The following is a 56,304-nucleotide window of genomic DNA, read 5'->3' as shown; positions in this document are numbered from 1 at the left end:
CGGCAGGCGGGCTTCCAGATGATCGCGCGTACGCAACGCGAACCGGAGGAGGGCGAGAACGTGCCGCAGGCCTTCCTCCTGGCCCGCAAGACCAAGGACTAACGGGCGGCGGCCGGGAAACACTCACCACCATGTTCGACGATCTCGATCTTGATGCCCTGCGGAGCCGCCCAGGCGTGAAGTGGGCCAAGGCCCGGCCCGGGGTGCTGCCCGCCTGGATCGCCGACATGGACTTCCCGGCCGCCGCTCCGATCAGGGAGACGCTGGAACGGCAGGCCACCGGCGTGCTCGGCTACCCGACGTGGATCGAGGAGCCCGAGACGCATCCGCTGAGGGCGGCCTTCGCCGAACGGATGCGGAGTCTCTACGGGCTCACGTTCGACCCCGCCCACGTCCGCGTCTACACCGAGCTGATCCAGTCCCTCCAGATCGTGCTCCACGTCGCGACCCGGCCTGGCGACGCGGTGGCGATGCACACGCCCAGCTACCCGCCGTTCCTGCGGACCCTCACCGACATGAAGCGCCGCCTCGTGCCCATCCCCATGGCCGACGACGGCACCGGCTGGACCTTCGACGCCGAACGCCTGGCGGACGACGTCGCCCGCACGGGATGCCGCGCGCTGGTGCTGGTCAACCCGCACAACCCCACCGGCCGGGTGCTGACGCACGAGGAACTGGCCGCGATCGCGGAGATCGCCGAACGCCATGACCTCCTCGTCGTCTCCGACGAGATCCACGCCGAGCTCACCTACGCGCCGCATCGGCACGTCCCGTTCGCCACGCTCAGTCCCGACCGCACGGTGACCCTGTCGTCGGCCAGCAAGAGCTTCAACCTCGCCGGGCTCCGCTGCTCGGTGGCCCATATCGGCGACGCGCGCGTACGCCGGGCACTGGACGCCCAGCCACCCGCGCTCTTCGGGGAGGTGAGCTTCCTCAGCGTGCTGGCCACCCTCGCCGCCTGGGAACGCGGCGACGCGTGGCTGTCAGAGACGCGGCACATCCTGACCCGGAATCGCCGGCTCGTCGCCGACGGCCTGCCGAGCGGAATACGGCATCACGTCCCCGAGGCGACCTATCTGGCCTGGCTTGACTGCCGCAAGCTCGGCCTCGGTCCCGATCCGAGCAGGTTCTTCCTCGACCACGCCGACGTCCTGCTCAGCCAGGGCCCGACCTTCGGCCCGGGCGGCGAAGGATTCACCCGGCTCAACTTCGCCACGTCCGCCCCGGTGCTGGAAGAGATCCTCACCCGCGTCCGCACCGCCGTGGAGCACCGCACCGGTACCTGACTCCCGCGCCGGTACCTGATCCCACCCCTCCGGTGCTGGATCGAGACGGGTGACCCTACGGTGGCCGAACCGCCGAAACGATGGACGGGAAGGCTTTCGTTCCGCTAAGGATGCGGGGTATGACCGCTTTGGTTCTCGGCCCCCTGCTACGTCACGTCGGAGATCGGACGGCGACGGTGTGGGTGGAGGCCGATCGTGCCGGCGAGGTGCGCGTCTTCAATGAGGAACGCGGCCTCGACGCCTCCGCCCGTACGTTCACGGTGCACGGCCATCACTACGCGCTCGTCGAGATCGGCGGGCTCGAACCCGGTTCGGACACCCCGTACTCGGTGGCGATCGACGGAGAGACCGTGTGGCCGGACGAGGTGACGCGGTTCCCGCAGAGCCGGATCCGCACGCTCGACCCCGCCGGGAAACTGCGGATCTCGTTCGGCTCCTGCCGCAGGTCACCGGACAAGGCGAACGAGCACGGCATCGACGCGCTCGCCGCGTACGCGCACCGGCTCGCCGAGGCGGACCCGGCCGAGCACTGGCCGAACGCGCTGCTGATGGTCGGCGACCAGGTGTACGCCGACGAGCTCAGCGACGAGATGCGCGCGTTCATCCGGAGCCGCCGCGACCCGGCCGAGCCGCCGGTCGGGGAGCTCGCCGACTTCGAGGACTACACCTACCTCTACAAGCTGGCCTGGCACGAGGACCCGGCGGTGCGGTGGCTGCTGTCCACGGTGCCGACACTCACGATCTTCGATGACCACGACATCCGCGACGACTGGAACACCTCCTACACCTGGCGGCGGCAGATGTGGGCCCAGCCGTGGTGGCGGGCCCGCATCACCGGCGGCATCGGCTCGTACTGGATCTACCAGCACCTGGGCAACCTGTCGCCGGAGGAACGGGCGAACGACCCGGTCTACGAGGCGGTACGGGCCGCGTCCGCCGACGGCGGCGACGCGGGCAAGATCGTCGACGAGTTCGCGGAACGCGCGGACAAGGACCCCGCGTCCGCCCGCTGGAGCTACGCGCACGACCTCAACGGCACCCGGCTGATCGTCGTGGACAGCCGCTGCTCACGCCTGCTGACCGGGGACCGCCGCGGCATGCTCGACGACGGCGAGTTCCAGTGGCTGGACGAGCAGTGCCAGGGCGGCGTGGACCACCTCCTGATCGCCAGTTCGCTGCCGTACCTGCTGCCGCGCGCGATCCACCACGCCGAGGCGTGGAACGAGGCGATGGCGGAGGGCGCCTGGGGGCCGCGTGCCGCCCGGCTCGGCGAGAAGCTCCGGCAGGGCGCCGACCTGGAGCACTGGGCCGCGTTCGAGAAGTCGTTCCGCGAGGTCGCGCAGGACGTGGTCGCCGTCGGCGACGGCCGCCGCGGCACGGCGCCGGCGACCATCTCGTTCCTGTCCGGCGACATCCACTACTCCTATCGGGCCCAGGTCACCGCCCCGCACACCCAGTCGGTGATCTCCCAGATCGTGTGCTCGCCGCTGCGCAACCCGCTGGTGGGCAAGTTCCGCCTGGCGAACAGGTTCGCTTCCCTGCGGGCCACCGGCGCTCCGTTCCGCCTGCTGGCCAAACTCGCCAAGGTGCCCAGGCCGCCCCTGTCGTGGAAGCGCACCGAAGGCCCCTGGTTCGACAACGCCATCTGCACGGTCGAGCTCAAGGACCGCGACTGCCGCGTTCGCTGGGAGACCCCGGAGTCCGAGACCTCCCTCGCCGAGCTGGGTCGCGTCGACATCCGCTGAGGCCGTCCGGATTCCGGCCGCGTCCCTGTACACCGGCCGGAATCCGGGCGCCGGCCGGCAAGCCAGGACGACGCCGGCCGGCAAGCCAGGACGACGTCAGTCAGCAAGCCAGCACTTCGAGCAGGCACAACGCCTCGGTGAGTGATTCCGGCAGGCGCTCGACCCAGACGAGGACGCCTTGGCCGCCGAGGGGACAGTGGCCCTTGGCGGAGGTCTCGGTGAGCAAGCGGCGGAGCGAGTCGAGGGCCGGCTCCAGCCGCGGGCCGACGGGCACCAGCGCCGCGGCACGGCCGGTACCGACCAGGGTCAGCGTCTCGCCGCCCGCGAAGACCGTACGCAGATCATGCGCCACCACGACCGCGCCCGCCAGCCGCCGCCACGGCTCGGACCCGTCCGGCAGGTCGACCACCACCAGGCAGTGCGTGTCGGGCACCGCCGTCCCGGCCGCGTCGCCGAGAGCGGCCGCCTGCCGGTAGATCTCGCTGACCCTGCCGCGGAGGTACGAGAGCGTCATCAGCCCCGTGAGAGGGTCCTCGCAGGACTCGGCGGCGAGTTCCATCAGCCCGGAGTCCACCCAGCCCTCCGCCGTGCAGCGCACGAGCGACAGGGGAGGGTCGGGCCAGCTGAGGACGGCGAACAACGCCCCCAGATCGTCCAGCGTCTCCCCGATGCCGATTCCGGCCCTCCCGCGTGCCCGGCCGAGCCGCGCGCACGCGACGGCCATGCCAGGGCCCGTACGGGCCGCGGTGACGACGGCCTCGACAGCCGGACTCCACCAGTCGGCGGGCACGGACCAGCCCGCCTCCATGCTGCGGCTACGCCAGCGCTCCCGCAGCTCGTCCGCGCCCAGCACCGCCTTGTCGCTCGGGAGCGGCGCGCTCCAGAGGTACCCCATCCCCGCCTCCGCTCGCCGTATCGATCTTGGAGAACGGCCAGGTCGGCGCGTTCTCCCAGACCTTTGACGGCGAACCGATGTGGTCATGACGCGGTTTGAGGAATCATCTTCCCGCGACGAGCCGTGGTCAATTGATTACAATGAGCTAGCAAAGCAGGAGGAGGGGTCCCGTGGGCGAGGCCGCGTCAGACCTGACTCTGGCCAACTCCAGCGACGCGGTGCTCCTCGCACGCATCCGTGACGGTCACGTCGCGGCCTACGGCACCTTGTACGAACGTCATTTGGGCGCGGCACGCAGGCTGGCCCGCGACCTCATCGACGGTGACCGCGCCGAGGACGCCGTCCAGGACACGTTCGTCAAGATCCTGGACGTGGTGCGCCGCGGCGGCGGTCCCCATTCGGCCTTCCGCCCCTACCTCCTCACCGCCGTCCGCCGCACGGTCTACGACCGGCATCGCAGCGAGAAGCGCCTGCAGCCCACCGACCAGATCGAGTTGTACGACCCGGGCATGCCGTTCACCGATCCCGCCGTGGAGGGCCTCGAACGGTCGATGATCGTCGGCGCGTACCAGTCGCTCCCCGAACGCTGGCAGGCCGTCCTGTGGCACACCGAGATCGAGGGCGCCAAGCCCGCCGACATCGCGCCACTCCTCGGCCTGACGGCGAACGGGGTCGCGGCGCTCGCCTACCGTGCCCGCGAAGGGCTACGCCAGGCCTACCTGCAGATGCACCTGGCAGACCTGACAAGGACCGGCCTCAGCACCGGCCTGGCAGCACTCGATACGGAGGCAAGCACACAAGCCGGCGCGGTAGGCGGCTTGCCGGGCGGTGTGGAGGTCGCGACAGAGCGGTGTAGGCCCGTGCTCGAAAAGCTCGGTTCGTTCGTACGCGGCGGGCTCGCCAGACGTGACGCGCGTACCGTCGAACGGCACCTCGACGAGTGTGACCGCTGCAAGGCCATCTACCTCGAACTCGCCGACGTCAACACAGCCCTGCGCGAGGCTCTCGGGCCGTTCGTCCTGGGCGCCGCGGCCACCGCCTATCTTGCGGCGGCGGCCAAGGGCGGGATCGCGGCCGGTGGCGTCTTCGGCTGGTTCCGCCAGCTTCCCAGAGGGCAGCAGCAGGCGCTGGCAGGCGGTATGGCCACCGTGGTCGTCGCCGTCGCGGCCGGTCTCGTTCTAGCCTCGGACGAGCGACCTGACCGACCGATGCGCACACCGTCACCGGCGGCCCAGCCTCCGGCCGCCGAGCCGCCCAGGCCAAGGGCCTCCGCTCCGGCACCCGAGCGACCTCCACCACCGCTCACCTCACGTTCTCCCACGCTGAGGCCTCCGTCGCCCGCTCCACAGCCGCCGCCTCCGGTCCGGCACGCCGAGCTCACGACCCGTATAGGAACGATCGGCGCGCTCTTGCGCGAGCAGCCCGGCATAGTCGCGATGTCGGTCAGCAACACTGGCGACGCCGCGTCCCGCGACGTCATCGCCGATGTGGACCTGCCTCCCGGCGTGACGTACGCCGGAGGTGCCACCGGCCGCAACTCGGTCGCCTTCAAGCCGCGCCAGGAGCCTGGCGACGGCTGGAGCTGCCGCCCCCTCTCCTCCCCGGTCACCCGTACAAAGGACTCGGCGGCCGGCGCAGGCGTCGAACCCGACACAGGCATGGACGCGAGCACGGGCAACGAACACGACGAAGACACGCTCGTAGCTCCGGCGGACAAGGCGGACAAGGCGGACAAGAGCGTTGAGGTCGCGCCGCAGGATGACGATCGCAGTCGGGTGCGATGCACGCATGCGCCCGTGCCGGCGGGTGCCGCCACATCGGCCTACCTTCATGTCGATGTAGGCGAGAACGCTCCGTTCAACGCACCTCCGCAGGTCACGTTGCGGGCAGGTGACGTGCGCGCCGGAGCACGGGCGGCGGACGGGGTGAGGGTGTCCGGCATGCCCGCGAGGTTCGCGGCAGACGGCAAGCTGCGGATCGTTCAGGCCGGCAACGCCTTGCTCAGCTGCGACGCGAGTGAGGAGCCAGGCTGCGCCAAGGCGCTGCGCAGGCAGGGAGAACGCCGCGACAACGACCTGTGGGACATGGCGCCTCTCGACCTCGACCGCGTAGGTGCCACCGAGTCGTCGAGTGCGGCACAGGTGGAAGTGCCCGGCGGCGCCAGAGTGCTGTGGGCCGGACTGTACTGGTCGGGTGTGGGCGGCGCGGGTCCGGCCAAGCTCCGGCCGCCGGGCGGTACGTACGAGCGCGTACGACCCGCGCAGGTCGACCGTCGACAGATGCCGGACTTCGGCGTCTACCAGGCGTTCGCCGATGTGACCGAGCTCGTGCGGCGGCACGGCGGCGGGCAGTGGTGGGGTGCCGACGTCCCCACCGAGACGGGCACGTCGCACTACGCGGGCTGGGCACTGGTGGTCGTCATGGACGACCCGAAGGCGCCCTACCGGCAGGCGATGGTGCTCGACGGCGCGCGCTCGCTAGGCCCGCATGCCGCGCACCGCGTGAACGTGCCGGTGAACGGGCTGCTCGCCACGGCGGAGCCGGCCCGGATCGGCGTGGTGGCGTGGGAGGGCGACGCCGGGCTCACGGGTGACCGGCTGCTGCTGGGAGGCCGGCCGCTGACTCCGGCGGCGGGAGACCGGTCGGCCGACAACGTGGCCGATGGCTCGGCGAACGGTGCCATCGGCGCGGAGCTCACCTTCGGGATAGATGTCGATTACTTCTCGACGCGGCTCGACGGCCGCGGAACCCTCCGGCTGACCACGCGGCAGGACGCGTATCTGGCGGGTGTCATCACGGTCACCGCCCCCATGCGCAGTTGAAGTGCCGGTCGCGGATGGTTGTGCGGCTCTCCACGACTGAACCGGGTTACCGATTCTTCTCGTAAAGATCATGAGGAAGCATTATGGACAGACCGGAACGGCTGGTAGCGTCCGCGCTGTCGTGTGCCGACCTCCGGTGCGGGCGGGCACCGAACCGAACACGACATCGGAGCGCCGTTCCAAGGGGTTACACGCGGCTTACTCTCGTGAAAGAGTGGCGAATCGCCGTATTGGCCTACGGGACTAACGGGCTTCACTACGCTATGGAGCCCGGGGTCAGTCGCCGGCCCACGTCCCCGAGAGCATGAAGGGCAGGCCACCCAGAAGATGGTCCCCCTCACCACCCTGATCGTGGAGTGGGTACCCGGAGAGGTCCCGTGTTGAGGAAAGGCGGTGTCGCATGGATCGCTGCGCGCTGTTCGTAGACGCCGGCTACCTGCTGGCGGACGGCGCCATGGCGGTGCACGGCACTCGCCATCGAGAGACCGTCTCGTGGGATTTCGGTGGCCTGCTCCAGTTGCTGAGCAACCTCGCGCGCGAGCGCACCGGACTGCCGCTGCTGCGCTGCTACTGGTACGAGGCGACCGTCGAGGGACGCCGGTCTCCCGAGCACGAGGCCCTCGCCGACCTGCCCGGGCTCAAGCTGCGGCTCGGCCGCATCCGGCCCGGCCGCCGCGAGGGCGTCGACACCGAGATCCACCGTGATCTGATGGCGCTGGCCCGCAACGGCGCGCTGGCCGACGCGGTCGTGGTGAGCGGTGACGAAGACCTCGCCCAGGTCGTCGCGGACGCCCAGGACCTCGGAGTACGGGTGACGGTCGTGCACGTCGCCGTCGACGGCAACTGGACGATCTCCCGCGTGCTGCGGCAGGAGTGCGACGACCTGATCGAGATCGGCACCGGCCATCTTCGTCCGTTCGTCAACCTGCTCTCCGGCCTCGACAGCGGCTCGTACTCGACGAGCCCGCTGTCCAACGGGCACGGCACCCACACCGGCGGAACGCTCGGGACCCTGGCGGCCGGCCAGCACAACGGCCCGCCGCCCTCGTCGCCGATCACCGGCCGGCCACAGCTCTCGCCGGGCTCGTCCGCCGGAGGCCAGCCGACCGGCGCGCGTTCGTCCGGCGCGCAGTCGACCGGATCAGCGTCGACGTCCGGTCTCACCGGCGGCAACCTGAGTTCGGGAGGGCTGGGCTCAAGCGGCCTGGGCTCAAGCGGCCTAGGGTCCGGCATGCCGTCCGGCCTAGGCAACAGCACCGGAACGGGCGCGAACGTGCCGTCGCAGTCGCAGTCGCAGTCGCCACCGAGCTCGCTGCACGCCGCGCCGACTCCGGCGCCCACGCAGTCGCCCAACACGGGTCCCATCCCGAGCACGCAGTACGGGTCGCCGTCCTCCACACCGCCCAGCCAGCCGCACGGCCCCTACACCGGGCCCCAGCAGATCGCGCCGCTGCCCGTCCAGCAGCAGGCCGCGCCGTCGCTGTCGGACGCGGTCAAGGCGGCCCACCAGGAGGGGCAGGACTTCGGCGAGTCCGTCGCCCGCGACGCTCCCGCGCTCTGGCTGGAAGCCGTCCTGGCCCGCAAGCCGCGCATGCCCTCCGACCTGGAGGCACGCCTGCTTCAGGGCTCCTCACTGCCGATCGATTTTCTGCTGCACGACGAGGTCCGGCATGCCCTGCGCCGCGGGTTCTGGGACGCCCTCGAACGGTCGCGCCGGTAGCTCGTACGCGTAGGTAATTCACGATCATCCTTGATTCGCCCGCTTCGGCCGCCGGGCGGCGGGTAGCGTTGAAGCGTGACGCATGTGACGGAAGACGATCTCGACGATCTGGAGTTCGACACCCTGCGCACGGGCGATCACATCTCGGCCGCCCGGCGGCTCTCCGAGCTCGCCGAGTCGGTGTCCGGAGGGGTGTCACGTGCCAATGTGCTGCTGCGTGCCGGTGAGCAGTGGCAGCATGCAGGCGATCATGATCGGGCCGCCGCGCTGTACCGCCAGGCCATCGAGGACGGCGGCGAGACCTACGGTGATCCCCGCGCGTACCTCGCCGACGCCCTCTTCGAGCTGGGCAAGGCCGACGAGGCCCGCCGGCTGGTCGAGGAGATCCGCGCCGACGCGCCCCGCGACCCGGAGGTCTACCGGGCCGTGGCGGAGGTGCTCTACGCCCAGGGTGACGCCAGCGGAGCCCACGACTGGGCCACCACGGGCGCCGACGTGGTGCTGGCCCTCCGCGACCGCGCCGTCGGCACCGGCATCGTCGCCGGAGAGGCCCCGGAGGACGCGGGCTCCTTCACCCCCGGCCCCGACGACGTGGCCCTGGCCGAAGACAGCCTGGAGGCCCTCCTGAGACTCCGCTACCGCGCCCGCGTAGACCTGGGCCGCGCGGAGGACGACTACGACGCCCTCCTGGACGACCTTCTCAAGAACGCCTAAAGGGTGGCGATCAGTTCGCTGAGGGACTGGGCCACGGCTGTGGGTGGGCGGTGTTCGACGACGGGCCAGCCTCGCAGCCTCGCCTCGCGCAAGAACTGGTCGCGTTCGTCGGGCTGAGCGATGCTGCCGTCCTGCCTGGTCAGGTGCGTGTGCAGGTAGCCGCACGGTGCGTCGGGCCAGTCTGCAGGGATCGGAGCGGGCGGATCGGCGTCCGTATGGTCGTGCAGGCGTTGCGGCCGTGGCAGCTCGGCGTCGACGAAGACATAGCCGCCGACCTTGCGGTGAGCGGCGCGCTGGGCCAGCGCCAGCGCGGGCAGTAGAGGCCCTGCCGCGCCGTACGCGACGAGCACCAGCGGCGAGGACGGGGCCGTCGCGGCGATGATCAGGGATGCCCGTGCCACGTACCGCGTGCCCCCGTCGGCGACGTCCGGCGTGACCACGTCCAGCCCGTACGAGCGCAGCATCTCCGGGAGGTCGCCCCAGGCCGCCGCCGAGGCATGGGGCTCGTGCAGCAGGACGAGCGTGCCGGGCGTCACGTCAGTGCCTCCTGCTTGTCGGATCCGCCCCGTTACCGTACCCGGGACGGCGAGCGAGGGGATGCCGTACGCGGGGCAGTCATCGCGGATGAATAGGGTTCTCGATGTGAGCGATCGTGATGACCTGCTGAGAGAGATCCAAGAGAAGGCCGTCGTCCACGGCGACTTCGTGCTGTCGTCGGGGAGGCGGGCGTCCTGGTACGTCGACCTGCGCCGGGTGACCCTGGACGGTGCGGTGGCGCCGCTGGTCGGGCGGGTGATGCTGGACGAGACCGCCGACCTGGACTACGACGCCGTCGGCGGGCTCACGCTCGGCGCCGACCCGGTGGCGACCGCGATGCTGCACGCGGCCGCCGTGCGCGGCCGCAAGCTGGACGCGTTCGTGGTCCGCAAGGCCGACAAGCAGCACGGACTGCAACGCCGGATCGAGGGCCCGGATGTGGCGGGGCGCCGCGTTCTCGCCGTCGAGGACACCTCGACCACCGGCGGCTCGGTGCTCACCGCCGTGGAGGCGCTGCGCGCCGCCGGCGCGGAGGTCGTCGCCGTGGCCACCATCCTGGAACGGGGCGCCGCCGAACGCATCGCCGCCGAGGGCCTGGAGTACCGGCACCCGTACAGCGTCCCCGACCTCGGTCTCGACTGAGAAACGTCCGCGTCAGCGATCCGGCACACTCCACTCGCCGCGCTGCCCGACCTTTCCGCGCGGCTGCAACTGGCCGTAGATCGTGACCTCGACCGACCCGGCGTCGGCGGCGACCACGCTCAGCGGCGCCTGCTCGTACTGCCGTGCCTCGCCGGTCTCCAGCCTGCCGTTGTGCAGCACCTCACCCGTCCCGGCGACCGTGACCGTCACGGTCGTCGGTGACCCGACCACGCGGATCACCAGAGGGGTGGACGCGGTCGCGGCCGGAGACTTCGGAGACCGGCTCGGCGGCGCGGCGCCGGACCGGGTGCCGCCGGTGCTCTCGCTGGCGGTCTCGGTCGGGCCCGGCTGCTTGGAGTCGGAAGTCAGCGCGTTGACCAACGCAATGCCGCCCACGATGAGTAGCGCTAAGGCGAGCACCACGGCAATGGCCGCGATCAATATGCGCGCGAGACCCCTAGGGTCCGACCGATGACGTCCCACATGGGGAGGTTAGCGATAACTGTCACCGCTGAGCGACGGTCGTGACTCTTCAGAGTCATTCTTATTCGGACCGTTGCCTTGACCGCTCCTGCTCTTCAGGACCTCCCGGACGATTGGGATGACCGACAGGACGAGGATCACGGCCACCCCGGGGAGGATGTAACGCTCGATGTCGGGGACCTTGGCGCCGAGGAAGTGCCCCAGCAGGAACAGCGAATCGGTCCAGATCACCGCGCCGATGACGTTCCAGACGAAGAACTTGCGGCGGTCCATGCCGAGCATCCCGGCGAGCGGGTTGAGGAACGTCCGCACGATCGGGATGAAGCGGGCCAGGACGACCGCCTTGGCCGGACCGAAGCGGTTGAAGTAGTACTCCGCCTTCTCCACCCACTCCTGGCGGAAAATTCGGGAGTCGGGGCGGTCGAAGAGCTTGCGGCCGTACCGTTCGCCGAGCCAGTGGCCCAGCTGGGCGCCGGCGATCGCGGCGATCGGACCGCCGATCAGCAGCCAGGGCAGCGACAGCGGCTGGAAATGCTGACCGTTGACCGTGCTGACCGCGGTGAGGATCCCCGCCGTGAACAGCAGTGAGTCACCGGGCAGGATGCATCCGAACAGCAGTCCGGTCTCCGCGAAGATGATCGCGATGACGCCGATCGTCGCGAAGGTGCCGAACAACTGCAGCCAAGCGGTCGGGTGCAGCCACTCGGTGACATTGAGAGAAATGAGCGTGAGATCCACACCGTGAGCGTACCTGTCCGGGCGTCTCGTTTCCCTGAGAAGTGACTCCTCGGCCGCTCCTCCCGGCACTTTGGTCACTCTGGGGCGAACCGGCACCAAGCGATCAGCCGCGCCGGACGCGTGGGGGCCCCGGCTGGCCCGCCGGGGAAAATTCGAGATACTGGCCTGGGCGACATCCCATTCCCGGCCCTTGTACTCCTCGGAGTCCTGACCTGGCCCGCGAGCGGCAGGCATCCGGGAGCACACCGCCCGGCCCGGATGCCCGGCGGCACCACGCGTACGAAAGGACGTTGATCAAATGCCCATCGCGACCCCTGAGGTCTACGCGGAGATGCTCGACCGTGCCAAGCAGGACGGTTTCGCCTACCCCGCCATCAACGTGACGTCGAGCCAGACGCTGAACGCGGCGCTGCGCGGCTTCGCCGAGGCGGAGAGCGACGGGATCATCCAGGTGTCCACCGGCGGCGCCGAGTACCTGTCCGGCGCGCCCGTCAAGGACATGGTGGTGGGATCGGTCGCCCTGGCCGAGTTCGCCCACGTCGTGGCCGAGCACTACCCCGTCAACATCGCGCTGCACACCGACCACTGCCCGAAGGACAAGCTGGACGGCTTCATGCGGCCGCTCGTCAAGATCTCGCAGGAGCGCGTCTCCCGCGGCGAGCAGCCGCTGTTCCAGTCGCACATGTGGGACGGCTCGGCCGTCCCGCTGGAGGAGAACCTCCAGATCGCCGCGGAACTGATCGAGGAGTGCGCCAAGGCCCGCGTGATCATGGAGATGGAGATCGGCGTCGTCGGCGGCGAGGAGGACGGCGTCGCCAACGAGATCAACGAGAAGCTCTACACCACCACGGGCGACGCACTGGCCACCGTCGAGGCCGTCGGCCTGGGCGAGAAGGGCCGCTACATCCTGGCGGCGACCTTCGGCAACGTGCACGGCGTCTACAAGCCGGGCGCCGTCAAGCTGCGGCCCGAGGTGCTCAAGGAGCTCCAGGACGCGGTCGGCGCCAAGTACAACAAGTCGAAGCCGTTCGACCTGGTCTTCCACGGCGGCTCCGGCTCCACGCTGGAGGAGATCCGCGAGGCGGTCTCGTACGGCGTCATCAAGATGAACATCGACACCGACACCCAGTACGCCTTCACCCGCCCGATCGCCGCGCACATGTTCACCAACTACGAGGGCGTCCTCAAGGTGGACGGCGAGGTCGGCAACAAGAAGAAGTACGACCCGCGCTCCTACGGCAAGGCCGCCGAGGAGGCCATGGCCGCCCGCATCGTCACCGCCTGCGACAACCTGCTCTCCGCCGGCAAGAAGCTGAAGTAACCCCACCGGAAGCGCACGCGCGGCCGCCACCACCCACGTGGCGGCCGCGCCGCTCCCACCCAACGCGAGGACAAACCCCAGCCCATTTCAAGACAGGCCCGGCAGAGCAGGCCCGGCAGAGCAGGCCCGGCAGGCCAGGCCCGGCAGAGCAGGCCCGGCAGAGCAGGCCCGGCAGAGCAGGCCCGGCAGAGCAGGCCCGGCAGAGCAGGCCCGGCAGAGCAGGCCCGGCAGAGCAGGCCCGGCAGAGCAGGCCCGGCAGAGCAGGCCCCGCCCGCCCCGGGGGCTGACCCTCTTTTATTGTCGAACGCCCTGGTGGCGGGTTTGAAGTGGAATAGCGTTCTGTGGATATCCGGGCCGCTGGGTGTCCCGGTGAGCGCGGCAGTCGCTGGTTAGGCGGAGGCTTGGGTTTGCGCGGCGGCGCCGGGGCCTGGGCGGGGGTCCACGTCCTTGGGGCCGAGTTGGGCGCCGCAGGAGTCGCAGGTGAGATGGTCGGTGAGGGCGCCGTCGCAACCGCGGTGGCCGATCACCAGGGGCGGGCCGTCGGGCGCGTAGTGCCGGTCGCCCCAGAGCATCAGGGTCATCATGGCCGGCCAGAGTTCGACGCCCTTGCGGGTGAGGCGGTATTCGTACCGTTCGGGGCGTTCCTGGTAGCGAACGCGGCGCATCAGGCCCTCTTCGCACAGCCGGGTGAGCCGGTCGGTCAGGACGTTGCGGGCGATGCCCAGGCCGTCCTGGTAGTCGTCGAAGCGGCGGACGCCCTCGAAGGCGCTGCGGATCACCAGCATCGTCCAGCGATCGCCGATCACCTCCAGGGCCCGGGCGATCGAACAGTTCTGGGATTCGTACGTGCGGGGCAACACGCCTCCGACCTTACCTGAGTTGTGTCACACAACGAACCTCCTCCAAGTCACGGCTTGGAGAGCCCCCAGTCCGGCCTAGAGGGTTGCTTCACGCAACGGTCTACGGTCCAATAGTTTCATGAAGCTACTCGATGTGAGCAACGGCGCTTGCGTTGACGCGACGGTTCACGACGTGCGCATCCGCCCGTACGGGATCGGCGACGAGGAAGCCCTGCGCAAGATGTCGGACCGCCTGTCCCGGGAAAGTCTCTACACGCGGTTCTTCACGGGAACGCCCGCGCTCCCCGAGGCGTACGTACGGGCGCTGCACCAGCTCGACCACTGGGACCACGAGGCGATGGTGGCGCTGCTGGACGGCCGGATGCTCGGGATCGCCGAGTACGTACGCGACCGCAAGGAACCCTGGCGAGCCGAGATCGCCGTCCTCATCACCGACCCCTGGCAGCGCCACGGCCTGGCCAGCCGGATGGTCCGCTACCTGTCCCAGCTGGCCGAACGGCGCGGCATCAGCGAGTTCGACGCCGACGTCACGCTGGCGAACCGCACGGCCATGTCCGCCATCCGCACCGGCTGGCCCGCGGTCAGGCCCTCCAGCGACGGCGGATCCGCCCACTACAGGCTTCCGCTCCCGCTGACTTCAGCGAACGGGTTGCGGGTCCCGGGTTGATGAGCACCGGGGCCGGACATTTACGATGACCGGCATGACCCAGAACCTGCTCGGCGGCCCACCTCCGACCGAACTCCCGGACAACCCCGAGGCCCGCGAGGCCTTGGAGAAGGGCGTCGACCCGTTCGAGGTGGCCGCCCGCCATCCGGACTACCCGGGAGTGTGGGCCGAGCTGGCCGACCGCGCGTTCGCCCGGGGCGGCGTCATCGACTCGTACGCCTTCGCGCGCACGGGTTACCACCGCGGGCTCGACATGCTGCGGCGGGCGGGCTGGAAGGGGCAGGGCCCCATCCCCTGGGAGCACGAGGCCAACCGGGGCTTCCTGCGTGCCCTGCACGCCCTGGGACGCGCCGCAGCCGCCATCGGCGAGGACGCTGAGGCCGAACGCTGCAAGACCTTCCTACGCGACAGCAGCCCTACCGCCGCGGAGGCCCTCAGCAACTAACCCGCCACGTTTGAGCGACCAACCGCCACCCCGGCGGCTGGCCCGCCTGGACAACCGCCCGCAGCGCCGAACGGCCGATCCGGCATGGCCGCGACCTGATCTGAGCGGCTGACCGCCAGGGCAGGGCGGCATGACCTGCCTGCGCGGCCGTAAGGAACGAGCGGTGTGGTCTAGCTGGGCGTCGGACCGCCCAGGCGGTTGGTCCGGCATGGCCGCTGGGATGGCGAGGTGCGGTTTCTTCAGTCCCCGGCTGCGGGTACGATTTGATCGCAAGAGGCCCCTTCGCGCTTGCGATCAGGGGCCTTCGTCGTGGGAAGGAAGAGTGGCATGCCGGCCATCGTTCTTGTCGGAGCCCAATGGGGAGATGAAGGCAAGGGCAAGGCGACCGACCTGCTCGGCGGCGATGTCGACTATGTCGTTCGCTATCAGGGGGGCAACAACGCCGGCCACACCGTGGTCATCGGCGACAAGAGCTACGCGCTGCACCTGCTGCCGTCCGGTGTGCTCTCGGCCGACGTCGTCCCGGTGATCGGCAACGGGGTCGTCATCGACCCGGCCGTGCTGCTGCAGGAGATCGACGGGCTCAAGGAGCGCGGCATCTCGTGCGAGCGGCTGCTGATCTCGGCGAACGCGCACCTGATCATGCCCCACCACCGGGCCCTCGACAAGGTCACCGAGCGTTACCTCGGCAAGGCGCGCATCGGCACGACCGGCCGCGGCATCGGCCCGGCGTACGCCGACAAGATCAACCGGATGGGGATCCGGGTCCAGGACCTGTTCGATCCCAACATCCTCACCCAGAAGCTCGACCTATCGCTGCGCGAGAAGAACCAGGTCCTCACCAAGGTCTACAACCGGCGCCGGATCGAGACCGGGCCGATCGTGCAGGAATACCTGGAGTACGGCGAGCGCCTCAAGCCGTACGTGGCCGACACGACGCTCGTGCTCAACGAGGCCCTGGACGACGACAAGGTCGTGCTGCTGGAGGGCGCGCAGGGTACGCTCCTCGACATCGACCACGGCACGTACCCGTTCGTGACGTCGTCGAGCCCGACGGCGGGCGGCGCGTGCGTCGGTTCCGGCGTGGGGCCGACGAAGATCACCCGCGTGATCGGAATCCTCAAGGCCTACACCACCCGGGTCGGCTCTGGGCCGTTCCCCACCGAGCTGCTCGACGAGTGGGGCGAGTTCCTGCGCAAGACCGGCGGCGAGTACGGCGTGACCACCGGCCGTGACCGCCGCTGCGGCTGGTTCGACGCGGTGATCGCCCGCTATGCCACCCGGGTCAACGGGATCACCGACTACTTCCTCACCAAGCTCGACGTTCTGTCCGGGCTGGAGCGGGTACCGGTCTGCGTCGCGTACGAGATCGACGGGGTGCGGCACGACGAGATGCCCGCCTCCCAGACCGAGTTCCACCACGCCAAGCCGATTTTGGAGTACCTGGACGGCTGGCAGGAGGACATCACCGGTGCCAAGACCTTCGACGACCTTCCCAAGAACGCCCAGGCCTACGTCCGCGCCCTGGAGGAGATGTCCGGGTCGCAGATCTCGGCGATCGGCGTCGGGCCGGGCCGCGACCAGACGTTGCAGCTGCGTCCGCTCGTCTGACGCACGCCAATCGTTCAACCGGTTCTCACCGATCGGCCATCGGGCCATTGGTGACTCCCTGTAGCCTCCCAGGCGTGATGACCAACGGGGGGTCCGTCGAGCTGCACGGTCACCGTGGAGCCCGCGGGTTGCGGCCGGAGAACACCCTGCCCGGGTTCCTGCACGCGCTGGAGCTCGGCGTCGACGTGGTCGAACTCGACGTGGGCCTGACGGCGGACGGCGTCGTCGTGCTCAACCACGACCAGGTGCTGTCTCCGATCAATCTCGCCGACACGGGCCCCGCCCGGTCCGGTGACGGCATGTATCCCTACGTGGGCAAGGCGATCCGGGATCTGACCCTGGATCAGGTCAAGACCCTCGACGCCGGCGTGCGGCGGCCCACGACCGACGACGACCCGTTCGTCCTCACCCAGCTTCCGCTGGACCGGACGCCGTTGCCGACGCTGGCCGAGGTGTGCGCGCTGATGTCATGCGCGCCCGGCGTCGGGCTCGCGGTCGAGCTCAAGACCGACCCGGGCTGGCCCGAGCCGGACGTGGCGTTCTTCACCGCGGCGGTGGCGGAGGTGCTCGGCGCGTTCGACCTGATCGGCCGCAGCCGGCTGCTCGCGTTCGACTGGCGGGTGCTCGTCGAGGCGCGGCGGTACGCGCCGGACGCGGCCCGGGTGGCCCTGATCGAGGCCAAGACGCTCGGCCTCGGCACACGCTGGCTCGCGGGACAGCACCCGGACGACCCGGCGCGGGCCGCCCTGGACATCGGCGCGACCGTCCTCTCGCCCGAACACCACCTCACCACGCCCGAACTGGTCATCGCCGCCCACTCGCTGGCCTTGCCGGTCGTGGTGTGGACGGTGAACGAACCCGCCGACATGTCGCGCTTCGTCACCTACGGCGTGGACGCGATCGTGACCGACTATCCCGACCGCCTGCGGGCCGTGCTCCAGGGACACGGGCTCCCGTTGCCGCATCCCCTCACCGCACCCATCCTCCGCTAGGGCGTGTTTCATAAGTCGCGTCCGTAGCGAGCGGCGTCCAGGTGCGTGCATCGCAAGGCGGAGGAGGGAGTCAGCCCGGGTTTGGCTGTCGACCGCTTGTCCGGGGTCCCCGCCGAAACGCGGAGCTCTGCGGAGCGTTTCGGTGGGGTGGGGCGACAACGCGGCGAGGCGCGTGCCTGGGCGTTGCGCAGTAGGACAGGGGCTTATGAAACGCGCGCTAGGCGCGCACCGCCAGGTCTAGAGCCAGCCGTTGCGGCGGAAGCCGCGGTAGAGCGACAGACAGGCGGTCGCGATGACGCCCAGGATCAGCGGGTAGCCGAACCTCCACTGCGTCTCGGGCATGAAGTCGAAGTTCATGCCGTAGATCCCGGCGATCGCCGTGGGCACCATGAAGATCGCGCCCCAGGCGGAGATCTTGCGCATGTCCTGGTTGTCGGCCACCGTCACCTGGGTCATGTGGGCCTGCAGGATCGGGTTGAGGAGCTCGTCGTAGGACTCGACCTGGTCGCGGACGCGGGTCAGGTGGTCCTCGACGTCCCGCAGGTACTCCTTGATCTCGTTCGGCACGAACCGGCGGTTGCTGAGGTTGCGCAGCGGCCCGGACAGCGGCCCGACCGCCCGCTTGAGCTGGATCACCTCGCGCTTGAGCCGGTAGATCCGCCGCGACTCGTCGGTGCGCTCGGGGGAGAACACCGCCTCCTCGACCTCGTCGATGTCCTCCTGGACGGCGTCCGCGACGTTCACGTAGCCGTCGACAACGCGGTCGGCGACGGCGTGCAGCACCGCGCTCGGACCCAGGCTGAGCCGCGCCGGGTCCTTTTCGAGGTCGTTGCGGACGCAGCCGAGCTCGCAGTGCGTGCCGTGCCGCACCGTGACCACGAAGTCCGGACCACAGAAGATCATCACTTCGCCGGTCTCGACGACCTCGGCGCCGTCGGGTCCGCGCCGCACGTAGCCGACGGTCTTCATGACGAAGAAGTTGACGTCGTCGTAGCGCTCCAGCTTGGGGCGCTGATGGGCGTTGATGGCGTCCTCGACGGCGAGCTCGTGGAGCCCGAAGACCTCCGCCAGCTCGGCGAGCTCGGTCTCGGACGGCTCGTGCAGGCCGACCCACACGAAGCCCGCGCTCTCCTCCGCGCCGATGCCTGCGCCCGCGCTCAGGCCACGTCGGGCCGCCAGCTCAGTCGCGCCCACGCCACGCCGGGCCGCCAACTCAGCCGCGCCCGCCCCACGTCGGGCCGCCAACTCGGCCGCGCCCGCCCCACGTCGGCTCGCCTGCTCGGCCGTGATGGCTCCTGAGCCCAGGCGGACCGGGTCGTCGGCGTGCTTGAGCCTGCCGTCGCGGATCATGCGTACGGCGTCCTCGATGGTGTCGGTCGACACACGATGACCGTCGATGTAGGCGGCCCAGTCGATGACCGCCGAATCGCGCTGGGCGACGGCCGTGGTCATGGAGGTGGGGCGCCCGCGCGTCTTGAACAGTGACTTGGTCGCCCGGCCAGGGCGGACTCGGGTCATGGCCATGAGGTGCTCCTATGCCTCCGGCACACGCGCGCAGTGCGCGCTCGACCCGCGCTGTCAGCGGGGGGAACGCGCGAAGGCAGCGGCCGGACGCCGAGTAGAGGCGGTCGGTTGAACAGTCCGGCTCGGACTGTGAGGGGGCTCCGCAGAACTGCAAGGATCACCAGGACTCATCCCGACCACCTCCCTTCGTACCTAGGCGACAGGCTTCACGAGCCTACCAGTCGACATATTTGACGTTGTGGACATCGTTCAAGTTCGCGATCCTGCGGGGTGGCACCGATCACACCGCCGTTCCCCGGAAAACGTGCCCGGTCCGCCGTGCCGGCGTCCGGCCGACTAGGCTCCTGCTACGTGCGAGTACTCGTCCTTGGATCCGGCGGCCGTGAGCATGCGATCGCCCGTGCCCTGCATCGCGACCCGTCCGTCACCGCGCTCCACTGCGCGCCCGGGAACCCCGGCACGGCAGAGATCGCGGACAACCACGCGCTCGATCCGACCGATCCGACGGCGGTCGTGGAGCTCGCCGGGCGGCTGCGCGCCGGGCTCGTGGTGATCGGCCCGGAGGCGCCCTTGGTGGCCGGGGTCGCAGACGCGCTCCGCACGGCCGGAATCCCCTGTTTCGGTCCCGACAGGGAAGCGGCCCGGATCGAGGGCTCCAAGGCGTTCGCCAAGGAGGTCATGGCCGCGGCGGGCGTGCCGACCGCCGCCGCGCGGGTCTGTGAGAGCACCGACCAGGCCGCCGCCGCGCTCGACGAGTTCGGCCCGCCGTACGTGGTGAAGGACGACGGTCTCGCCGCGGGCAAGGGCGTCGTCGTGACCGAGGACCGTACGGCGGCGCTCGACCACGCCGCCGCGTGCGAACGGGTCGTGATCGAGGACTACCTGGACGGCCCCGAGGTCTCGCTGTTCGCGCTCTGTGACGGGCAGGACGCGGTGCCGCTGATGCCCGCCCAGGACTTCAAGCGCGCCTACGACGACGACGCCGGACCCAACACCGGGGGCATGGGCGCCTATACCCCGCTGCCCTGGATCCCCGAGGGCCTGGTGGACGAGGTGATGGCCAAGGTCGTCCAGCCGACGGTCGACGAGCTGCGCCGCCGTGAGACGCCGTACGTGGGCGTGCTCTACGCGGGGCTCGCGCTGACGTCCAAGGGCGTGCGGGTGGTCGAGTTCAACGCGCGTTTCGGCGACCCGGAGACCCAGGTCGTCCTCGACCGCCTGGCGACCCCGCTCGGTGGCCTGCTCCAGGCGTGCGCCCTCGGCGGCCTCGCCCGGGGCACCCGCCTGTCCTGGCACGCCGGTGCCGCCGTGACGGTCGTGATCGCCGCCGAGAACTACCCGGCCGCGCCGGTCAAGGGCGATGTGATCATGGGTCTCGACGAGGCCGCGAAGGTGCCCGGCGCGTACGTTCTGCACGCGGGTACCCGCCGCGAGGCGGACCGCCTGGTGGCCTCCGGCGGTCGTGTGCTGAACGTGGTGGGCACAGGCTCCGATCTCGCCGAGGCACGCGCCGCCGCCTACGAGGCCGCCGAGAAGATCGAGCTCCGAGGCTCGCATCACCGCAGCGATATCGCCCTCCGAGCCGCCCAGCGCTAGAGGACTCACCGCCGCGCCACAGTTCCGACCGTTCCGCTGCCCCACGTCTCCGTCCCTGCTGATAGTCGGGATGAACACTCACGGCGACGGGGGCGGCGATGGTGCGGAAGCGGCGGCTCGTTCGGCGAACACTGCGAGCGCCGGGGAGGTGGGCCTACCGCCGGTTCGGAGCCTCCGGCGCTTGGCGGACGTACGTGGAGTCACGCGCGATCCAGGTGCTCACGGACGCCAAGCGCGCGGGCATCCAGTCCGGGCCGCTGACCTTCAGCCACGCCGGCCGTGCCCGTCCGTCCCGTAACGCACCGACCAGCACCCCGGCATCAGGCACGCCGTCGGCCGCAACGACGAGGCGTCCGACCACGAACGCGACGCGGCGTCCGGCGACAGACGCGGACGCGACGCGGCGTCCACCGACGGCCAAGACCACGGACGCCGCTACAAGCGCGATGCGAAGCGAGGGAGCGGGCGCGGCGACAGGCGGAGTGCTGAGCACGGGGCCGGACGTGGCGGGCGGTGCGGGAATGGGCACGGCCACACGTGCGGCGTCGGCTGCGACCACGCCACAGGCCGCAGCCGCGGATACCAGCTCACGTGCGGCGACAGACGCGCGGGGGCGTGCGGCGACGGTCGCGGTCACAGACGCGACGCAGGGCGCGGCTACGGCCGGGAACGCGATGGAGGGCACGTCTGCAAGGGTGGAGCCTGACGCGACGGGCGCGGAATCGGCATCGGAAGGGAGTCGGCGGTGGGGGGCTGAGGAGATCGCGGTTAGTTATGACGCGATCTTGCGGCAAGTCGTCCTGGCTCGGTACTACGCGGCCAGCCGGAGGCGGTGGCGTGACTGGTTGTCTGGGCGCGCGGTCGACGGGGCCTGGTTCAACATCAATGCCGGGGCGGCGCAGTTGCTGGCAGTCCAGACGTCGGAGCAGGTCTGCGGGCGTGTGCCGGAGGTGCTGGCGCTCGTACGGGCCTACCTTCCGCCTGAGGACCCTCGCCGGATCGCAGTGGAACGGCGGTTCGGCACCGCGCACGATCTGCGGTCATCGGACTTGGCCGAGAGCGACAGGCACCTGCTGATGGTGGCGCTGCACGGCGCCTACTTCCAGGAGGCCGTGGAGAACGGCAGGGTACGGCGCTTCCGTAATGTTCTGCTGGGAACGTTCCTCGTCCTCGTCATGCTCGTCGGCGGAGTCGTGGCGGCGGGCATGTACTGGCCTCAGGTCGTGCCGCTGTGCTTTCCGTCGGGAGAGGGCCTCATGTGCCCGACCGGGCCACATCGTTCGGCCACCGGCGGGGACGTGCCTCTGGTGGCCCTGCTCGGCCTTGTAGGCGCGGCGTTCTCCGCTGTACGTACGCTGCGCGTTCCCTTGGAGCTGCCTACGCGATACTCCCTCACGGTCCCGCTCGTCCTGCTCAAGGTGTCCATGGGAGCGGCCACCGCGATCTTCGGGCTCGTCGCGCTCGGACTGTCGGCGCTCTCCGAGGTCAATTCGCAGGCCGCGCTGCTCTTCGGGGCGGTGCTTCTCGGGTACGGGCAGCAGCTTCTGACGGGCCCGCTGGACCGTCGCGTCGGCGGTCTGCTGCGGTCGGCCTCGCCGGAGACGGCGGCGAACGCGCCTGATCAGCGGCCCATGATCACTTGATCACGCCCAGCGGGCGCTCGGCCGCCGCCGAGCTGATCCTCGTGGTCACGGCCGCGCTGCTGCTCGAATATCGCGCCCGTACGGCCACGGCGACCGCGCCGAGCCGCCCCGGGGGTGGGAGCACCCCCGGCCACCTGGGACAATCGGAGGTGTGATTGAGCGGTACACCCTTCCGGAGATGGGACGCGTCTGGAGTGACGCGCACAAGTACGAGCTTTGGTGCCAGGTCGAGACCCTGGTGGTCGAGGCCCACGCCGAGGCCGGCACGATCCCGGCGGAGGTGGTGGAGCCGGTCCGCAAGGCCCCGCCGCCCACCCCGGAGGCGGTGCACGAGATCGAGGCGGTCACCCAGCACGACGTGATCGCCTTCCTCTCGGCCTGGGCGGACAACACCGAGCCCCGCGAGGCCGCGCGGTACGTGCACTTCGGCATGACCTCGTCCGACCTGCTCGACACCGCGCTGGCGCTGCAGCTGGTCGAGGCGACCGACATCCTCCTCGCCAAGGCCGACACGCTGGTCGCCACGCTGCGCGACCACGCGCTGGAGCACCGCGCGACCCTGCGCGTCGGCCGTACGCACGGCATCCACGGCGAGCCCGACGTCTGGGGCCACCGGGTGGCCGACTTCGCGTTCGCGATGGCGCGCTCCCGCGACCGGCTCAGGAGGACCCGCGAGGCGGTCGGCGTGATGGCGATCTCCGGCGCCGTCGGCACGTACTCCAACATCGACCCCGAGGTCGAACGGCACGTCGCGCGCAAGCTCGGGCTCAGGTCGGCCGACGTGTCGACCCAGGTGGTCATCCGCGACGGCATCAGCGAGTGGGTGTCCAGCCTGGCGATCATGGCGACGGTCCTGGAGGCCATCGCGCTGGAGGTCCGGCACGGCCAGCGCACCGAGGTGCGCGAGCTCTGGGAGCCCTTCGGCAAGGGCCAGAAGGGTTCGTCGGCGATGCCGCACAAGAAGAACCCGATCATCTCCGAGCGGCTCGCCGGGATGGCACGCATCGTCCGCGCCCAGATCGTCCCGGTCATGGAGGGCATCCCGCTCTGGCACGAGCGCGACATCTCGCACTCGTCCACCGAACGGATCGCGTTGCCGGACGCCTCGATCGCGCTCGACTACATGCTCAACCTCACCAACCGGCTGATGTCCGGCCTGGTCGTGGACACCGCCCGGATGCAGGCCAACCTCGACTCGACCGGCGGCCTGATCTACACCTCGACCGTGCTGCTGGAGCTGGTCGAGGCCGGGATGTCGCGCGACGACGAGGCGTACCCGCTGGTGCAGAAGGCCGCGATGGACACCTGGCAGACCGGTGTGCCGTTCCGCGAGACGCTCCGCAGGCACGCGGCCGAGGCGGGGCTGACGCTGGACGAGGCGAGGCTCGACGCCGTGTGCCGGCCGGAGCGCTTCGTCGAACGGCTCGGCTCGATGTTCGACCACCTCTCGGCGCTCGCCTGAGTCACGACCCGACAGGAGATCTTTTTGGGCGCGGTACTCACCGAGCTGAGCGTCTATCCCCTCAAGAGCGGCGGCGGCACGTCCCTCGACACCGCCGAGCTGACGTCCAAGGGGCTGCTGTACGACCGCGAATTCATGCTGACGACGCCGGACGGCCGTTTCCTGTCGCAGCGTGATCTCGCTCGGATGGCGCTGCTGCGTCCGTCGTACGACGGCGAGGAACTGGCGGTCGAGGTGGCCGAGATCGCCGTCACACCGCTTTTCCACAAGCCTGTGAACGACGGGCCGCTGATGGACGTGGTGGTGCACCGGCAGGAGTGCCAGGGCATCGACCAGGGCGACGAGGCGGCGGACTGGTTCGGCGCGCTGCTCGACACCGAGGTGCGTCTCGTCCGCTTCACCGGCCATCGGGCGACGAGCCGGGGCGGCGGCGAGGTCGCCTTCGCGGACGGCTATCCCCTGCTGCTGATCTCGGCCGAGTCGCTGGCCGACCTGAACGAGCGGCTGGACGTCCCGCTGCCGATGAACCGCTTCCGGCCCAACCTCGTCGTTTCGGGGCTCGGCGCGTTCGGCGAGGACGGCGTCCGGCGCCTGCGGATCGGCGAGACGGAGATCGAGCTGGTCAAGGCCTGCGCGCGGTGCGTGATCACCACGACCGACCAGGAGAGCGGCGAACGGGGCCGCGAGCCGCTGCGGACGCTGGCGAGGTACCGCACCATCGACCGCGGCATCCGGTTCGGGATGAACGGCGTGCCCCGCGGCACCGGCAGGCTCTCCGTGGGAGACCCTGTGGAAATCCTCGAAAGGGCCCGCTGATGGACCAGCTCAAGCACCTGCACAGCGGCAAGGTCAGGGATCTGTACGAGCTGCCCGGCGGCGAGCTGCTGATGGTCGCGCGCGACACGATCTCCGCGTACGACCACGTGCTCGACTCCCCGATCCCCGACAAGGGCAAGATCCTCACCCAGCTGTCGTTGTGGTGGTTCGAGCAGCTCTCCGACCTGCTGCCCAATCATGTGATCTCCACGGACCTGCCCTCCGGGGCGTCGGCCGACTGGGCGGGGCGGCTCATGGTCGTGGAACGCCTCGACATGGTCAAGGTCGAGTGCGTGGCCCGCGGCTACCTGACCGGCGGCGGCCTGAAGGAGTACCGCGAGCACGGCGCGGTGTCCGGCGTCCCGCTGCCCGCCGGCCTGCTGGACGCCTCCGCGCTGCCCGAGCCGATCTTCACGCCGACCACCAAGGCCGACGTCGGCGAGCACGACGAGCCCATGACGTACGCCGAGGTCGAAGCGCAGGAAGGCCCCGACGAGGCCGCGCGGCTCCGCGACCTCACGCTCGCGGTCTACGGACGGGGCGCCGGGCTGGCCCGCGACCGGGGGATCATCGTGGCCGACACCAAGATCGAGCTAGGCCGCCGGGCCGATGGCACGCTGGTGCTCGCCGACGAGGTGCTCACGCCGGACTCGTCCCGCTTCTGGCCCGCCGACCAGTGGGAGCCCGGTCGCGCGCAACCCTCGTACGACAAGCAGTTCGTCCGCGACTGGCTCGTCTCGCCGGAGTCCGGCTGGGACCGTTCCTCAGGCGAGGCGCCTCCGCCCCTGCCAGAGGAGATCGTCGACCGCACCCGCGCCAAGTACGTAGAAGCCTACGAACGCCTGACCGGCCGCACCTTCACCTGACCCGAACTGAGTTTGGCGCGGAGCCGAGTCCCGCGTGCAGCGGTCGGCGGCCGTATGTGCGGCCGAGCAGGGCGCGTTCAGCGCCGCACGCGGCCAAGCATGGCGCGTTCAGCGCCGCACATGCGGCCGAGCATGGGGCGGTCAGCCGATTACTTCTCCGGTCTCGTTGCCGTGCTGGTCGCGCATCGCGGTGGGTACGACCTCCACCAGCAGGCCGGGCAGGGCGGTGACCGGTGTGGTGCCGGCTTCCGGGCGCAGTGCGGCGGTGAGGTCTTCCAGGGCCGGGAGCGGTACGTCGATGTGGAGGACGTTCGGCTCGGCCTCGGTCACGGAGAACATGTCGCCCGGCGTGAACAGCAACGTCGCGTCGTCGGACTTGAGGACCAGCTCGTTGCCGTACGGCAGCCTTCCCCGCAGAGCCTCGGCGATCGCTGGTGCCTGCAACGCCCCTACGCGGAGGGTGGTCGTGCCGGGGCCGATGTCCCACTGCGCCGTCGTCACGTACAGCATGCCGACGCTCGAACCGTCGCGTTCGATCCCCTCGGCCACGGTCGCGGCCAGCTCAGGGTCGGCGAGCAGGGAGCCGCGCTCGATGTCGGTAACGTAGAGCGGCATCCGAGGCGCGAGCACTTGCAGGAACGACTCGGTCCGCCATTGCCGGGCGGCCTCGTACTCGTCGATGGCGAGCCCGACGACCTGCAGGAACTGCACGCTTCCGTGCGGCGTCGCGATCTGGCCCAGCTCGGGATCGAGAACGAACGCGAGGGCGCGGATCGCCGAGTCGTCGCGGTCGGCCGCGATCGGGCCGTTGACGTTCATGTGGTGGCCGGACTCGAACCAGTTGCCGCTGTTGAAGACGTAGCGACCGAGGTTCTGCAGGAGGCTCGCGGCCCACACCGGCGGCGTGGTCTCGTCCGGCCGTCTGGCCAGCCGGAACGTGAACTCGAACCCCCAGCCCGACTCGTCGGGGTTCTCGGAATGCTTCTCGTAAAGCTCGGTCATGCCGTACGAGACGAAGTGCCAGTGCGGAACGGGCTCGGCACGCGCATAGACGCTGATGCCGTCGAGCGGGTCCGGCCCGCCGAGCATCCATTTGTGCAGCGTGCCCCAGTGATGCGGCTCGGTGTCACCGTAGATGCGGGCCAGTGCCTCGTCGATCGCCGCCCAGCCGGGCGCCTCGTCCTCGTCGATCTCCATGGACGATCACCCTAGAGCCACCCGTAGCGGCATAAGTCGTCAATGAGTTGCGGACTCCGCCTTGTGCCGTGGCGATGGGGTCTAGCCTGGTGACGGGCTTGCGTTCGGACACACCGGGCCGCGAGTGGACGAGCGGTGCGGCGCGGCTCACACTCTAGGCGCGGCAAAACGTGAACTTTCATGTCTTTGCCGCTGTCCAAGTGAACGTGGTGGGAAGAGGGGCTATACCACCGCTACGTGCCGTGCACGTCGGCCACCTCACCCTCGGCGCGGTGGTTTACTGGGGGCGTTTGATATGGAGGGACACCGTTCGGCGTGCTCAGCCCTTGTCATCCCGCTGTTCCGGAAGTGAACAGCCGGGTCGGCAGTCCCATTTGAACCGGTAGCACACTTTCCGCAGTTAAGGAGTTAGGCGGCATGAGCATGGGCCAAGACGTTCGTTACCGCGTACACGGAGGCCGTCCTCTGCAGGGCACGGTCTTCATCCAGGGCGCGAAGAACGCGGTCCTGCCAATGATCGGCGCATCACTGATGGCGGCCAAGGGCCGGACGGTCCTGCGCAACGTTCCGATCATCGAGGACGTCCGCCGCGCGGTCGAGCTGGCGCGGGCCATCGGGGCCAAGGCGGAGCTGCACGAGGCGGAGCGCACTCTTGTGATCGACGCGTCGACGCTCAGCAGCCCGGTGCTGCCGGCCGACATCGCCTCCCGCTTCCGCGGCTCGTTCCTGTTCGTGCCGGCGCTGCTGCACCGGCTGGGCGAGGCCGTGATCGAGGGCGTGGGCGGGTGCAACCTGGGTAGCCGCAACCTCGACTTCCACTACAACGGCTTCAAGCGGATGGGCGCCACCGTCACCGAGCAGATCGCCGACAACGGCGACGGCATCATCCACATCAAGGCGGGTGACCTGCGCGGCGGCACGCTCTACTGCGACACCCCCTCGCACACCGGCACCGAAAACCTGATCATGGCTGCCGCGCTCGCCCAGGGCACCACGTTGATCAAGAACGCGGCGCTGGAGCCCGAGGTGCTCGACAACATCGAGATCCTGCAGCGCATGGGCGCGCGGATCAGCGGCGGCGGCACCGGCTTCATCACCGTGGAGGGCGTCGACGAGCTCAACGGGATCGAGCACACCGTGATGCCCGACCGGATCGACGCGGGCGTGTTCGTCATGGCCGCCGCGATCACCGGCGGCGAGCTCAGCCTGGTCGGCGCCTCCCTGGAGCATCTCGGCGTCGCGGCCGACAAGCTGGAGCAGATGGGCGTGGAGTTCCACCAGCAGGGCGCGGTCCTGCAGGTGCGGCGCGAACGTCCGCTGCGGCCGATCAACGTCATCACCGACGAGTACCCCGGCTTCGCCACCGACCTGCAATCGCCGATCATGGCGCTGTCGTGCTTCGCCGACGGCCCGTCCTACATCTACGAGCGCATCTTCGACGGCCGTTTCAAGCTGGCCGAGGAGCTCACCAAGATGGGCGCCGACATCGAGGTCAACGGCAACCGCGCCAAGGTGAACGGGCCCAACGTGCTGCGCGGCGCCGAGGTGGAGGCGCACGACCTGCGCTGCGGCAGCGCCCTGGTGCTGGCGGGTCTGGCCGCCGAGGGGCTGACCACCATCACCTCGGCCTACTACCTCGACCGCGGTCACGCCCACACGGCGGAGCGGCTCTCGCAACTCGGCGCGGACATCGTTCGCGAAGCCGACTAAACGGATGACCCGACCGACCGGCTGACGGATCTGACCGTAAGCGGTCAATCTTCATTCGGACACCAAGTCCAAATCAGGGGCAAACGTCCAACCCTTAGCCGATACGGTCAGCTGCCGTGCAGAGGCTAACGGGTCGGTCGATTTTCGGGCCGTGCGTAAACCAAACGGACGTCGCAGGGGTCTCCTCAGTGCGCATCAGCGCCAGGAGGAGGCCCCTGCGGTGTTTTCGGGTCTTGTTTTTTATCTTCGGACGTCCGAAGATGCAGAATCAAGACTGACCGAATGGTGACAAATTACTGACCAAGGGGTCGCGTAGGTTACTTTTTCGCCGCACTCTTGATTCGATTTCGCGTCTGGGCGTCACACATCGTCGCCCTGACCCGATCTGCCCACTAGGAGGACGCCGAGCGGAGCTCGTCCAACGAAAGGCTGGTTGGGCATGGGCTACGGGAAGGCGAATCGCACGGGAACTGCGGTGCTGGGTCAGAAGGCAGGGGCGACAAGCCATGAGTCAACCGTTGGGCGGAGCGTGCGCGAACGCATGGCCGGGGCCGGGCCCCCGACACAGAGCCGGCCAGGACGTGAGCTGGGCAGACCGGGAAGCGAGCGGGCGCTGATGACGGCAGCGAGGACGGGGTCGGTGACCCCCGACCTGACGATCGGCGTCGTGGGTCCGCATGACCTTGTCGAACGGGTCATGCTGATGGGCCACGGCCCGACGCCGGTACCGAGCCGGCTCGTGGCCGCCGCGTATCGCGACGAACAGGAAGCGGCCGACAAGGTCGTACGGCTGGGCTCGGGCGTGGACGTGTGCCTGTTCGCGAGCCCCGTGCCGTACGACTTCGCACGTAAGGCGGGCGTGCTCACGATGCCCGCCACCTACGTGCCCCTGAACGGGGCGGCACTACAGGGCGCGCTGCTGCGCGCCTCCCTCGACGAACGTTTCGATCCGGCCAAGGTGAGCATCGACGTGCTCGGCCGAGCCGAGGTCGAGGAGGCGTACGCCGAGATCAATCTGGCCACCGACCAGGTGCATCTCCGTGAGGAGGCGGCCGGTCCCGGGACCCTCGCCGCGTTCCACGAGCGCCTGTGGCGGCGCGGCGCGACCACGGTCGCGATGACCTGCGTGCACGCCACGGCCGAACGCATGGAGATGGCCGGGGTCCCCACCATCCGGGTACGCCCGACCGGCGCCGCGATCCGCAGTTCGCTGCAGACCGCCGCGCTCCTGGGCGCACACCACCGTCTCGAAGAGTCGCAGCTCGTCACCGTCCTGGTCGACGTCCCCACGCTCCGCGAGACACCACGCCGCGTCACACCCCGCTACTGGCGGGACGAGCTCAAGCTCGCCCTCCACCGCGTCCTCCTGCAGGAGGCGCACCGGATGAACGCGTCGGTGTGGCCGCTGGACGACCACAGTTACCTGGTCATCGCCACGCGCGGGTCGGTCACCGCGTCGACCGAGGGCTTCCGTACGCCGCCCTTCGTCGAACGGGTCCGCGAGGAGCTCGGACTGGCGATCGAGGTCGGCATCGGCATGGGCCGGACGGCGCACGAGGCCGAGACCCACGCCCGGGCCGCGCTGGCGCGCTCGCAGAGCTCGCAGCGCGCCCAGGGCTTCGCCCTGGACCGCGACGGCCGGGCCCTGGTGCCCGCGCCCCGCACGCCGCCCCGGGCGCAGCCACAGGTCAAACCGAAGGGCTTGGAAATCCTCGCCCGCCTGGCCGACAAGCTGGGCGACCAGGACCAGCCCCTCATCGTGGACGCGGAGAACGCCGGCAAGATGCTCGGCGTCACTCCCCGCACCGCCCGGCGCCTGCTGCGTACGCTGGTCGAGGAGGGCCTCGCCTGGCCCCTCCCGCCCAACCGCACGCCGCAGCCCGGCCGCCCACGCCAGCTCTACCGCCTCATCGTGGAGAAACTGGGCCCCAAGGCCAGCACCTGAGCACGAGACCCGAGCGGCCGGGCCGACCCCGGCCGCTCGGCAGCCTCACCCACTGCTGGCACGGCCTTGACCCGGCAGCGACCAGCGCGCCGGGTGGGGGGCTGTGATCAGTTGCGGTGGGGGAAGGCTTTGGCGACGGCCAGGAAGGCGTCGTTCTCCTCGGGGGTGCCGATGGAGACGCGGGCGCCCTCGTTGGGGAACGGGCGGACGCTGATCCCCTGGGCGTCGCAGGCGGCGGAGAACTCCATGGTCCGCTCGTTCAGGCGGAGCCACACGAAGTTGGCCTCGGTCTGCGGCACGGACCAGCCGTCGGCGAGCAGGGCGTCGCGGACGCGGTCACGTTCCTTGACCGTGTCGTCGACCCGCGTGAGGAGTTCGTCGGTGGCGGCCAGGGAGGCGATCGCCGCGGCCTGGACGACGGCGTTCACGCTGAACGGGAGGTAGGTCTTGCGGACGGCCTGGGCGACCACCGGGTGCGCGACCATGAAACCGATGCGGAGACCGGCCAGTCCGTAGGCCTTGGAGAACGTCCGCAAGATCGCGAGGTTGGGGCGGGTCTCGTAGAGGTCCAGGCCGTCGGGCACGTCCTTGTCGCGCACGTACTCGCGGTAGGCCTCGTCCAGTACCACCAGGCAGTCGGCCGGGACGCGGTCGAGGAACGCCTCCAATTCGGCGCGCCGGACGATCGTGCCGGTCGGGTTGTTGGGGTTGCAGATGAAGATCAGCCGGGTGCGTTCGGTGATGGCGGCGGCGATCGCGTCCAGGTCGTGCGCCTCGTCGCGCAGTGGTACCTGGACCGAGGTGGCGCCGGACAGCGAGACCAGCAGCGGGTACGCCTCGAACGAGCGCCAGGCGTAGATCACTTCGGCGCCGGGCTCCGCCACCGCCTCCAGCAGCATCTGGGTGACCCCGACCGAACCGCAGCCCACCGCGATGTGATCGGCCGGCACCTCGAACTTCGTGCTGATGGCCTCGATCAGGGCGGTGCAGTTGTTGTCGGGGTAGCGGTTGACCGTGCGGGCCGCCTCGGTGATCGCCGTCACGACCGACGGCAGCGGGCCGATCGGCGACTCGTTCGACGACAGCTTGTAGGAGCGGCCCTCGGGCGACACCACGACCTTGCCGGGCTTGTAGGCCACGAACCGGTCGAGGACGGAGCGGAAGCGCGGAGTGGTTGCCTCGGACACCGTTGTCCTCCAGTTGTACGGGTGGGATCGCCCCAGCCTACGGATTGTGCCGTTATGGGATGGAGGCGGTGTGCCTCAAACGTTCTCGCGCATCATCCAGCAGACCGCGACGATGTGCACGAACTCCCAGTCGCGCGTGCTTCCCGGCCACCAGCCCCGCCGGAACGCGTCCTCGGCGAAGCCGTGAAGGTAGTCCATCAGCGCGTCCTGCGGCGGCCGGTGCGCCCCGAACCGGTCGCGGACGGCGGCCACGTGCTGGTCGACCGCCGCCGCGAGCCCTGGGGCACCGGCCATTTCGGCCACTCCGGCGTCCCCGATATCGCGTACGAGAAGACTCAGCTCCTCGGACATATCGCCATCCATGGGACAAAAAGCTAGCAACGTCCCCGGCATGCCCTGTCCGTCTCGGGCACTTCTTTAATGTTCCATCTCAGCGGACGTCGATGTAGTCGTCCTTGCCGAACGAGCGCAGGAAAGTCTTGTCACCGGCGAAGTAGGCCCGCCAGACCCCGTCCCGCTTGGCCGTCGCCTTCAGGCCGAAGAATCCGTTCCCATCGGTCACGTCGCTGCCCGCGTACGTCCACTTTCCGGTCTTCGCGGCGCGGAAGTAGAACTTCACCGTCCGCCTGGCCAGGGGCGGCAGCAGGACGTTCCCCGGCTCCCTGTACGCCAGCCCGCCCCGGAGCGTGATCTTGCGGCCCTTCCGCACCGGCTCCGGCGTCGCGTTGAAGCCCTGGATGAACGTCGCGAACCGGGCGTCCACATAATCGACGCCGCTCGCGCTCGCGGAGAACTCGGCGCTTCCCGGCACGCGGGCCTGCCAGTCGCCGTCACCCGGCACCCGCATCGGCACTTCGGCATATCCGTTGGCGCCGACGTAACCGCCGTTCACCCTCCGCCACGACTTCGAGCCCCGCGCGCGGAAGTACACCGCCACGGGAGTGCCGCTGGGCGCGGCCTCCCACCGCTCCGCCTGCCGCAGCACCCGGAAGCGCGTCAGCCCGTAGCCGCCGAGCGGCGCCGGCTCGGCCGCGTCGAAGCGCTCGATCTTCGTGGGCTGGCGGACCGCCTGCTCACCGGCGTCGGCGCCGGTCCACTGATAGAAGTCCTGGTGGAACGGGTTGGCGAAGACCACCCATGACCCGGTCCGGTACACCGTCGCGTTGACGCGGAACCGGCCGTCGGCGCCGGTGCGGGCGCCGTAGGCATGGTCGATGTCGCCGGACGCCCCGTTGACGTAGTGGCTCGCCCGGACGCGGGCCTGCGGCATCGGCCGCCACACCCCGCCCTTCTCCACCTCGACCCGCCCGGTCAGCGTCACGGCCGCGCCGCGCTCGGCCCGGGCGCTCACCCTCCGGTCGACCGAGACGCGCGTAGGCCAGGCCTGGGCGCGGACGACGACGCGCGCGTACGCCTGGCCGTAACCGGCCGCCATGGCCATCGCGCTGATCGTTCCGCCGCGCGAAAGCGTCGCGCGCACGGTGAACGCGCCGGACGCGTCGGTTCGCACCCCCGTGCCCAACGAGCCGTCGGGGCCGCCGAGCGACACCGGCAGCCCGGCGACGCCCGCCGCCGGATCGGCGGTCTTGGCGATCCTGCCGCTGACGGTGACGTCGCGGTCGTCAAGGTCGATGAGCTGGGGCGTCACGGTGAACGCCGTGAACTGGATCGGAGTCTCCGCGGCGGTCTCGGCCGCCGGGGCTACGGCGCCCGCGGCAGCCGGGGCGGAGGTCAGGGGGACGGTGAGAACGGCGGCCAGCAGGATTGCGGGCACGCCAAAAGACGCCTTGTGCAAGGGATCACTTCGCTCGTGCGGGGAGGAAAGTGTTGGCGATCACCGTACACCCGAGATCGTTCAGAGTCCTTAGACGGTCGCGACCGCGTGCGGCGAAGGACGGAGCATGGGCGGGCGCAACTGCTCCGCGTGCCCCCGCGTGTAGAGGCGCGCGGGACGGCCCCCGTCACGGGTGGTCGTGCGCCCGGTCGGCACCAGGAAACCGTCGGCGCCCGTGACCTTGCGATGGAAGTTCCGCGGATCGAGCGGCGTGCCCCAGACGATCTCGTACACCCGGCGGAGCTCGGCCACGGTGAACTCCGGCGGGCAGAACGCGGCGGCCAGCGAGGTGTACTCCAGCTTGGCCCGCGCGCGCTCGACCCCGTCGCACAGGATGCGGCGATGGTCGAACGCCGCCCGATCGTGGTTGATCAGCTTGTCCACGGCCGACCACAACACCTGCGCCCGGCTCGACGCGGGCAGGTCGGGCGCGAGGCCCAGGTAGGCCACGCTCACCACACGCTGCCGCGGGTCGCGGTCCGGGTAGCCGTACGTGGCGAGCTGCTCCAGGTGAATCCGTACGTCGGCCAGTCCCGCCCGTTCGGCCATCAGGCGGGCCGCGGCGACCGGCAGGTCCTCCTCCAGCTGGATGAACCCGCCCGGCAACGACCAGCAGCCGTCGTAGGGAGCCCGGTCACGCCGCCACATCAGCGCGCACAGCCGCTGCTCCCGCACAGTGAGGACGACGAGGTCGACGGTGACGGCGAGGCGGGGCACGGACATGCCCTGAACGTTACCGCCTGCCGCTGAGCCGGACCCGCCCCTCGAACACGCCGAACGATCTCGAACCGACCTCCCCGGCACCGGACGATCTCACGTGAACCTCGATGGTGCCGGACGGACGGTTCCGGGCGACCTCGGGCGAACGCCGACGACCTGGACGATCATGGTAACCCTGAGGCGCTGGACCCCTTCGGACGAACGCTGAGGGGGTCTGATGATCTCGGACCGTGGCTGACTTCTCGGGCGATCTGGGATGGGACTTGGTGGGTGATTTCGGGTGAATGCTGGTGGTGTCGGGGCGGCCCTGGCGGGTCCGGACGTTCTAGGGTGAACCTCGGTGGCTTTGGGGGCGTCTGAGCCTGAAGAGCGTTGTGCGAGTGGACCAGTGGAGGTGTCCGGTGACCGGCTTCGAGGTCTCGCCCGACCGCGTGCGTTCGTCCGCCTCGGAGTTGCGGGCGATAGCCGACCGGATGTCGCAGGCCGTGCAGTCGTTCCAGGGCGAGGTGACCGGGCTGGGCGACTGCTGGGGCGCCGACGACATCGGGATGATCATCGGTGAGGCGCACGCGGCGGTGTTCGAGGGGGCGATGGAGTGCTTCACCACCAACCTCGAAGAGATCACCGGCCACGCGGAGACGCTCGTCCAGGTCGCCGACAACTACGTGCAGATGGAAGACACGAACGCCCTGTACGTCAACAAGATCAATGAGCTTCTCTGATGGGGATGCAGCTGCCGGGTGAGCTGATCGGCCTGCTCGGGATGCTCGGCTACACCTGGCCTGAGGCGGACGAGACCAAGCTCTTCGAGCTCGGCAACACGTGGATGGGGCTCGCCTCGACGCTGCAGTCCGGGGCGGCCGACGCCGACGCCGTCGCGCAGCGGATCTGGACCGACAACAAGGGCGAGGACTTCGACGCCTTCCGTACCGAGTGGAGCGGCGCGGAGTCGGCGAGCCAGAACCTCGCCGACTCCGCGAACGGCTGTCTCATGGTGTCGGTCGGGCTGATGGTGGCCGCGATCGTCGTCCTCGCGTTGAAGATCCAGGTGATCGTTCAACTGATCATGCTGGCGATCCAGATAGCCCAGGCGATCGCCACGGCACCGGTCACGTTCGGCGCCTCGCTCGCCCAGATTCCGATCTTCAAGACGATCGCCGGCATCGTCATCGACCTGCTGATCGACCAAGCAATCCAGGCGTTGCTCAATGACTGAGGTGAAGCGGCGGATACCTGCCGCGTTCCTGACCGCCGTCCTGCTCCTGCCCGGCGCCGTCCACGTCGCCGCTCCCGCCGCCCCGGCGTCCGTCCAAACGGCCGGGCGGCGCGGTGGCGGACGGCGCGGCGGTGGCGGCAAGAAGGGCGGGCGCGGCCCGATCGCCAGGCCGCTCCGGATGGGCATGTTCAAACCGGGCAAGGGTGCTCCTGGAGGAGGAGGTGCCCGGCCCAGCACGCCACCAGGAGCCCGTGGCGCGCCCAAAGAGCACCCGACCGGCATCAACCAGCAGAAGCAGAGGGGACACATCCGTGGGACCCCTCAGTACGACAACCGCAGAAGAGCGGGCAAACCCACGTCCACCTGGGCAGGTGACGAGAGTTGGGCGAACTCCCACACCTACGAGGCGTGGTACAAGGGGACACCTGACCCCAACCGACCTCGTGTCCGCGACTACGACTTTGGGCCGGGGCATACGACCGGCTACAGCCCGCAGGGACAGCCACAGCGCAAAGTCAGAGTGCACATGGACGACGACGGGTCGATCCATGGCCATCCGAAGTAGGAAGCGTCAGACCAGTGGATGAGATCTCGCGGCGTATCGAGGACACCTACGGTTCCTTGGCGGAGCCGAACTTCGGCTCTGTCGCCGCCGGGCTGGAGGCACGGCCCTACGACCGGCTGGCGGAGGAGATCGGTACGGTCTTCAAGGTCGCTGAGGATGTCGACCCCGACGACGACCACGGCTTCATGTACAGCCTGGAACGCGGCGGTCGGCGCTGGGTGCTGGTGCTCTCCCTGGTCGGCCCGTACGCCGCGTTCGCCCGCGTCTCCAACGCCTGGGACACGCTCCTCACGAGGACGAGCCCCGACCTGTCGGACGAGGAACGCTGGCTCGTGGAAAAGGTGTCCCAGGCCGGTCTTCAGCTGCTCACCCAGGAAGAGCTGGAACGGCCGATCGACCTCCGGCTCTTCAACGTGGAGCCGGGCTCCGTCCGGGTCTTCCACGCCCTCTTCACCGACTCGCCGGGCCTCCCCTGGGACAAGGAGACGCTCCGGCGACTCGGCCTGATCTAGCCGTCGTTCTTGAGCCGACTGGTGAACGCGCGCCACGCCTCATGACTGAACGCGAGCGCCGGCCCATCGGGGTCCTTCGAGTCACGCACAGCGACCACACCCTGCAACGGCGCCACTTGGACGCAGTTGCCACCATTGGAGCTGCTGTGGCTACTCGTGTGCCACGCGGCCACCTCGACGCATTGACCACCGTTCGAACCACTGTGGCTGCTCTTACGCCATGCGGCTACTTCGATGCATTGCCCACCGTTGGAGCTGCTGCGGCTGCTCTTTCTCCAGAGGACGCCGGTCAGGTCCATCGCTCTTCCGCCGTTCTTCTTATGAGTTCGAGGGAGTCTCGTTCCGGGAGCGCGTCCGTCCGGATTGACTCCCAGGTGTCGGTGAGGTCTTCGAGGTCTTCAGGGCTTCTGGTGATTTCGCCTCGTAGGGCCGTCTCCACGTACGCTACCTCGCCGTTGCCTGCCCCGAGCGAGGCGATGACGAAAGATCCTTGGAGGCCGGTATGCACTCCGAACGGCAGAACCTGAACACTGATCCGCGGTGAAGTCTCTGCGGCTTCGGCGACGTGGATGAGTTGCTCGTACATGACCTTTGCGTCTCCGACTGGGCGGTGCAGGACTCCCTGGTCCATGACGAAGCGCAGCTTGGGTGGGGGAGGCTCATCGCGGGCGAGGACTTGCTGCCGCTCGACTCGACCGTCCACCGCGTCCTTGTCGTACCCAAGCAGGTTGGTCGCGTATGCCACGGTCTGGACGAGACCGTCGATCACTGCCAGCTGAAAGCTACGGAGGACGGTGGTTTTGGTTTCGATGATGGGCCACTCGCCGAACCACGAGGGATAACGCGCCGTCTTGGACTTGCGGTAGTCGAGGCCGCGGGTCAGGGCGCCGCCGGTGTTGAGGACCTGGTCGCAGGCCTCCGCGAACTCGGGAACGGCCGGGACGTGGCCGTTCTCAATGCCGCTGATGAGGGACGGGGCGAAGTTGATGAGACCGGCGAGCTGGGACTGGGTGAGCGAGGCGGCTTCGCGGTAGTGGCGGAGTTCGCGGCCCCAGATGGCTTTCGGACTGTACGGATCGGTCATTGTCGTCTCCCGGGGGGATGGAGTTTCAACGACCTTCAAGAGCGCGCGGTGTTCTTCAAGGTTGTTGACCTTGTGATGATTCGCCTACTTACGGTAATCGTCCGCGTTCACTCTGGGAAGCCTCGTAGCTCATCTGGAGGGAGCCCGGCGGTGTACGACGCGAGTGGTGCGGGGCGGCGGGGGCGCTGCCGCTGTGAGGAACTGTCCGTTCTGCTGAGCGTGCGACTGCCCGCGTGCCCGGCCGCGGTGGAAGTGGCGCGGCATCAGGTGCGAGGCGTTCTGGAACTGTACGAGGCGGACGCGGTCGCGACGGACGACGCCGAACTGCTGACGTCGGAACTCGTAACCAACGCGGTCGTTCACGTCGGCCGCGAACGCCCGGGAGCCGAGCTCGGGCTGTCGCTCATCCGCGACGGAGGCAGCCTCCTCGTGGAGGTCCACGATCCGAGCCGCGAGCTGCCGTACGTGCGGGACGAGGTGGGCGAGCTCCAGGAGTCTGGGCGGGGGCTCCTCATGGTCGCGACGGTGGCCCACGACCACGGTGTGCACCTGACCGAGGGGGCGGGGAAGGTCGTGTGGTTCGAGCTCATCGCCTGGCCGGTCCTTCAACCGACGTGAGGCCCGCGGACGGCCACGACGCGTCGGCGAACGCGCGTCATCAGCCATGAAGAGATCGCGGCAGCATCGTCGGCTCCTGGCTCAACCGAGCCAGGAGACCCGTGATGGGGGCCACTCCAAGCAATGACCCGGCGGCGGTCACCTCGCCGATGGTCTTCCGTCGTCGCAGCGTGAGTTGCGTTCTGCCGCCGCTCCACCGCGACCCCACGCGCTGTCGATGCTGACGCTCTGGCTTGGGGTTTCGGCCACGAGGCCATCGGTCGAAGGAGTGGTCGTCTGCGGCGGCGAGCCGTGCGGGGTGGTCGAGGGCGGAGGGATTAGCCTCCTGCCCGTGCTCAAGATCATGATCTTGGCGTTGGTGGTCGCCGGGGTGACCCCGGTGGTGGCTGAAGCGCGGGAATGTGGGGAAAGCGTCGTCTACCGCTCGGGGAGCGAGGGCTATCACACGTTCCGTATCCCTGCCGTGGTCAAGACCGCCGAAGGGACTCTGCTGGCCTTCGCCGAGGGCCGCCGCGACTCGGCGGGGGACAGCGGCGATATCGACCTGGTCGTCAAGAGGTCACGCGACGGCGGGTGTTCCTGGGGTTCGTTGGCGGTGGTGGCCGACCATGGCGCCGATACCGTCGGGAATCCTTCGCCCGTAGTCGATCCACGTTCTGGTGATGTCGTGCTTGTGACGTGCACCAACGGCGGCTCGGCGTCGTTGCGGCAGATCATGGACGACGAACTGCTGCCTGGGCAGGGGAGACGAGTCTGGGTTCAGCGGAGCAGGGACGGAGGGACGAGTTGGAGCGCTCCCCGGGAAATCACCTCCTCGGTCAAGGACCCTGGATGGCGGTGGTATGCGACTGGGCCGGGACACGGATTGGCGCTTCGCGGAGGGCGGCTGCTGGTTCCTGGTAATCACACCGGGGGCGACACAACGGAGTCGAGAGTCCATGGTGGTCATGGCCTGATCAGCGATGACGGTGGGCTGAGCTGGCGAATCGGCTATGTCGACTCCCGCTCCGGCGGGCAGGTGAAGCTCAGCGAGAGTACTGCCGCTCAACTTCCGGACGGTCGTATCTATGTGAACGCTCGCGAGGGCGGACCGGCTCCGGGGACGAGGGCCACGTCCTATTCATCCAGCGAAGGGCAGAGTCTGGACCGCCCATTCCGGTCAGAACCGCTGCTGGAGGCGCCGGTCGTTCAGGCCAGTGTGCTGCAGGCGGGCGCGCTGGTATTCGCCGGACCGCTAGGGCCCGGACGCGCCCGCATGACGCTGCGGGCTAGCCACGACCTAGGGCGGACGTGGAGTTCGGGGCGTACGTTGTCGTCCTTGCCCGCGGCCTATTCCGACCTGGTGCGCCTAGACGGATCCAGGCTCGGCGTTCTCTATGAAACCGGCCGAGTCAGCCCCTATGAAACGCTCACCTTCACGTCCGTTCGTTTGTAGGTCCGGTCTAGGCGAGAGCGTTGGAGATGGGCGGGGTCTCCCGTAGGGCGGCAACGCGGCCATTCCGGCGTCGCGCCAGTCCGCAATGCGATCGTCCCGGTCGTACTCGGTTCATGCGATGCCCGACCTGGCGTTCCGGCTGTGCTTGTCCCGTTCGAGCGGGTCCGCGTTCGGCTGCCTGTGTGCCGCTACGCGGCGCGCTCCAGGAGGCGCTGTCATGCGAGTGCGGAACGGACGCAGCGAGCGCGGTGATTCGCGTTCACAAGCTGGGTGGCTGTGATGGCGGCTGAACGCGCGAGAGGGTCCGGGGTGGCGTCGCCGGTGCGGGTGTTGACGAGCCGGTGGTGACCAGCGCATCGCACGAAGACATGCCGGCGCCCCGGCAGGTCCGCCGGGGTGGTCTCGGTGCCTTTGGCTGGTCGAGGTCGAAACCTGGTCCCCGCTGTAGGAGTCCGCGAACGACCCTATGAGGCGCCGGGTCAACTACAGTGCCGCCGTCATGGCGCGCGGACAAGGGGAGACGTCTCGATGCGGGACGTCCATGGCCGGGGTGTTGGCCTTGATCGCCACACTGACCAGGGAGACCAGCAGGGTGACGTCAGTGGGGTGGTCGAGCCGGACTCGGACCCATTCCTGGTCGGGGGCCATTGTGACGCGTCCGGTCTCGTTGAGGACTTCGGCCATCCTTTGTAGGACGGGCCGGGTGAGGTAGACCTCTGCTTCATCTTGGCCATGCAGGTGCACGATTTGCCTAGTCCGCAACGCCAGAGCTTTGCCTGAGCCGGCGGCGGTCTGGCAGGCCGTCAGTACGGGCCAGGTTCGTAGCTGCCGATAGGCGCAGTCTGCGAAACCTGCCTCTGCGGAGGGAAAACCCATAGCGCCATGGTCTGTCCCTGGCAACCGGACCGACACCCCCACGACGCCAATCGTTATCGACCTGCCAGCCGCACTGAAACACTCCTCTCCGCGCCGCGACCGAGATGGTGCGATTTGCCGGTCAGAGCACTGACCGGCGGTTACGGCCCGCGATCCGTGCGATGGCTCAGGCCGAGGCGGCAGCGAGCCCCGGCAACGCGAAGAGGCCCGACAGCCGGGTGAGCGCCTCGGGCACCGGCCGGTAGTAGACCCACGTTCCGCGCCGTTCGCCCTGAATCAACCCCGCCTGGCGCAAGACCTTCAGGTGATGGGAAATCGTGGGGGCCGACAGGTCGAACGGCCCGGTGAGATCACAAACGCACGCCTCCCCGCCCGGGCTGGAAGCGATCAGGTTCAACAGCCGCAACCGGACCGGGTCCGACAGTGCCTTGAACACCTTCGCCAGCTCGGCAGCCTCGTCCTCCGCCAACGTGGGGCCGCTCAGTGGCGCGCAGCATCCGGCGTCGACGACCTCAAGTGCTTGCAACTTAGACATAGCTCTAATTTGACATCCATCTATCCAACGATGCAAGCTGATCCTGATTCGATGGATGTCAAAACAGGAGCCGTCCGATGAAGACCTTGATCTCCGCCGCCCGTCACCTCCGCGCCGAGCGCCGCGTCTCGTTCGACGAGAGCCGCGGTGAGGTCTGCACCAGCGCCTGCCGCACGTCCGCCGCCCAGGACCGCGCCCGCACCGCGGCGATCGCCGCCGGCCCTCGCTTCTGACACCACCGCGCACCCACGCACGACAGGAGAACGGCATGACCACCAGCCAGCACGACCCCGAAACCCCGGCGGCCGACGGCGCCTGTTGCGGGGTCAGCGCCTGCTGCACCACCGGCGAGCAGGCGGCCGACCCCAGGCAGACCATCCATCAGGCCAAGACCGACAGCGGCTGCGGCTGCATCGCCGACCGCCTGCCGGTCGCGGTGATCGGCGCCGGTCCGGTCGGCCTCGCCGCCGCCGCCCAGCTCGCCGAACGCGGCCTGGACTTCGTCGTCCTGGAGGCCGGAGACCAGGCCGCCGCCTCGATCGCCGAATGGAAGCACGTCCGGCTGTTCAGCCCGTGGCGCTACAACACCGACGCCGCCGCGCGCCGCATGCTGGAGGGCACCGGCTGGACCGCGCCCGACCTGGACGCGCTGCCGACCGGCGGCGACCTGATCGAGCACTACCTCCGGCCACTGGCCGCGCTGCCCCAGATCGCCGACCGGCTGCGGTTCGGCGTCCGCGTCGAGGCGATCACCCGCGACGGCTACGACCGGCTCCGCAGCAACGGCCGCGATGACGCCGCGTTCCTGCTGCGCCTGAACGGCGGCCAGGAACTGCGCGCCCGCGCCGTCATCGACGCGTCCGGCACCTGGACGCGGCCCAACGTGCTCGGCGCGACCGGCCTGCCCGCCTATGGCGAGGCCGAGTTCGCCGACCACATCACCCACGCGCTGCCGGACGTTCTTGGCCCCGACCGCAAGAGGTTCGCGGGCAAGCACAGCTTGGTCGTCGGCGCAGGTCACTCGGCCGCCACCACCCTGCTGGCCCTCGCCGAGCTCGCCAACGACGATCCCGGAACGCAGATCACCTGGGCCATCCGAGGTGGCGACGCGGCCCGCACCTATGGCGGCGGCGACGCCGACCAGTTGCCCGCGCGCGGCGCGCTGGGCACCCGCGTCCGCGACCTGGTCGAGTCCGGGCAGATCCGCCTGCTCACCGGCTTCTTCACCCACGCCCTCACCAGCACCACGGCCGGGATCGAGGTCACGTCATCCGGCGGGCATGCAGTGATCGTGGACGAGATCGTCGCGGCCACCGGGTTCCGGCCCGACCACTCCATCACCGCTGAGCTGCGCCTGAGCTGGGACCCGATCATGGGCACCACCCCTGCCCTCGCGCCGCTGATCGATCCCAACGAGCACTCCTGCGGCACCGTCCCGCCGCACGGCGTCGACGAGCTCACCCACCCCGAGACCGGCTACTACGCAATCGGAGTCAAGAGCTACGGTCGCGCCCCCACGTTCCTGCTCGCCACCGGCTACGAGCAGGCCCGCTCCGTCGTCGCCGCCCTGGCCGGCGACTGGGAGGCCGCCCGCAAGGTCGAGCTCGAACTCCCAGAGACGGGCGTGTGCTCCAGCAATCTCGCCCCGGCCGGAGCGCCCGCAGGACTCGCCACCGGCATCAGCGGCGGCCTGCTAGCCCAACCCCTCGCGCTCACCGACGCCTCGGGCGGCGGATGCTGTGCCTGACGCTGGCCTCGACCCTGCTCCCGCCGTCCACCCGGACGGTGGGAGCAGCCGCGTCTACTACGACTGATGAGATGCCGTGCGCCGTGCGCCGTGCGCCATGCGCGGTGCGCCATGTGCCATGCGCCATGTCATGTGCCATGCGCGGTGCGCGGTGCGCCATGCGCCATGCGCGGTGCGCCATGTGCCATGCGCCATGTCATGTGCCATGCGCGGTGCGCGGTGCGCGGTGCGCGGTGCGCCATGCGCGGTGCGCCATGTGCCATGCGTCATGTCATGTGCCATGCGCGGTGCGCGGTGCGCCGTGCGCGGTGCGCCATGCGCGGTGCGCCATGTGCCATGCGTCATGTCATGTGCCATGCGCGGTGCGCGGTGCGCCATGCGCCATGCGCGGTGCGCCATGTGCCATGCGTCATGTCATGTGCCATGCGCGGTGCGCGGTGCGCGGTGCGCCGTGCGCCGTGCGCCATGTGCCATGCGCCGTGCGCCGTGCGCCGTGATCTGCGCATCACCAAGGCCCTCGGGCTGCTCGCTATCGCCGTCCCGGGCGTGACCGCCGTCCCCGCCGTCGCTGCTGGCCACCACGGCGGGCGCGCCATTCTCATGACCCTCGGCTCGGCGCCGCTGCCCTTCTCATCGCGGCCTGGGCCGCAGTCATCTCTCACCGAGCCGTGCCTGGTGCTCATTGGTACCGGCCTGGTGCAGGTCATGGTGCTCCTCCACGAACCGGCGTTCGCCTGGCTCCGTCAGCGCCACCGCCTTGCTGGCCATCGCCAATGCTCTCGGCCCTCTCGGCGCGGGCTTCTTGTTCGCCTACATCCAGGTCGTGACCGGCGCTCACACGTTCCGCCTGCCCTCTTCTCTTCCGTCGCTTTATCGTCTATCGTCGATTAACGATGGATAGTTTCGAACCGCTCGACAGGCCCACCGCGGAGGAGTACGCCTCCTGGTTCAAGGCTTTGGCCGACGCCACCCGCATCCAGATCGTCACACTGCTCGCTCGCGCCGGCCGTCCGATGAGCGTCGGTGAGATCGTTGCCGCCGCCGATGTCGGTCAGTCAACGGTCTCAGCCCATCTGAAGGTGCTCGCCGAGGTTCGCTTCGTCTTCGTCGAACGCCGGGGCACCTCCGCCTATTACGAAATCAACAGGGCATGCGTCAGTTGCTTCCCTACCGCCGCCGACGTGGTCATGGGCCGCCCGGTACCCGAGGCGCCCACCTGCACCCCGGAGCCCAGCCATGCTGGACACGCCGGACCAGGTTCATGACCAGGTACGCGACCGGCCGCACTCGCCGTTCTCAACAACGCGGCGACCTCGTGCTGCGTGCTCCCGCCACGGACAGCGCGTTCGGTCTAGGCCTAGATGGCAGCGCCGAACTTCACGTCGGCGCCGTCACCGCCGGTCTCGGCTGCGGCGGTCTCCTCGCAGCCGCCGCCCTCCATGAAGGCGAAACTGTCTCGGTCCGCCGCTTGGGCGCAACCGGCAGGGCCTGGGGCCTGGACATGACCGACGAGATGCTCCAAATCACCCGTGCCAACGCCGCCGAAGCAGACGCCCCGATCGTTCGAACGGCCGCATCGGCATCACCGACCTCCAGATCACCACAAATCACCAGGTAGCCGCTGACATGGACTCTGCGATCATCCGCGCCCTCAAGCCCGCCCACCTGCACGGAGTCACCATCCGTGCCATGCGGCCGACCGACGCCGACCAAGTTCTGGAGATCTACCAGGCAGGGCTCGACACCGGAGACGCCAGCTTCGAAACCACCGCCCCCACCTGGGCCGACTTCGACGCATCCCGACTTCCCGGCCACCGCTACGTCGCCGCCGACACCACGACCGGCGACATCCTGGGCTGGATCGCCGCCGTCCCCGTCTCCGCCCGCTGCGTCTACAGCGGCGTCGTCGAACACTCCGTCTACGTCCACCCCGGCACCCAAAGCCACGGCATCGGCACCACCCTGCTCAACATCTTCATCGCCTCGACCGAAGCCGCCGGCATCTGGACCATCCAGTCCGGCATCTTCCCCGAGAACACCGGCAGCCTCCGCCTCCACCACCGAGCGGGCTTCCGCACCATCGGCACCCGCGAACGCTTCGGCAAACACCACGACCGCTGGCGCGACGTCATCCTCCTGGAACGGCGCAGTCTCAACATCGGCGCAGACTGATCGGGCTACGACGAGCGTGAAGCCGTTCGTCCCGAGGAATACGCGACCCGGATCGTGGCGCGTGGTGGCGAATAGTTGATCAAGACTCTGTGCCGCCCTGCCTGATTGCACGCCGCGAGTCGGGCTGATCTGGGCTCACTCGTAGATCAGGGCTGCGGAGAGTGCGCGGGCGAGGAGTGACCACGACGGCTCGGTCTCGTCTCGAACGTCGCCCAGCCAACCTGCCAGGGCCTCAAGGAAGTGTTCGGTCGTCGGATTCTCGATTTCCTCGCCCTTCGCCAGGGCTTCATGAAGGCGCGAGATGTGCGCGATCAACTCATCGCGAGTGCTGACGGCAAGCGCCTCATCGAGCGTCGGAAGCGAATCCATGCCCGGCATCCTGTCTTACCGTGCTGGAACGCCTCAATCCCTGCCTGATTGCGCGCCGTGAGTTGGGCTGGGTCTGGGCTCAGTTCAAGGCTGCGGACGGTGCGCGGGCGACGAACGACCACGACGGCTCGGGTGAAGGGAAAGTTGCGGAATTGTCCCCGATCTTGTGATTGCTTCACGTGCACGACGTTCGATGGATACCTTCGGAACGTGACCTCTATCAGCCATGCGCGATCCGAGGTGATTCCGATGCATGAGCCGGACTTCTCGCCGTACAAGCCGGATCTGAGCGTCCCCAACGCCGCACGTATGTACGACTACTACCTGGGCGGTAAGGACAACTACGAGGTCGACCGGATCGCCGCGAAGAAGATCATGGCGTTGGGCCCGAGCCGGGACATCTGCATCGCCAACAGGCGGTTCCTGGGGCGGGCGGTCCGGCTGGCGGCCGAGCAGGGCATCCGTCAGTTCCTCGATCTGGGCACGGGGCTGCCGACCCAGGACAACGTTCACCAGGTCGCCAAGCGGGTGGTGCCGGACGCACGGGTCGCGTACGTCGACTTCGACCCGGTGGTGCTGTCGCATGCGCGCGCGTTGCGGGCCATCGATGACAGCACCGCGGTCATCCAGCAGGACATCCGCCAACCGGACAAGGTGCTGTCCCACCCTGATGTGCGGCGGCTCATCGACTTCGGCGAACCGGTGGCGGTGCTGTTCGTGGCGATCCTGCATTGCCTCACCGACGCCGAGGACCCGTGGGGGATCGTCAAGGAGCTCACCCGGAACGTGGTGCCGGGCAGTCATCTGATCGTGTCCCATCTGACCGACGACGCGCATCCCGAGGTCGGCATGGCGGCGCGGGAGGTCTACGACGACGCCAACGCCCCGCTGGTGCATCGCGGCCATACCGCGGTCGAGCGGTTCTTCGACGGTTTCGAACTGGTCGAACCGGGGGTCACACGGGTCGACCAGTGGCGGCCCGACAACGACGAAGACCGAGAACGGCCAGGTGGCGAGTGGTTCTACGTGGGCGTGGGAAGCAGGTCGTGACGCGATGAAGACCATGGCTCGTTCGTGGATGGTGGCTGCGACCTGCATGTTGGCGCTGGGGGCGTGCGCCGACTCCGACAACGGCGGGGCGAGCGGCGCCCAACCTTCCGGTAAGCACGGCAAGGACATCGCGTTCTTCGGGTTCGCCAAGGCCAACTCGTTCTCGGCGGCCACGTTCGAGGGGGTGCGCGAGCAGGCCCGCAAGGCCGGCGGCACCGCCGAGTTCTTCGATCCCAACTTCGACGCCCAGACCCAGGTCCGTCAGCTTCAGGACGCGACCACGTCCGGCCGGTTCGGGGTGTTCGTGATCCAGGCCAACGACGGAACCGCGGTGATGGGCGCGGTGCGCGCCGCGGTGCAGAAGGGGATCGCGGTGGTCGTGCAGTTCACCCCGGTCGGGCCTCGCTACGACACCGTCCAGCCGCAGGTGCCCGGCACGATCTCACTGGTCGACGTGCCGACGGAGAACGGTAAGCGCCTGGGACGGCTCGCGATCGCGGCGTGCGGCAGCAAGAAACTCAAGCCCTGCCGGGTCGCCTACCTGGAAGGCATGAAGACGCTGCCCCTGGACAACGCGCGGACCAAGGCGGTCGTCGAGACTCTCAAAAGCGCGCCCGACGTGCGGGTCACCGCGCAGATCGAAGGCGGCTACACCCGCGACTCCGGACGCAAGGCCATGCAGGACCTGCTGCAGGCCCATCCCGATGTGAACGTGGTCATCGGATCCTCCCAGGCGCTGTTCGGCGCGCAGGTCGTCGCCAAGAACCGGAAGAACATCGTCTACGTCGCCAACGGCGGGTCGCGCCAGGCGGTGAAAGAGGTGCGCGACGGCCGATGGTTCGGCATCCCTTACCTGGCGGTTAAGACCGCGGGTGCGAAAGCGGCCGAGTTGGGCCTGGCCAAGGCACGCGGCGAGAACGTGCCTGCCGCCACCGACGTGTCGTCCCTCGCGCCCGGAGCCGAAGCCACGCGCGATGTGATCGTGTCGTCCGGGATCGTCGGCGAGTACGACGAGTGACCCGGCGACAGGTCTCCCGGAATGGACGCCATAGGGGCTGCCGTCGGCTGCGGCCATGACGTCATGACCGCCGTCAGGGACGTCCCGGTGGCGGCGGGACGGCGGTGAGGGCGATCACGGTGAACGCGGCCATGGCGCGCGACCATGGCATCCTGGCCGTCCTCGCAGGGTTGTTCCTGGCTCTGTCCCTGTCCACCGATACGTTCCTGACCAGCGGCAACCTGGTCAACGTCCTGGACCAGACGGTCGTGGTCGGGCTGCTGGCATGCGGCATGACGCTGTGCGTCGTCTGCGGGATGTTCGACTTCTCGATGAGCGCGGTGCTCGCCGTCAGCGCGGTCGTGGCCATCAAGGTCACCCCGGTGGGAGGGATCGCCGCCGGATACGCCGCCGGTATCGGCACCGGACTGGTGATGGGCCTGGTGACCGGACTCGTCGTCGAAGCCACGCGGGTGCACTCGTTCATCGCCACCCTCGCGCTGGGCATCGTCTACCGGGGCCTGGCGATCGTCATCACCGGCGGCGCCATCGTCTACCCCGAGCCCGCGCAACTCCAGGACTTCCAGGCACTAGGCATGCCGACCGTCATTGGCGGCATCACCATCCCGACCCTGATCCTCGCCGGTGTCGCGGCCACCTGCTGGGTCGTGCTCTCGTCCACCACGCTCGGCCGGCGGGCCTACGCCATCGGCGGCAACGCGACCGCGGCCCGCCTGGCGGGCATCCGGATCGCGTCTGTGCGCGTCACCGTGTTCGCCATCAGTGGCACCTGCGCAGGCATCGCCGGCTTGGTCATGGCCACCCGAAGCGGCACCGCCCAGGCCGACCTCGGCACCCTCTTGGAACTCACCGCCATCGCCGCCGTTGTCATCGGGGGCACCAGCATCCTGGGTGGCCACGGAGCGATCTGGCGCGGCCTGGCCGGAGCACTGATCCTCACTCTCATCTCCAACGGGTTCAACCTCCTCGGCTGGAACCTCATTTACAAACAGACCATCGAAGGGCTCCTCATCCTCGCCGCCGTCACCCTCGACCGAAGGCTCCGGAAGGACCAGCAGGCGTCTTCCTGAGCTGGCGCACACGTCGATCGGATGGACTCGCGCCGTAGGCTCACACCTGACGAACGGACCGGAGCAGTTCTCCATGCGGTGACCGACATCCTCTGACGTTCAGCGACTCCCGTTCGCGCTGACGCTGCGGGTTTAGGGATCGAGCACCGCTTGTCCGGCCGCCCGCTGGGTCCTTTTGCGGCGGCAGGCGGCACAGACGTCTGCCGGGGATTGATGTTCGTTCGCTTGCCTCGGGTGCGGCCCATCACCCACGTCACTCCCGACCTGCCCGACGTCCATCACGAGGAGATCGCTGGACGAGGCCGCACCTCGACGGTTTGGCCGTGCCCCCGAGTGAAGTTCGGTGCAGTGGGTGTGCCGCAGCGATCATCGGCGGCGATGTCGGCTTCCAGGGACGAACGGGATGCGACGAACGGGATGCGGCGATTCACCGTCAGTCCCGGCTGATCGGGAAGGTGCCGCAGGCTTGGAATGACTGCGACAACCAGGCGGTGTGGCTTCGGCTCTCCATCAGCCGCAACTGTATGTGGTCATCGCGATTCACGCCGTCGTTGCGCCGCCGACCTAACCGTTCCACGCATACAGAAACAGCCCGTTCAAAACGTCGGGTTAATCGAATGATAGAACGCACCCATTGAATAATTGATACTTTACGGCATCCGGATCATATCAATAAAATTTCTTCCGCCTTGCCCTCCCCATGCGGAAGGATTGCCATGTCCTCGCTGAAATGGTCGGGAGTGGTCCTTGGGTTGCTGTTCGCGGCCGCCACAGCGGCACCGGTGAATGCCGCACCAGCGCCCCCATCACCCCCTCTCTCCGCCCAGGTCACAGCCCCCGCACCCGAAGTGGTCGGCACCGAGCAGGCAGCGTCGGCCCAGCTCGGTACCGGTCGGCTGCGCACCACGATCCGGCACCCTGGCGCGTCCTACGTCAAGGTGCATTTCGCAGTCCTTTCGCTGCGCCGAGGTGATCATGTCACCGTCACCGACGCCACGGGACGAGAGCGCCACCGTTACCATTCCGACCCGACCCGAGCACAGGTGCCTGGGAACTCTCCCGCGACCGCTGCCGAGCAGGGCTTTTGGGCTCTGTCCGTCGAAGGGGACGCCGCCACGGTGACCCTGCACAGCACCACGGGCGGAATCGGCTCGCAGGTGAGAATCGACCGGATCGCCCGCGGCTTCACCGCCGCCGAGATCGCGGCGCGTCCGCGTCCCAAATCCATCTGCGGCACCAACGACTATCGCGACGCCGTCTGCTACCGGTCGAGCCACGCGACCGAGTACCAGCGCTCGCGCGCGGTCGCCCGGCTGCTCATCGGTGGCACCTCGCTGTGCACCGGCTGGCGGGTGGGTCCCAACAACCGGATGCTGACCAACAACCATTGCGTCGCTACCGCCTCGGGCGTCCGCTCGACCGAGGTCCAGTTCAACTACGACTGCCCGACCTGCGGTGGCACGGGGTCCGGGCCGATCACCAAGGTGACCGGCGACCAGATGCTGAAAACCAGCTCGCGTCTGGACTACACGCTGTACACCGTGCAGAACTTCAGCACGATCAGCAGTTTCGGTTACCTCGAACTGGACGCCCGCAACCCCACCCAGGGCGAGCAGATCTACATCGCCGGACACCCCCGCGCCCTCGTCAAGAAGCTGTCCATCGCCAGCGATCGCGACGGCGGCGTCTGCAAGATCGGCACGGTCGTGGTCGGTGTGAACTCGGGCTACAACTGCGACACCGAGGGCGGCTCGTCCGGCTCGCCGGTACTGGCCCGTTCAACGCACAAGGTGATCGCTCTGCATCACCTCGGCGGCTGCCCCAACATGGGCACCCGCATCTCGCTGATCCAACCCGAGATCGACGGCATCCTCTGAATCCCGGCGCGCGCCGTGCCGCACCCGGCGGCACGGCCGCTCCGACGCATGACCGTTCCCGCGTACGCGGCGAGCGACCGCCACCACTGACGCCGTGGCAGCAGCGACGCAGGCAAGGTCGACAAGACGGAGCCCGCGCAGGAAGAGCACGGGGCACCTGGACCGGGCAACCGTGGGGTCGGCGCCGCGCAGGAACAACAAGCTGTCGACTGGGCCGCATGCCAGCCGAGCAGCTGGGTGCGCCACTGGTCGCGGCCGAGGTATCAGTACGCCACCCCCTTCGCGACTGGGTGCGGCTTCGGCGCGTTCGCGCAGCCGCGAAGGGTCGGCGTGTTCTTGCCTTGAGGCAGGGTTCCGGGACCCCGGCGGAGAGGCCGGAGCCTTCGCCTCATCAGGGCTCCACACCAAGAGCTTTCCCATAGACCGGCGTTCCGGGGCTAGCGTTTGCGGCGTCGCGGGGTTGAGACGAGCGCGGCGGAGCCGGTGGCGAGTCCGGCGGGCCGTTGGGCGGTCGGTTGTGGATCCATCCCCGGGCTTGGCTGGCCCGGGGCTCGGTTGCAGCGCGTAGCGTTGGCCATGTGTACCGACGTGCTGATCTGCTGATGAGAACGCGTTCTGCTGTCAGCGTTCGAGTACGCACAGGAGCGACTGAGCGGTGATCACCAAGGCCCGCTCCGCGGTGTACGGGGTCGTCCAATGGCCCTGTCGTTGTGCCGATGGCTCAGCTTGGTCGCCCTGGAGTCGTTGGGCGCCGGGACTTCGGACAAACGAATTCGGTGGAACCTGTCGAGGACCGGTGCCGGCCGTTCGTCACACGGATGACGCAGCGCTTCCAACCACGAGGAGCAACGATGAAGTACGCGATGCTGATCTTCGGCGACGACCGCGAGTGGGCCGCGCTGTCCCCGGCCGACGAACAGGACGTGATGAAGCAGGTCTACGAGTGGTTCGAACGGTGGCAGCCGACCGGCAAGATCGCTGACGGTGGTGCTGAGCTGCAGCCTCGGGACACGGCGAAGAGTGTGCGCGCCGACGCGAACGGCCAGCCGGTGATCACCGACGGGCCGTACCTGGAACTCAAGGAGGTCATCGGCGCGATCGTCATGCTGGAGTGCGACGACATCGAGGAGGCCGCGCGGATCGCGGCCACCTGGCCACTGGCCGCGGGGATGAGCGCGCTTGAGGTCCGTCCGGTGATGAGCGGCCAGTAGCGGCACTCTGGGCGCCGGTCTCACGGCCGGCGCCTTAGCTCACCCACCCGACGCGACATCAACTCCCGTTCGGCTGGGTTCGTCGCCAGTTCCAGAGCCCGCTCCGCCGCCGTCAGTGCCTCGGCCGGACGGTCGAACGTGGCCAGCAGGTCGGCCCGGGCCGCGTGCCACAGGTGGTAACCGGCAAGCCGGTCCCCGAGCGCGTCGACCTCATCCAGCGCCGGGGCCGGACCCACCGCGAACCGTGTGGCCACTGCCCGGTTCAGCAGCACTACCGGCGACGGGTCCACCGCGTACAGCCGGTCATACAGCGCCCGTACGTCGGCCCAGTTGGTGTCCTCGTACGAGGCGGCCAGGGCATGGAGCGCGGCGATGCCGGCCTGCAGCTGGTACGGCCCGGTCCGGCCCTGTCGCACCGCCGCCCGCAGCCGCAGCGCCGCCCGTTCGATCGCCGCCTTGTCCCACAAGCGCCGGTCCTGCCGGTCGAGTAGCACGATGCGGCCCCAGGAGTCGAACCGCGCGGCGGCGCGGGCGTGGTGCAGCTCCAGCAATGCGGCCAGGCCGGCGGCCTCCGGCTCACGGGGCAGCAGCGCGGCGAGTTGGCATGCCAGCTCGACCCCCTCGCGGGCCAGCTCGTGCCGCTGGGCGGACCGGCCACTGGACAGATACCCCTCGTTGAACACCAGGTAGATCACCGCGAGCACGGCCGGTAGCCGGTCGGCGTACTCATGCGACTGTGGCACCTCGAACCGGATGCCGCGCTCCCGCAGCTGGCGCTTGGCCCGGGACAGCCGCTGCGCCATCGTCGGCAGCGGCACCAGGAACGCGGCGGCGATCTCGGCGGTACTCAGGCCGCTGGCGGCGTAGAGCGTCAGCGCGACCCGGGCCGGCTCAGCGAGGTCTGGGTGGCAGCACGCGAACACCATGGCCAGCCGATCATCCACGCCCGGTTCCGGCGGCGGTTCCGCGGCCACCTGTGCCACCTTGGTACGACCGACGGCGTCGCGGCGCAGCCGGTCCAGCGCCTTGCGCCAGGCCGTGGTGACCAGCCAGCCGGTGGGGCTCTCCGGCACACCCTCGTCAGGCCAGCGCTTGAGCGCCTCGGCCAGCGCGTCCGACAGCGCCTCTTCGGCCCGGTCGAAGTCACCGAGCCGTCGGCTGAGCGCGCCGAGCATGCCGGCCGCGTCCGTCCGCCAGATCCGGTCCAACAGCTTCGCCACGTCGTCCACCAGACCAGGGTGCAATGGAACGTCCCCTTCCCGCCGCGCGAGCGCCGAGATGGGAGGCCGGCCCTCATCGACTTCTCCGGTGGCCAAGCCAGCAGCCGTCGACTCACGGTACGCCGCTGAGCAGGCCGGCCGGTGAGGTCGCGCGCACGTCAATGTCCCCGGGTAGCACCACAGCATGTGCTCGCCGGCGCCTCGGTGCCGGCCTCGGATCTGTCGCCGAACGGGTGTTCGTCGGCCATCTTGAGTCTTGGCCGGGGCGCTTAACCGGGGTGGGTCAGCTGCGGATCAGGCGCTTAGCGTGGTGTGTTTCGTCTGCTGAGAGCTGGCTGGGTTGGCTTGTGTATAGCCGCCATGGAGTGGTGAAGCCGTCCGGGAAGGTGAGCTTTCCAGACAGGGCCAGTTCAATGAGTTGCCGGACCTGGTGTTCGGTGTTCGGCTCGGCGGCGAACAGAATCCGCACGTGCAGTGCGCCGTCGACATGGTCTGTGTGGACATGATGCGGTGCCAGCGGGCAGGGCGGCTCGTGATCCCAATGCCCGCACAGCGCCACCGTCACCGCCGCCCCGGGAGCCCGGATGTCAGCGTCCTGCTCAATCGTCAGGACCGCCTCGTGAGCAAAGGCTTGGCGCATAAGGCAAGTATGCGGGGCAGTCTCGCCTGCCGCATTCGGCGAAAGTGATACCCCGGTGTGACACCTAGCCATGGTCGGTGCCGTGCCGCGTCCCGCAGCTGGATGTCCCGCTCTGCGGTCTCGGTCGCCGTCCGGGGCGTCGTGTGGCGGCTCCCCGTACGTCACATGCTGGCGATGAGTTTGTCGACGCGTTCGTCGACGGACCGGAACGGGTCCTTGCACAACACGGTGCGCTGCGCCTGATCGTTGAGCTTGAGATGCACCCAGTCGACAGTGAAATCGCGGCGCTTCTCCTGCGCCTTGCGGATGAACTCACCACGCAACCGGGCCCGCGTGGTCTGCGGCGGCACCGACTTGGCCTCGAAAATCTCCAGATCCTTGGCCACCCGCTCCACCGAACCCCGCTTCTCCAGCAGGTAATACAGGCCCCGCTCCCGGTGCACATCGTGGTAAGCCAGATCCAGCTGCGCCACCCGCGGCGAGGACAACGGCAGATCATACTTGCGCCGGTACCGCTCGATCAGCTGGTACTTGGTCACCCAGTCGATCTCACGCGACACCAGATCCAGATCGCCGGTCTCCACCGCGCGCAGCGTCCGCTCCCACAAATCCAGCACCCGCATCGCGACCTCGTCGCCGCCGCGCCGGTCGATGAAGTCCTTGGCCTTGCCGAAGTACTCCTTCTGAATCTCCAGCGAACTGGCCTCCCGGCCATTGGCCAGCCGCACCTTACGACGCCCGGTCATGTCATGGCTGACCTCACGGATCGCCCGGATCGGGTTTTCCAGCGTCAGGTCGCGCAACACCACGCCCGCCTCGATCATGCGCAGCACCAGATCGGTCGCCCCGACCTTCAGCAGCATCGTGGTCTCGCTCATGTTCGAGTCGCCGACGATCACATGCAGCCGCCGGAACCGCTCGGCATCACCGTGCGGCTCATCGCGGGTGTTGATGATCGGCCGCGACCGGGTCGTCGCCGACGACACGCCCTCCCAGATGTGCTCGGCGCGCTGCGACACGCAGTACACCGCCCCACGCGGGGTCTGCAGCACCTTGCCCGCGCCGCAGATGATCTGCCGGGTCACCAGGTACGGAATCAGAGCGTCCGCGAGGCGACCGAACTCGCCGTGGCGACCGACGCAATAGTTTTCGTGGCAGCCGTAGGAGTTGCCGGCCGAGTCGGTGTTGTTCTTGAACAGGTAGATGTCGCCCGCGATGCCCTCCTCGCGCAGCCGCCGCTCGGCATCGACCAGCAGCCCCTCCAGGATCCGCTCACCCGCCTTGTCATGGGTGACCAGGTCGATGACGCTGTCGCATTCGGGCGTGGCGTACTCGGGATGGCTGCCCACATCCAGGTAGAGCCGCGCACCGTTGCGCAGGAACACATTGCTGCTACGACCCCACGACACCACCCTGCGGAACAGATAGCGCGCCACCTCATCGGGTGACAACCGCCGCTGACCGCGGAAGGTGCAAGTGACGCCGTACTCGTTCTCAAGCCCGAAGATGCGCCTGTCCACACCGCGAGCGTATGCGGCCCGACGTCCAGTTGACAGTCCCTGAAGCCTCTGTTCAGCCGCCGTGCGACGGCTGAGCAATCGGTCAACAGCCATCCTTGAGTACGCTGGCCTGCTCAGTCACGCAGCCGATGACCGGCTCTCCGATCACGCCGCCGACGGGCTCGCGTTCGGTGGGCGGCTCGCGCAAATCGTCCTCGGCGAACCGGCTCCCTTGTCGCCCAGACCCTGTCTTCGCGCTCCCGCCTCGCGACCACGAACTCTGATCACGGCGCGGACGATCGCTATAGGCAGCATCTCCAACACACTCATCTACCGAGATGAGTGCAGGTGCGCCGTGGCCGGCGGAATGCGTCGCCTACCTCCACACCTACGTCACGTCGCATACTGCGGGCGCCCGGTCAACCGGTAGACCCCGAGCGTTATGCCCTTGGAGAAGGCTCGTGACTCGACCAGGTCAAGCGCGGCGTCCGGGCCGGTGGCGGGGAACAGCCGCGTGCCCTGGCCGACGACCACGGGATAGGTGAGCAGGGTGATCTCGTCGATCAGGCGGTTGTCGACGAGCCAGCGGACCAGGTTGCCACTGCCGTGCACCTGCAGCTCGCCTCCCGGCGTGGCTTTCAGCTCGCCCACGGCGGCCGCGACGTCATCGGACAGGACGGTCGTGTCCGCCCATTGCGGGTCGGTGAGCGTGGTCGATGCCACGTACTTGGGCCCCCTGTTCAACGCCACTGAGATCGGGTTGTCGCCCTGATCAGCTCCCCAGGAGCCGGTTCCCCACGAGCCGGCGAAGATCTCGTAGGTCCGTCGACCGAACAGAAACGCGTCGGCGCGCTGGAAGACCTCGCCGAGGAACGTCGCGGCCTCGTCGTCGAACAGCGGCAGAGCCCATCCGCCGCGTTCGAATCCACCCCTGCGGTCCTCATCCGGACCGCCGAGTCCCTGCATCACTCCGTCGACGGAGACGTGCGTGATGGTCGTCAGCTTCATGATCACGGTTCCTTTCTCCTTGGGCGGCCTCCTGGCGGGGCCTCTCACCCCTGCTACGAACGCCGCTGCCCCGATCCGACACCGCCGCCCGCATTTCTTCCGAGGACTCCCTGGACCGCCGGTTGTCAGCGATCCGACGAGGCACTCACCGTCTAGATGCGGAACCAGACCGCGTTCGGCCGTCCACGCCCGGGCCTGGTCGACCAGGGCCGCCGCCAAGGTCCTCGGCGGAAGGCCACCCCCACCTGGCGTGACATCTGAGACACCAGATACAGAGTGAAACTTCCCTAGGTCGGTGTCATCAGGCTTGATAGGTGGCGTCCTGTTCGTCCGATGCTGTTGAGCGGACGGTCGTTGGATGTGTCGCACTTGACTCGGGCTCGTTGTTGGTTCGCGGTCGGGATCGTGGGCCGGGTGTGGTCATAAGTTTCCAAGAGGGTGTCCCCGGTGCAGGTTGGTTCCTACGGTGGGTTGGTGAGCATTCCTACCGAGCCCATTGGCAGCATTCCCAGGCCGGCCGCGCTGCTGGCGGTGTTGAGCGCGCATGCTGCGGGGGAGGCCGACGATGCCGCGCTCGCCGCCGCGCAGGAGGCGGCGGTGCGCG

Annotated in this window: 57 protein-coding genes (2 of these 57 only partly in view); 37 read left to right on the top strand and 20 right to left on the bottom strand. The window is 69.0% G+C overall.

Features of this window, described 5'->3' with window-relative positions:
* From ABD333_RS33175 to ABD333_RS33165, 3 genes are all read left to right on the top strand, one after another.
* Positions 1 to 102, top strand: partial view of a class I SAM-dependent DNA methyltransferase gene (locus ABD333_RS33175; protein WP_344546491.1) — the 3' portion only. The gene continues 543 nt to the left of window position 1, outside the view; only the last 102 of its 645 coding nucleotides appear in the window; its start codon lies beyond the left edge, outside the window; it ends in the stop codon at positions 100 to 102.
* Between the two features lie 29 nt (positions 103 to 131).
* A complete protein-coding gene (locus ABD333_RS33170; protein WP_344546490.1) occupies positions 132 to 1,286 on the top strand; it encodes a MalY/PatB family protein in 1,155 nt (384 codons plus the stop codon).
* Between the two features lie 119 nt (positions 1,287 to 1,405).
* The gene (locus ABD333_RS33165) at positions 1,406 to 3,031 is read left to right on the top strand and encodes an alkaline phosphatase D family protein (protein ID WP_344546489.1); all 1,626 of its coding nucleotides are present in this window, start codon (positions 1,406 to 1,408) and stop codon (positions 3,029 to 3,031) included.
* Positions 3,032 to 3,131: 100 nt separating this feature from the next.
* On the opposite strand, the gene ABD333_RS33160 is transcribed toward ABD333_RS33165, so the two are convergent.
* Positions 3,132 to 3,926, bottom strand: a complete 795-nt coding sequence (locus ABD333_RS33160) for a hypothetical protein (protein ID WP_344546488.1) — start codon at positions 3,924 to 3,926, stop codon at positions 3,132 to 3,134.
* 170 nt (positions 3,927 to 4,096) lie between these two features.
* On the opposite strand from ABD333_RS33160, the gene ABD333_RS33155 reads away from it, so the two are divergent.
* The 3 genes from ABD333_RS33155 (at position 4,097) to ABD333_RS33145 (ending at position 9,182) form a co-directional block, all read left to right on the top strand.
* Positions 4,097 to 6,748: a sigma-70 family RNA polymerase sigma factor gene (locus ABD333_RS33155; protein ID WP_344546487.1), complete on the top strand. Its 2,652-nt coding sequence runs from the start codon at positions 4,097 to 4,099 to the stop codon at positions 6,746 to 6,748.
* Positions 6,749 to 7,148: 400 nt separating this feature from the next.
* A complete protein-coding gene (locus ABD333_RS33150) occupies positions 7,149 to 8,468 on the top strand; it encodes an NYN domain-containing protein (RefSeq protein ID WP_344546486.1) in 1,320 nt (439 codons plus the stop codon).
* Between the two features lie 75 nt (positions 8,469 to 8,543).
* The gene (locus tag ABD333_RS33145; RefSeq protein WP_344546485.1) at positions 8,544 to 9,182 is read left to right on the top strand and encodes a tetratricopeptide repeat protein; all 639 of its coding nucleotides are present in this window, start codon (positions 8,544 to 8,546) and stop codon (positions 9,180 to 9,182) included.
* Here ABD333_RS33145 and ABD333_RS33140 read toward each other — a convergent pair.
* On the bottom strand, positions 9,179 to 9,718 hold the full coding sequence (locus ABD333_RS33140) for a hypothetical protein (protein ID WP_410558159.1): 540 nt from the start codon (positions 9,716 to 9,718) through the stop codon (positions 9,179 to 9,181). The two genes, ABD333_RS33145 and ABD333_RS33140, sit on opposite strands and share 4 nt — an antisense overlap.
* Before the next feature lie 106 nt (positions 9,719 to 9,824).
* Here ABD333_RS33140 and pyrE point away from each other — a divergent pair, with 106 nt between their 5' ends.
* Entirely contained in the window at positions 9,825 to 10,361 is a 537-nt protein-coding gene (gene pyrE, locus ABD333_RS33135; RefSeq protein WP_344546484.1) for an orotate phosphoribosyltransferase, read from the top strand.
* A gap of 12 nt (positions 10,362 to 10,373) precedes the next feature.
* Here the strand turns inward: pyrE and ABD333_RS33130 are convergent, their stop codons facing one another.
* The gene (locus ABD333_RS33130) at positions 10,374 to 10,757 is read right to left on the bottom strand and encodes a hypothetical protein (protein WP_344546483.1); all 384 of its coding nucleotides are present in this window, start codon (positions 10,755 to 10,757) and stop codon (positions 10,374 to 10,376) included.
* 96 nt (positions 10,758 to 10,853) lie between these two features.
* The gene (locus ABD333_RS33125; RefSeq protein ID WP_344546482.1) at positions 10,854 to 11,582 is read right to left on the bottom strand and encodes a DedA family protein; all 729 of its coding nucleotides are present in this window, start codon (positions 11,580 to 11,582) and stop codon (positions 10,854 to 10,856) included.
* A 298-nt stretch (positions 11,583 to 11,880) separates the two neighbouring features.
* Between ABD333_RS33125 and fbaA the strand changes: the two genes are divergently transcribed.
* A complete protein-coding gene (gene fbaA, locus ABD333_RS33120; protein ID WP_344546481.1) occupies positions 11,881 to 12,903 on the top strand; it encodes a class II fructose-bisphosphate aldolase in 1,023 nt (340 codons plus the stop codon).
* Positions 12,904 to 13,292: 389 nt separating this feature from the next.
* Here the strand turns inward: fbaA and ABD333_RS33115 are convergent, their stop codons facing one another.
* Positions 13,293 to 13,763, bottom strand: a complete 471-nt coding sequence (locus ABD333_RS33115) for a winged helix-turn-helix transcriptional regulator (RefSeq protein ID WP_344546480.1) — start codon at positions 13,761 to 13,763, stop codon at positions 13,293 to 13,295.
* Between the two features lie 118 nt (positions 13,764 to 13,881).
* On the opposite strand from ABD333_RS33115, the gene ABD333_RS33110 reads away from it, so the two are divergent.
* The 4 genes from ABD333_RS33110 to ABD333_RS33095 all read left to right on the top strand — a co-directional run bounded on the left by ABD333_RS33110 (position 13,882) and on the right by ABD333_RS33095 (position 17,478).
* Complete coding sequence (locus ABD333_RS33110; protein ID WP_344546479.1) at positions 13,882 to 14,430, top strand: GNAT family N-acetyltransferase; 549 nt, start codon at positions 13,882 to 13,884, stop codon at positions 14,428 to 14,430.
* Between the two features lie 25 nt (positions 14,431 to 14,455).
* Positions 14,456 to 14,875 carry a DUF3151 domain-containing protein gene (locus tag ABD333_RS33105; protein WP_344546478.1) on the top strand — a complete coding sequence of 140 codons (420 nt, stop codon included), beginning with the start codon at positions 14,456 to 14,458 and terminating at the stop codon, positions 14,873 to 14,875.
* A 327-nt stretch (positions 14,876 to 15,202) separates the two neighbouring features.
* Entirely contained in the window at positions 15,203 to 16,486 is a 1,284-nt protein-coding gene (locus tag ABD333_RS33100; protein WP_344546477.1) for an adenylosuccinate synthase, read from the top strand.
* 77 nt (positions 16,487 to 16,563) lie between these two features.
* A complete protein-coding gene (locus tag ABD333_RS33095; RefSeq protein WP_344546605.1) occupies positions 16,564 to 17,478 on the top strand; it encodes a glycerophosphodiester phosphodiesterase family protein in 915 nt (304 codons plus the stop codon).
* Between the two features lie 237 nt (positions 17,479 to 17,715).
* On the opposite strand, the gene ABD333_RS33090 is transcribed toward ABD333_RS33095, so the two are convergent.
* Positions 17,716 to 19,002 carry a magnesium and cobalt transport protein CorA gene (locus ABD333_RS33090; RefSeq protein ID WP_344546476.1) on the bottom strand — a complete coding sequence of 429 codons (1,287 nt, stop codon included), beginning with the start codon at positions 19,000 to 19,002 and terminating at the stop codon, positions 17,716 to 17,718.
* A 351-nt stretch (positions 19,003 to 19,353) separates the two neighbouring features.
* Here ABD333_RS33090 and purD point away from each other — a divergent pair, with 351 nt between their 5' ends.
* The 6 genes from purD to ABD333_RS33060 all read left to right on the top strand — a co-directional run bounded on the left by purD (position 19,354) and on the right by ABD333_RS33060 (position 25,385).
* Positions 19,354 to 20,598 (top strand): phosphoribosylamine--glycine ligase, encoded by a 1,245-nt coding sequence (gene purD / locus ABD333_RS33085; protein WP_344546475.1) that lies wholly within the window; start codon positions 19,354 to 19,356, stop codon positions 20,596 to 20,598.
* Between the two features lie 785 nt (positions 20,599 to 21,383).
* Complete coding sequence (locus tag ABD333_RS33080) at positions 21,384 to 22,241, top strand: hypothetical protein (RefSeq protein ID WP_344546474.1); 858 nt, start codon at positions 21,384 to 21,386, stop codon at positions 22,239 to 22,241.
* Complete coding sequence (locus ABD333_RS33075; RefSeq protein ID WP_344546473.1) at positions 22,238 to 22,396, top strand: hypothetical protein; 159 nt, start codon at positions 22,238 to 22,240, stop codon at positions 22,394 to 22,396. Before ABD333_RS33080 ends, ABD333_RS33075 begins: the two co-directional genes overlap by 4 nt.
* Entirely contained in the window at positions 22,393 to 23,703 is a 1,311-nt protein-coding gene (gene purB / locus ABD333_RS33070; RefSeq protein ID WP_344546472.1) for an adenylosuccinate lyase, read from the top strand. The genes ABD333_RS33075 and purB overlap by 4 nt, the downstream gene beginning before the upstream one ends.
* 24 nt (positions 23,704 to 23,727) lie before the next feature.
* Entirely contained in the window at positions 23,728 to 24,519 is a 792-nt protein-coding gene (locus ABD333_RS33065) for an MOSC domain-containing protein (RefSeq protein ID WP_344546471.1), read from the top strand.
* Positions 24,519 to 25,385, top strand: coding sequence for a phosphoribosylaminoimidazolesuccinocarboxamide synthase (locus ABD333_RS33060; protein WP_344546470.1), 867 nt, complete (start codon positions 24,519 to 24,521; stop codon positions 25,383 to 25,385). The genes ABD333_RS33065 and ABD333_RS33060 overlap by 1 nt, the downstream gene beginning before the upstream one ends.
* A gap of 141 nt (positions 25,386 to 25,526) precedes the next feature.
* Here ABD333_RS33060 and ABD333_RS33055 read toward each other — a convergent pair whose 3' ends face one another.
* Complete coding sequence (locus ABD333_RS33055) at positions 25,527 to 26,582, bottom strand: suppressor of fused domain protein (RefSeq protein WP_344546469.1); 1,056 nt, start codon at positions 26,580 to 26,582, stop codon at positions 25,527 to 25,529.
* A 423-nt stretch (positions 26,583 to 27,005) separates the two neighbouring features.
* On the opposite strand from ABD333_RS33055, the gene murA reads away from it, so the two are divergent.
* Both murA and ABD333_RS33045 read left to right on the top strand, forming a co-directional pair.
* Positions 27,006 to 28,292: a UDP-N-acetylglucosamine 1-carboxyvinyltransferase gene (gene murA, locus ABD333_RS33050; RefSeq protein ID WP_344546604.1), complete on the top strand. Its 1,287-nt coding sequence runs from the start codon at positions 27,006 to 27,008 to the stop codon at positions 28,290 to 28,292.
* 616 nt (positions 28,293 to 28,908) lie between these two features.
* The gene (locus ABD333_RS33045) at positions 28,909 to 30,237 is read left to right on the top strand and encodes a transcriptional regulator (protein ID WP_344546468.1); all 1,329 of its coding nucleotides are present in this window, start codon (positions 28,909 to 28,911) and stop codon (positions 30,235 to 30,237) included.
* A 107-nt stretch (positions 30,238 to 30,344) separates the two neighbouring features.
* On the opposite strand, the gene hisC is transcribed toward ABD333_RS33045, so the two are convergent.
* The 4 genes from hisC to ABD333_RS33025 form a co-directional block, all read right to left on the bottom strand.
* Positions 30,345 to 31,424: a histidinol-phosphate transaminase gene (gene hisC, locus ABD333_RS33040; RefSeq protein WP_344546467.1), complete on the bottom strand. Its 1,080-nt coding sequence runs from the start codon at positions 31,422 to 31,424 to the stop codon at positions 30,345 to 30,347.
* A gap of 75 nt (positions 31,425 to 31,499) precedes the next feature.
* Complete coding sequence (locus tag ABD333_RS33035) at positions 31,500 to 31,775, bottom strand: DUF6401 family natural product biosynthesis protein (RefSeq protein WP_344546466.1); 276 nt, start codon at positions 31,773 to 31,775, stop codon at positions 31,500 to 31,502.
* A 79-nt stretch (positions 31,776 to 31,854) separates the two neighbouring features.
* Positions 31,855 to 33,198, bottom strand: coding sequence for a hypothetical protein (locus ABD333_RS33030; protein ID WP_344546465.1), 1,344 nt, complete (start codon positions 33,196 to 33,198; stop codon positions 31,855 to 31,857).
* Between the two features lie 90 nt (positions 33,199 to 33,288).
* Positions 33,289 to 33,981, bottom strand: coding sequence for an NUDIX hydrolase (locus ABD333_RS33025; RefSeq protein WP_344546464.1), 693 nt, complete (start codon positions 33,979 to 33,981; stop codon positions 33,289 to 33,291).
* Positions 33,982 to 34,379: 398 nt separating this feature from the next.
* On the opposite strand from ABD333_RS33025, the gene ABD333_RS33020 reads away from it, so the two are divergent.
* Genes ABD333_RS33020 through ABD333_RS33005 form a run of 4 tightly spaced genes read left to right on the top strand, consistent with a single transcriptional unit; the run spans position 34,380 to position 36,271 of the window.
* Complete coding sequence (locus ABD333_RS33020) at positions 34,380 to 34,700, top strand: WXG100 family type VII secretion target (RefSeq protein ID WP_344546463.1); 321 nt, start codon at positions 34,380 to 34,382, stop codon at positions 34,698 to 34,700.
* Positions 34,700 to 35,194, top strand: coding sequence for a WXG100-like domain-containing protein (locus ABD333_RS33015; RefSeq protein ID WP_344546462.1), 495 nt, complete (start codon positions 34,700 to 34,702; stop codon positions 35,192 to 35,194). The genes ABD333_RS33020 and ABD333_RS33015 overlap by 1 nt, the downstream gene beginning before the upstream one ends.
* Complete coding sequence (locus ABD333_RS33010) at positions 35,187 to 35,759, top strand: hypothetical protein (protein ID WP_344546461.1); 573 nt, start codon at positions 35,187 to 35,189, stop codon at positions 35,757 to 35,759. Before ABD333_RS33015 ends, ABD333_RS33010 begins: the two co-directional genes overlap by 8 nt.
* Positions 35,760 to 35,773: 14 nt before the next feature.
* Positions 35,774 to 36,271: a hypothetical protein gene (locus ABD333_RS33005; protein ID WP_344546460.1), complete on the top strand. Its 498-nt coding sequence runs from the start codon at positions 35,774 to 35,776 to the stop codon at positions 36,269 to 36,271.
* On the opposite strand, the gene ABD333_RS33000 is transcribed toward ABD333_RS33005, so the two are convergent.
* Both ABD333_RS33000 and ABD333_RS32995 read right to left on the bottom strand, forming a co-directional pair.
* The gene (locus ABD333_RS33000; RefSeq protein WP_344546459.1) at positions 36,268 to 36,570 is read right to left on the bottom strand and encodes a DUF397 domain-containing protein; all 303 of its coding nucleotides are present in this window, start codon (positions 36,568 to 36,570) and stop codon (positions 36,268 to 36,270) included. The two genes, ABD333_RS33005 and ABD333_RS33000, sit on opposite strands and share 4 nt — an antisense overlap.
* Positions 36,561 to 37,394, bottom strand: coding sequence for a helix-turn-helix domain-containing protein (locus ABD333_RS32995; protein ID WP_344546458.1), 834 nt, complete (start codon positions 37,392 to 37,394; stop codon positions 36,561 to 36,563). The genes ABD333_RS33000 and ABD333_RS32995 overlap by 10 nt, the downstream gene beginning before the upstream one ends.
* 111 nt (positions 37,395 to 37,505) lie before the next feature.
* Here ABD333_RS32995 and ABD333_RS32990 point away from each other — a divergent pair, with 111 nt between their 5' ends.
* Entirely contained in the window at positions 37,506 to 37,973 is a 468-nt protein-coding gene (locus tag ABD333_RS32990) for an ATP-binding protein (protein ID WP_344546457.1), read from the top strand.
* Positions 37,974 to 38,304: 331 nt separating this feature from the next.
* Positions 38,305 to 39,408, top strand: a complete 1,104-nt coding sequence (locus ABD333_RS32985) for a sialidase family protein (protein WP_344546456.1) — start codon at positions 38,305 to 38,307, stop codon at positions 39,406 to 39,408.
* A 483-nt stretch (positions 39,409 to 39,891) separates the two neighbouring features.
* Here the strand turns inward: ABD333_RS32985 and ABD333_RS32980 are convergent, their stop codons facing one another.
* Together ABD333_RS32980 and ABD333_RS32975 are read right to left on the bottom strand one after the other, a co-directional pair.
* Positions 39,892 to 40,284 carry a luciferase domain-containing protein gene (locus ABD333_RS32980; RefSeq protein ID WP_344546455.1) on the bottom strand — a complete coding sequence of 131 codons (393 nt, stop codon included), beginning with the start codon at positions 40,282 to 40,284 and terminating at the stop codon, positions 39,892 to 39,894.
* A 166-nt stretch (positions 40,285 to 40,450) separates the two neighbouring features.
* Positions 40,451 to 40,819 carry an ArsR/SmtB family transcription factor gene (locus tag ABD333_RS32975; RefSeq protein ID WP_344546454.1) on the bottom strand — a complete coding sequence of 123 codons (369 nt, stop codon included), beginning with the start codon at positions 40,817 to 40,819 and terminating at the stop codon, positions 40,451 to 40,453.
* A gap of 77 nt (positions 40,820 to 40,896) precedes the next feature.
* Between ABD333_RS32975 and ABD333_RS32970 the strand changes: the two genes are divergently transcribed.
* The 4 genes from ABD333_RS32970 to ABD333_RS32955 all read left to right on the top strand — a co-directional run bounded on the left by ABD333_RS32970 (position 40,897) and on the right by ABD333_RS32955 (position 44,738).
* A complete protein-coding gene (locus tag ABD333_RS32970; RefSeq protein ID WP_344546453.1) occupies positions 40,897 to 41,052 on the top strand; it encodes a hypothetical protein in 156 nt (51 codons plus the stop codon).
* Between the two features lie 35 nt (positions 41,053 to 41,087).
* Complete coding sequence (locus ABD333_RS32965) at positions 41,088 to 42,566, top strand: FAD-dependent oxidoreductase (protein ID WP_344546452.1); 1,479 nt, start codon at positions 41,088 to 41,090, stop codon at positions 42,564 to 42,566.
* Between the two features lie 893 nt (positions 42,567 to 43,459).
* Positions 43,460 to 43,831: an ArsR/SmtB family transcription factor gene (locus tag ABD333_RS32960; protein WP_344546451.1), complete on the top strand. Its 372-nt coding sequence runs from the start codon at positions 43,460 to 43,462 to the stop codon at positions 43,829 to 43,831.
* A gap of 361 nt (positions 43,832 to 44,192) precedes the next feature.
* Entirely contained in the window at positions 44,193 to 44,738 is a 546-nt protein-coding gene (locus tag ABD333_RS32955) for a GNAT family N-acetyltransferase (protein WP_344546450.1), read from the top strand.
* 135 nt (positions 44,739 to 44,873) lie between these two features.
* Here ABD333_RS32955 and ABD333_RS32950 read toward each other — a convergent pair whose 3' ends face one another.
* Complete coding sequence (locus ABD333_RS32950; protein WP_344546449.1) at positions 44,874 to 45,107, bottom strand: DUF7660 family protein; 234 nt, start codon at positions 45,105 to 45,107, stop codon at positions 44,874 to 44,876.
* A 20-nt stretch (positions 45,108 to 45,127) separates the two neighbouring features.
* Between ABD333_RS32950 and ABD333_RS32945 the strand changes: the two genes are divergently transcribed.
* The 6 genes from ABD333_RS32945 (at position 45,128) to ABD333_RS32920 (ending at position 51,333) form a co-directional block, all read left to right on the top strand.
* The gene (locus ABD333_RS32945; RefSeq protein ID WP_344546448.1) at positions 45,128 to 45,277 is read left to right on the top strand and encodes a hypothetical protein; all 150 of its coding nucleotides are present in this window, start codon (positions 45,128 to 45,130) and stop codon (positions 45,275 to 45,277) included.
* A 79-nt stretch (positions 45,278 to 45,356) separates the two neighbouring features.
* The gene (locus tag ABD333_RS32940) at positions 45,357 to 46,157 is read left to right on the top strand and encodes an SAM-dependent methyltransferase (RefSeq protein ID WP_344546447.1); all 801 of its coding nucleotides are present in this window, start codon (positions 45,357 to 45,359) and stop codon (positions 46,155 to 46,157) included.
* Between the two features lie 4 nt (positions 46,158 to 46,161).
* Complete coding sequence (locus ABD333_RS32935) at positions 46,162 to 47,175, top strand: sugar ABC transporter substrate-binding protein (protein ID WP_344546446.1); 1,014 nt, start codon at positions 46,162 to 46,164, stop codon at positions 47,173 to 47,175.
* Positions 47,176 to 47,279: 104 nt separating this feature from the next.
* Entirely contained in the window at positions 47,280 to 48,245 is a 966-nt protein-coding gene (locus ABD333_RS32930) for an ABC transporter permease (RefSeq protein WP_344546445.1), read from the top strand.
* Between the two features lie 752 nt (positions 48,246 to 48,997).
* Positions 48,998 to 50,122, top strand: coding sequence for a trypsin-like serine peptidase (locus ABD333_RS32925; RefSeq protein ID WP_344546444.1), 1,125 nt, complete (start codon positions 48,998 to 49,000; stop codon positions 50,120 to 50,122).
* Positions 50,123 to 50,973: 851 nt separating this feature from the next.
* Positions 50,974 to 51,333, top strand: a complete 360-nt coding sequence (locus ABD333_RS32920) for a YciI family protein (RefSeq protein ID WP_344546443.1) — start codon at positions 50,974 to 50,976, stop codon at positions 51,331 to 51,333.
* Positions 51,334 to 51,353: 20 nt separating this feature from the next.
* On the opposite strand, the gene ABD333_RS32915 is transcribed toward ABD333_RS32920, so the two are convergent.
* The 4 genes from ABD333_RS32915 to ABD333_RS32900 form a co-directional block, all read right to left on the bottom strand.
* Complete coding sequence (locus ABD333_RS32915) at positions 51,354 to 52,562, bottom strand: RNA polymerase sigma factor (RefSeq protein ID WP_344546442.1); 1,209 nt, start codon at positions 52,560 to 52,562, stop codon at positions 51,354 to 51,356.
* A gap of 274 nt (positions 52,563 to 52,836) precedes the next feature.
* On the bottom strand, positions 52,837 to 53,193 hold the full coding sequence (locus ABD333_RS32910; protein ID WP_344546441.1) for a hypothetical protein: 357 nt from the start codon (positions 53,191 to 53,193) through the stop codon (positions 52,837 to 52,839).
* A 161-nt stretch (positions 53,194 to 53,354) separates the two neighbouring features.
* Positions 53,355 to 54,713: a Pup--protein ligase gene (pafA, locus tag ABD333_RS32905; protein WP_344546440.1), complete on the bottom strand. Its 1,359-nt coding sequence runs from the start codon at positions 54,711 to 54,713 to the stop codon at positions 53,355 to 53,357.
* Between the two features lie 372 nt (positions 54,714 to 55,085).
* Complete coding sequence (locus ABD333_RS32900) at positions 55,086 to 55,700, bottom strand: dihydrofolate reductase family protein (protein ID WP_344546439.1); 615 nt, start codon at positions 55,698 to 55,700, stop codon at positions 55,086 to 55,088.
* Positions 55,701 to 56,174: 474 nt separating this feature from the next.
* Between ABD333_RS32900 and ABD333_RS32895 the strand changes: the two genes are divergently transcribed.
* Positions 56,175 to 56,304 carry the start of a cobalamin-independent methionine synthase II family protein gene (locus tag ABD333_RS32895; protein WP_344546438.1) on the top strand. The gene runs 932 nt beyond the window's last position, so 130 of the gene's 1,062 nt are visible here — the first part of the coding sequence; the start codon lies at positions 56,175 to 56,177; its stop codon lies beyond the right edge, outside the window.

The sequence above is a fragment of the Actinomadura fulvescens genome (assembly GCF_039533225.1).
In the GTDB taxonomy this organism is placed as follows: Bacteria; Actinomycetota; Actinomycetes; order Streptosporangiales; family Streptosporangiaceae; genus Spirillospora; species Spirillospora fulvescens.
Note: the sequence above shows the minus strand (reverse complement) of the source record. Positions and strands in the feature narration are given on the sequence as shown.

Bases quoted from the DNA above. Each gene is read 5' to 3' on its own strand.
- ABD333_RS33000 (WP_344546459.1), bottom strand. From the start codon at position 36,570: ATGGACCTGACCGGCGTCCTCTGGAGAAAGAGCAGCCGCAGCAGCTCC.
- ABD333_RS32910 (WP_344546441.1), bottom strand. From the start codon at position 53,193: ATGCGCCAAGCCTTTGCTCACGAGGCGGTCCTGACGATTGAGCAGGAC.
- ABD333_RS32935 (WP_344546446.1), top strand. From the start codon at position 46,162: ATGAAGACCATGGCTCGTTCGTGGATGGTGGCTGCGACCTGCATGTTG.
- murA (WP_344546604.1), top strand. From the start codon at position 27,006: ATGGGCCAAGACGTTCGTTACCGCGTACACGGAGGCCGTCCTCTGCAG.
- ABD333_RS33110 (WP_344546479.1), top strand. From the start codon at position 13,882: ATGAAGCTACTCGATGTGAGCAACGGCGCTTGCGTTGACGCGACGGTT.
- ABD333_RS33100 (WP_344546477.1), top strand. From the start codon at position 15,203: ATGCCGGCCATCGTTCTTGTCGGAGCCCAATGGGGAGATGAAGGCAAG.
- ABD333_RS33060 (WP_344546470.1), top strand. From the start codon at position 24,519: ATGGACCAGCTCAAGCACCTGCACAGCGGCAAGGTCAGGGATCTGTAC.
- ABD333_RS33055 (WP_344546469.1), bottom strand. From the start codon at position 26,582: ATGGAGATCGACGAGGACGAGGCGCCCGGCTGGGCGGCGATCGACGAG.
- ABD333_RS32975 (WP_344546454.1), bottom strand. From the start codon at position 40,819: ATGTCTAAGTTGCAAGCACTTGAGGTCGTCGACGCCGGATGCTGCGCG.
- ABD333_RS33160 (WP_344546488.1), bottom strand. From the start codon at position 3,926: ATGGGGTACCTCTGGAGCGCGCCGCTCCCGAGCGACAAGGCGGTGCTG.
- ABD333_RS33035 (WP_344546466.1), bottom strand. From the start codon at position 31,775: ATGTCCGAGGAGCTGAGTCTTCTCGTACGCGATATCGGGGACGCCGGA.
- ABD333_RS32900 (WP_344546439.1), bottom strand. From the start codon at position 55,700: ATGAAGCTGACGACCATCACGCACGTCTCCGTCGACGGAGTGATGCAG.
- ABD333_RS32940 (WP_344546447.1), top strand. From the start codon at position 45,357: ATGCATGAGCCGGACTTCTCGCCGTACAAGCCGGATCTGAGCGTCCCC.
- ABD333_RS33025 (WP_344546464.1), bottom strand. From the start codon at position 33,981: ATGTCCGTGCCCCGCCTCGCCGTCACCGTCGACCTCGTCGTCCTCACT.
- ABD333_RS32955 (WP_344546450.1), top strand. From the start codon at position 44,193: ATGGACTCTGCGATCATCCGCGCCCTCAAGCCCGCCCACCTGCACGGA.
- fbaA (WP_344546481.1), top strand. From the start codon at position 11,881: ATGCCCATCGCGACCCCTGAGGTCTACGCGGAGATGCTCGACCGTGCC.
- ABD333_RS32965 (WP_344546452.1), top strand. From the start codon at position 41,088: ATGACCACCAGCCAGCACGACCCCGAAACCCCGGCGGCCGACGGCGCC.
- ABD333_RS33010 (WP_344546461.1), top strand. From the start codon at position 35,187: ATGACTGAGGTGAAGCGGCGGATACCTGCCGCGTTCCTGACCGCCGTC.
- ABD333_RS33165 (WP_344546489.1), top strand. From the start codon at position 1,406: ATGACCGCTTTGGTTCTCGGCCCCCTGCTACGTCACGTCGGAGATCGG.
- ABD333_RS33150 (WP_344546486.1), top strand. From the start codon at position 7,149: ATGGATCGCTGCGCGCTGTTCGTAGACGCCGGCTACCTGCTGGCGGAC.
- ABD333_RS33015 (WP_344546462.1), top strand. From the start codon at position 34,700: ATGGGGATGCAGCTGCCGGGTGAGCTGATCGGCCTGCTCGGGATGCTC.
- ABD333_RS32950 (WP_344546449.1), bottom strand. From the start codon at position 45,107: ATGGATTCGCTTCCGACGCTCGATGAGGCGCTTGCCGTCAGCACTCGC.
- ABD333_RS32960 (WP_344546451.1), top strand. From the start codon at position 43,460: ATGGATAGTTTCGAACCGCTCGACAGGCCCACCGCGGAGGAGTACGCC.
- ABD333_RS33095 (WP_344546605.1), top strand. From the start codon at position 16,564: ATGACCAACGGGGGGTCCGTCGAGCTGCACGGTCACCGTGGAGCCCGC.
- ABD333_RS33170 (WP_344546490.1), top strand. From the start codon at position 132: ATGTTCGACGATCTCGATCTTGATGCCCTGCGGAGCCGCCCAGGCGTG.
- ABD333_RS32970 (WP_344546453.1), top strand. From the start codon at position 40,897: ATGAAGACCTTGATCTCCGCCGCCCGTCACCTCCGCGCCGAGCGCCGC.
- ABD333_RS33045 (WP_344546468.1), top strand. From the start codon at position 28,909: ATGACGGCAGCGAGGACGGGGTCGGTGACCCCCGACCTGACGATCGGC.
- ABD333_RS33090 (WP_344546476.1), bottom strand. From the start codon at position 19,002: ATGGCCATGACCCGAGTCCGCCCTGGCCGGGCGACCAAGTCACTGTTC.
- ABD333_RS33105 (WP_344546478.1), top strand. From the start codon at position 14,456: ATGACCGGCATGACCCAGAACCTGCTCGGCGGCCCACCTCCGACCGAA.
- ABD333_RS32920 (WP_344546443.1), top strand. From the start codon at position 50,974: ATGAAGTACGCGATGCTGATCTTCGGCGACGACCGCGAGTGGGCCGCG.
- ABD333_RS32980 (WP_344546455.1), bottom strand. From the start codon at position 40,284: ATGGGTTTTCCCTCCGCAGAGGCAGGTTTCGCAGACTGCGCCTATCGG.